Raw genomic sequence first — 56462 nt, 5'->3', positions numbered from 1 at the left:
TCGCCACACTCGTCCGCCAGGCCGAACTGACCGGTGCGGCCGAGGAGTTGCGTCGTCGCTGGCCCACCGTCCGCGCGGCCGTGGCCCACATCGCCGAACTACGCGATCAGGCAGCCGAGTTGCCCGCCGAACACCCACTCCGCGGCCTGCTGCCCGAGGCGTTCGGGGACGGCGGACTCGGCGGCAGCCGCGCCGAATACACCACCACGATGTGGATCCTGACCGGCCTCAGGTACGCGGTCGCCGGCGCCCGGATGCTCGACGAGAGCGCCGATGCCGAACGCTTCGGAGACCTCTTCGAGAGCCTGCTCGGCGCCTTCCAGCGGTCCGCCAAGGTCCAGCGGCGCACCACCGAGGATGGCCTCCGGTATCTCCCGATGAACCTGCCGGGCAGCGGCGAGCACCAGTTCGTACCGCATCTCCCGGACGGTCAGGTGCCGGTCTGGCGGCGCATCCGGCCGGAGACCGCGACCTGGGCGCTGTGCCACGCCATCTGGCCCGGCGAGGTCTTCACCGCCGACGACGAAGTGGTGCGCGACCTGCTCGGCCTGTACGAGGCCCGCGACGACGAGCAGGGCATCCCGGCCACCACCGGCTGGCTGCCCTACCGGGCGGTGTGGACGTACCAGGCGTCCTTCGCCGCCCATGCCTGGCTGTACGCGGGCCGCCCCGATAAGGCGGCCGACTACCTCTACGCCTTCGCCAACCATGCCTCCCCGACCCGCGTCTGGCGCGAGGAGCAGCCGCTGACCGGCAGCGGGCACCTCCAGATCTGCGGGGACATGCCCCACAACTGGGCGTCGGCCGAGTTCGTCCGCCTGGTGCGCCACCTGTTGGCCTTCGAACGTGGCGCGGGCCTCGACCTGTTGCCCGGGGCGCCCGCGCACTGGTTCCGTCCGGGTGCCGAGATCCGCGTCGAGGGCACACCCACCCGCTTCGGTCGGATCGGCCTCGATGTCCGCGCGGGGGAGGACCGGCTGGAGATACACGTCCTGCGACAGGGACCGGGCACCGTGCCCGGACGACTGCGTCTGCCCGCACGCTTCAGCCGTGGAGCACGGGTCAATGGCGTTCCGGTGACGGCCAAGGCCACGACCATGACCACGGAGACGACCATGATCCGGCTCGACCTGCCGGACGGCGCTCCGGTCCGCGTGGAGGCGGAAACGTGACGGCTCCGGAGACCGTCAGAGAGTCCTGCCCGACCATGCGGCGTGCCATACGCGGCTGACGGCTGCCCCCTCTGAGGGGACGGCCGTCAGCGGCGTCGCCCGAGGTGGCGGAGCTACCGGCGGGGTGACCTGCCGCCAGGCGCCGTTGCCGCCGCTGCTGTTGGTCCACACCGTGGCGCCGCTGCCGGTTGGGAACGGGAGGGCCTGCTCGCCTCGGTCGACATTCTCTCGCCCATCGGCGACGAACCCGACCACGAACCGCCGCCCCAGCCGGCGCCCGAGTTGCCGGAGCAACCCGCTTACCAGCAGATCATGACCGCCTTCGCCGAAGGTGGCGCCCCACTGCGGGCCCGCGACTTGTGCCTCGCCGTCGACCTGCCGATCGTGCCGAAAACGCCGAAGACATCCATTCCAAGCTCAAACGCCTGGTCAGCCACGGGGTCCTCGCCGAGTCGAACCCAGCCTGTTCACTCAACCCCGCCCGTAACCCAGTGCACCGCGCCGGGCGCGCGGCGGCCGAGTGCGAGGACCCGGCGGAGGCCGCGGTCAGAGCCATGGCACGGGATCATGCGTGTTCCCGTCCTGGGGAGGATGGTGAAGTCAGCGTCCGGTCGCGCCGTCGATCAGTTCGCGGAGGATATCTGCATGGCCGGCGTGGCGGCCGGTCTCCTCGATCATGTGGGTGAGTGCCCAGCGGACGCTGGGAGCGGGGCCATTCGGCCGAGGGCGGGGTACCGGTGCGCCGAGGTCGGTACACCCGTCGAGTACTTCGTTCGCCTGTACGACCGACTTCCGGTAGCGGGCGACGACATCGGCCACGCTGTCCGCAGGTGCGGCGTGGAAGGTCGCCTGCCAGTCGGTGACACGGTCCCCGAGGAACGTTGATCGCTCGACGAAGGTGAGGTGGTTGAGCAGGCCGAGCAGGTTCGTGCCCGACGGCACTCCGGCAGTTCGGGCCTGCGGTGCAGGGGCGCCCTCGACCTTCGCAGAGATCGAGTTGCGAAGGTAGTCGAGGAAGCCGCGCAGAACCTCGATCTCGCTGCTTCCGGTGCGGGGCGGCGGGGTGTCGCCGCGGCGTTTGTGGCGGGGGGCGGTGGACATGGTGACTCCTCGCGGGAGCCGCACCGGTTCAAGCGGTGCGGCGGATGATCAAGACGTGGTCGGTGACCTCGGCGGTGCGCCCATCTGGGCCGGTCGCGATCCGGCGGGGCGCGGCGGCCCGCTCGACCGTCCACGTCGCCGGGTCCAGGGCGCTGTCCGCGGCGACCTCCTGCGGGGTCGGGTAGCGGACGTCGGGATCCTGGTTCCACGACCACGGAGCGGTCGATCCATGGTCGACGACCAGCAGCCGCCCGCCCGGCCGCAGAGCGTGCGCGGCCGCACGCAGGACGGTCGCCCTGTCCAGGTCGAGGGGAGTGTGCAGGTAGTGGGCGCAGATAAGGTCGAACGCGCCGTGCGGGAAGGACTCGCGCAGGTCGTGCCGCTCGGCAACGATCCGGTCGTCCAGGCCGTGCGAGGCGGCAAGGTCGGTGAGGCGCTCGATCGCCACGGACGAGACGTCGACGGCGGTGACGTGCCACCCCTGGCGGGCGAGCCACAGCGCGTCGCCACCCGCGCCGCATCCAAGGTCCAGCACATCGCCGGGCGGCAGGCCCGCGACCGTCTCGGTGAGTCGCACGTTCGGCCGCGGATCGGTGGCTGCCGGTCGGGCCGCGTAGACGCCGTCCCAGAACGTGACCGCGTTGGTGATGTTCATCGGGGCTCCTTCTGTCGGGGCACGCGGCTGAAGTCTTGCCCGGCTTGCCATGATCCGGCACGGCATCTTGCCGTTCTGGCAAGGTGGCGCAGTGCACCGCGAATCGGAAGATGTGCTCGACTCCTTAGGGCCTCGGCTGCGCGCGCCACGCCGCGAACGCGCCTATCACGTCGCCGCGCCCGGCCACTCATGCGTACGGGTTCGCATGCGGCCAGGTCCTCATCGCTCGCCTTCACCACGTCGGCGAACGCCACCCACTCGGCGAACCGCCGGAGACAGGCCGCGCGGCCGGTGACCAGGCACGGCCGCACGTTCGGGTCGAGGGACACGAGCCGCCGGCCCGCCACTCGGCGAATCAGGCGGGGACGCGGCAGTTGCCGCAGCCGGCCTGCATCCATACCCGCGGCCCGTCGCCGCGCAGGCGGATACGGCCGGGCTCACCGCAGGCTTCGCAGGTGTGCTCCACGACTCCGCTGGAGAAGTCGAGGATGCGCTTGGCGATATCGGTGTCCGCCGTACTCAGGTCCAGCAGGACCGCGACGTGGTTGATGAGGTGCTCGGCGACCTCCCGACCGTGGGGCGTACACCGCCGACCATGGTCGTGGGCTTTCCTCCGGGGTCCAGCCGCGCCCCTCGGCCGTAGGCCAGGGCGAGCGCCCACAAGGTGATGGACGCGAGCGGAACCCGCGGCCTGATTCGCAGAGCAGCGTGTTCACCTCGAAGCGAGCGCGTGCCGGCGGGCCGGGCGTGTGATCAGGGACAGTTCCAGCGCGGTGGTGACCGCCTCGGTCCGGTTTCTCGCCTCGAGTTTGCGCAGGATGTTGCCGACGTGTGTGGCCACCGTGGCCGGGCTGATGTGCAGTGAGCTGCCGATCGCCGCGTTGGACATCCCCTCGGACATCAGCGTGAGGATGCACTCCTCCCGCTCGGTGATGAGGTCAGTACGCGGTAATCCGGCCGTCAGGACGTCCGCCAGACGACGGTCCATGCGCCGCAGCACCCGTGGAGAGATGAACAGGTCGCAGGAGGCCGCGGCATGCATCGCGGCCGCCGTGTCGAAGACGCTGTCGTCGGGCAGGACGACAGCGGACGCGCCGTTCGCCAGGGCATCCGCCACCTGCGGCTCCGTACCCTCGCACACCGCGACGAGCGGGCCCGGCTGGGACGGTTCGTCGCGGCCCGGGAGCAGCGTCCGCCATTGCTCGGCTTCCTTGCCCGCCATCCGGGCGAGCCAGATGTCGACGCTGGCCGATTCGAGCCTCGTCACCGCGTCCGCCACGGTCCCACCGCGCACCACGATGTCGATCTGGAACCGGTCGAGCGCCAGTCCCAGGAGATAGGACACATGTTTGCTGTCGTTCGTGACCAACCCTACGGACAACACGCTCCGACCACCTCGCTTCTCGGGGCCCGATCCACAGCACAACGACTACCGCGGGCTCTGTTCCCCCCCCGGGGACCTTCCCCAACTCGAGCTCCCACGTCCGTTGTACAGCCAGTCGCACGCCATGGAGATGACCGAACAAGCGAAATTCTTGACCGAATAAGCCCGCTTCCGCGAGGGCGGCCCGGGCGCGGCAGACATGATCTCGCTCCCCGCGCCGCTTCCCGTATTTCCCCCGGTCAACACAAACGCGTCACTCCGCGCCCTTGCCGCCCCTGACGCATGCCCTTGCGACCCTCGGCCCGTGCCCTTTCGGGCATCACATCGCGGACCTACGAACCAAACCCACTCTTTCTCGTCTGAGGAACGACGAAACGATGTGAAGCGACGAAAGCGGAAAAGCGATGAGAGGCGACCGGCCGTGGCAATTCGAGGCCGGGGGTCGGTGAGCCGGCAGTGGCACAGCCGCGCCGAGGGCGAGGTGCGCCGCCGCGAAGACCGTCATCCCGATATCGCTCAGTGCTATCAGCGCCGACTCGTGGGAACCCCCGGTTCTTTGCTTCGGGGAAGACCGGAGCGGGCACGAAGACCTTTCCTCAACGATCCCCGAGCTCTCAGCAATGGCGACGGATGCGATGGTCGGAGCATTCCGTTCACCTGGCACCACAGGGCCACCAGGAATCCGGCGTCGGTGGCCGCGATGACGCACGCCATATCCGAACCATGACATTCCCGGGAAAACGCGATCGCGGTGTTGCGGGTGCAGGGCACCCGCCACACCGCGAACTGAGGAAACGTCAGATCCGGACGGGCAGTTCGTGGAACTGGGACGCGAAGAGAGTGCGCGGGTCGTCGCCCTTCGCGTGACCGGGGGACTCCACGATGAGGAACTGCACCTGCCGTGCGTCCGCCGGGTGCCGGCACTGATGCGTGACGAAGTTCAGCATCGAGAGATACGGGATGGTGAGCTGGATGTATTCGATCCGCTTCTCCTCCAGCACGACCTGGGCGAGTTCGGCGACCGCGTCGGGGAGCAGCTTCTCGACCCGCCGCCCCGGGTGCCACAGCATGTGGCGCAGCGACCGCGGCGAGATGAGCGGATGCTCCGACCACTGGGTCATGCTGCCGTCGTCGAGCTTCTCGCGCGTCAGGAGGTGGATATCGGTCTTGCCGGGGTTGGGCGCGAAGAACGTGGTGACGGGAACCGCGGTGTTGATCGGGTCGATCTTGATCATGAACTGCGGTGTCTTCCGGAACTGCTTCGCGACGGTGAGCCCCAGCCACGACGTGAGCACCCCGTACAGGCCGTAGCGGACGAGGGAGCGCGGAAGCCGCGCGACGGCGGTCGATGCTGTCTGGCTCATGGGCGACAGGGCCTCCTTGCGGGAGTCGTCGAGGCGGAACGTTCGGGATGGTCTGCCCGGGGCGTGTCACGCATGGGCGGCCGCACTGAGGTGGGCAGATGCCCATTCGATCGACGCGACGACGCGGCCCGTGTGCGGCTTCGACAGGACGACCGTGTCGTGACCGGCCTGGTCCACCACGTCGTGGCGCGAGACGTCCGACAGCTGGGCGAGTTCCTGCTGGAGCTCGAGGTGGACGGGGTCATTGTGCGCCGTCTCGCCCGCCGTCAGCACGGCGACGGGGGTGGAGGGCGACCGCGGAAGCAGCGCGGCGTCCGCGGACCAGGACCGCTGCATCTGGTTCAGTTCCCGGCTCGCGGTCCCCCAGATGCGGGGCTGCGCCATGCAGGCCCGCGTCGCCGGCACCAGCTCGCCGGGCAGGATCCCCATCTTGTCGGCGCTGCGGGCGCCGGGCAGCAGCCCGACCGAGGCCTGGAGGCGGGCGGCGATCATCCGCTGCTTAATCCAGGGCAGGGACTCCCGCTGGTGCAGCGAGCGGCGGAACTGCTCCGGGTGCGTGGCGTCGAGGAACACCAGACCGCCGGTCAGCTCCGGGTTGCGCCGGGCGAAGGAGCGGATGAGCAGCCCACCGATCGAATGACCGACCAGGACGTACGGTGGCTTCAGCCCGAGCTCGGTGAGGAGCGCGAGCAGATGCTCGCTCACCGCCTGGGCGTCCTGGGGCTCACGGGCGGTGGCGCTCCAGCCGGTGCCGGAACGGTCATAGGCCAGGTACGGTGTGTCCGGCCCGAGGCTGTTGAGCACCCAGCCCCACTCCGTGGACGGCGAGGCCAGGCCGTTCTCGAACACGACGGTCGGTCCGTTGCCCTTCGGGCCGCTGGTCAGCACGTGCGTGTCCCGGCCCCGTACACGGATCAGCTCGCCGGGCGCCGAACGGCGCAGCCGCTGCCGCCGCTTGGCCGTCGCGTAGTACGCGGCGCCCGCCGCGACGACGATCCCGGCCCCCGCCGCCACGACCGAGCGTTTCGAGGCGGCCTTGCGCAGCAGGCCCGCCACGTCCCCGGCCGCCTCCGCCGCGGTGGGCAGCGCCTTGGCGGCGGACGCCGGGGCGGCGCTCGTGCGCGCCGGGGGCGTCTTCCCCAGGTTTCGCGCGACGTGCTGAAGTGCGGGGTAGGTGGAGCAGTACGACCAGACGAAGCGGTTGAGCCCCATGAAGTGCGCGTTGCTGAGGTGGAACACGGCGCCGGAGGCGAGGATTCCGCGCGCTATCGGCCTCGGGGCCACCAGCACCAGCGGGAACGCCATCTCCCCGAGGATCGTCGTCCAGGCGACCGTCTTGGCCAGCCACGGGCGGTCGCGGACGGCCTCGTAGAACTTGAGGTCGCCGAACATGTTGGTGCGGAAGATGTCCGGGATGGCGGTACCGTCACGCCAGACCGGGGAGATCAACTTCGCTGCCCCGGAGGTGAAGTAGGCCACGCACACCTGGGCGGCGAGGAATCGCACGAGGGTCTCGCGGGCTCGTTCATCGCCGCCGAACATCTTCTCCAGGGCGGATACGGCGTAGCTGACGAACGCCAGGTGGTCGGAACCGTCGAGCCCGTACCCGCCCATGCGGGTGTGCAGCCCGTGCGCGGTGACGCACATCGTGGACGCATACGCGCCGCGCTGAGCGCGGCTCGCTCCCGGCAGCACAAGGCCGACGCCGGCGAGAGCCCGTGCCCCCACCACCCCGAGGACGTTCGGGTAGCCGAAGATCTTGTCGAGGCGCTCCTGGCCGAGCCGCCGCCACCACATCGGTGAGCGCAGGCGCATCACCGGCCAGCCGAACAGGCCCTTGTCGGAGTAGTTGTGGGGCACCGTCAGTTGTTCGAGTGACCCGATCGCCGCGCCTACCGACGTGAACATCTCGACCTTGCGGAGCACGGTGTCGATGTCGTCCTGGCCGCCGCAGACCTGGTCGACGAGGCCACGTACGAAGGTGGCGGGTGAGGCAGCCGGCCGTTCCATGCGCAGTTTCCCTTCGGGAGAGCCCTTGTGGCGCTTTGAGGCGGAATGTTTCTCTGGAGAGATAAGGGGACGACCCGCGCGCTCCAGCGCTCCCGGAGGATCCTCGTCCGGTCTGGGAGCGCCGGAGATCATCGCAGCGTCAGGCCATGCCCGGGTGCCGGCTGGTCAGCGCGTCCACGGAGAGGCCGGCAGCCGTGCCCGAGGTGGGCATGGAAGCGTCCTGGTCGTGGAAGCCCAGGGCCTGGGCGAAACCGGTCCCGGCGCCGATGGCGCATCCGGCGGCGCCTGCGACCGTCAGCGCCACCAGCGGGGTGAACAGGACCGGGATGGTCTTGTCCTGAGGGGCGATGTAGTGGGTGTCGTGCGCGGTGGCGTTCTCGTGCGCCCACTGCGCGATCGGGGATTCCTGGACGGACTGGATCAGAGTCATGGTGGACTCCCTTTCGTTCGGGTTGCCACGAGACTGGCCCCACAGCACGCCGCGTGGCGTCGTCCGATCTGACCGTTGTGGGACCGGAAAGAGCCGCCAACCAAGGATTGACATCGGGTGCGGCGAGGGGTAATTGACGCTCTCTCACTGGCGGCGGTAGCCGGGCCGCAGTCCCGCCTCCCAGCGGTTGTCAATCCTCAGCTCCGCTCTTCTTGGGGGCCGGATCATCCTGTGATCGCAGGAGGCGCGGCGATGCTCTTCACGCCTAGCCTTCCTGGGTCGTCACTCAGGGAGTCGAAAGATGACCGACATGGCCGAGGTAACAGAGTCGACAGATCCGGATGTGGGTCGCGATCCGAGTCCACAGCCGGATCCGGGGCCTGGGCCTGATCCCGGGAACGAGCCCGCTCTGCGCGCGGCGACCGCATCGCTGGTGTTCGGCTTCGCGCTGTCCCAGGTCAGCGGCACGGTCGCCCGTCTGGGCGTGCTCGATGCCTTCGACGGAACGGTCAAGTCCGCCGAGGACCTGGCCCGCTCCACCGGTACCGATGCCCGCGCCCTCCGCCGGCTGCTGCGGGCCGCCGCGTCGCTCGGCCTGTTCGCCGTCCGCGACGATGGCCGCTTCGAGTTGGCCCCGCTCGGCCGGGCGCTCGGCGACGGCGAGGCGGTGCGGCGGCTGACCGCCCTCTACGGCGCCCCGTCCGTCTGGCGTGCCTACGGCGCGCTGGAGGATGCCGTACGGACCGGGAAGCCCGCCTTTGAATGCGCAAACGGTGTCGGGCTGTTCGACGCGCTCGAATACGACGGCGGGTTGGCGGACATCATGCACGGCGCCATGGCGCCGGTGACCGCGGCGCAGGTGCCCGCGATCGTGGCGGCGTACGACTTCGGCGGCCTGCGGCAGCTCGTCGATGTCGGCGGCGGGGACGGGGCGCTGCTCGCCGCTGTCCTCGCGGCCCACCCCGGCGTGCGGGGCACGCTGGTGGAGCGGTCGGCGGCCCTGCGGGCGGCGCCCGCGGTGCTGCGCGAGGCCGGGGTGGAGGACCGCTGCACCCTCGTCGAGGGCGACTTCTTCGTCTCCGTACCGCCCGGTGGTGACGCGTACCTGCTGAAGAACATCCTGCACAACTGGGACGACGCCGCGTGCGTGCGGCTCCTGCGCCGTTGCCGCGACGCGGCGGAGCCGCCGGGAAGGGTCCTGGTGCCCACGCTGGTGCTGCCCGAGGAGAAGGACTTCAGCGGGCTGCCGGAGGCTCAGGTGATGGCGCTCAGCGATATCGAGATGATGGTGCTGACGGACGGCAGGGAGCGGACGCTCGCCGAGTACGGGCGCCTCTTCGCCGACGCCGGTCTGGAGCTGGGCCGGGCCGTGCCGCTGCCCGGCCTGCCGCACCACTTCATGCTGGAGGCGCACCCGTCGGGTGCGAGTGTCGATGCGGGGGTTGCGTGATGCTGCTGTACGACGGCGACTGCGGATTCTGCACGAGGTCCGTCGCGCTGATCCGGCAGCGCTTCTCGCCCGAGGTGGAGATGGTGCCCTGGCAGTCGGTCGACCTCTCCCGATACGGCCTGTCCGAGGAACGCCTCCAGCGCGAGGTGGTCTTCGTCGACAACGCCCACGGCGCCCCGGGCGACCGGCGCCCCGGTGGAGCCACGGCGCTCGCGCTCACCCTCGCCCGGGGCAACCGCGCGGGCAGGGTCCTCGGCCGTGCGCTCGCGGCGCCGCCGGTGCGCCCGCTAGCGGCCGGGTGCTACCGGCTGGTCGCCAGGAACCGCTACCGGATGCCGGGATCGTCGACGGCGTGCGCCGTCGGCCCAGCGGCGCCACCCCGCCGGGACGCCTCGTGATCCGGAGCACCGCATGCGCCGGAACGGAGGGGGCGTGCCGGGCGGAGCGGGGGGCGGATCAGGGGCACCGGGTCATTCGGGACGCCTGTCACGCACTCTCGGCCATCCCCCCGATCGGTGGCCAGACTGAAGAAGCTCAGTGAGCGGGGCGGGGCAGTACAGCAAGGGCTGTCCCGGCTATATCGGTCAGCGTCTCCTCGCTGGCTCCGGCCTTGCCCAGCGCTTCAATGGCGCGCAGTACGGCGAGCACCAGCGCGGCCAGCTTTCCCGGATCCGCGTCCGCGGCGATATCGCCATTGCGCTGACAGGCTGCGATGTCGCCCTCCAGTAGCGCCTGCAGGGCCTCGATGGCCGCGCGCGCCCGCTTGGCCACCGTCTCGTCGTGTTCGGCCAGCTCGGCGGCGCCCTTGGCCAACAGACATCCGCGGTGGGCGGTGTCTGCGGCAGTCGCCGCCGCCACCGCGTACACGTGGCGGACAGCCGCGCGTAGGCGGTGGCGTCGTCGCCGCCCAGCTGCCGGCTCACCGCATCGACGACGCAGGCGCAGTAATCGTCGAACACGCGGTGGAACAGTTCCTGCTTTCCGCCGAACGCGCCGTACAGGCTGCCTTTGCCGAGCCCCGTTGCCTCGGCAATGTCTTCCATTCGCGTGGCGGCGTACCCACCCGACCAGAACCGCTCCCGGGCAGTGTCCAGTACCTGCTGCTCGTCGAACTTCCTGGGTCGTGCCATGGGGACAGCCTACCCATTCTTGACTGGTTCGTCCATAACGGTTTAACGTTATGGACGAACCAGTCAAGAATTGAGGAGTGGGCGCGTTATGACGGAAGTACTCGCAGGCAAGGTGGCGGTGGTCACCGGAGCCGGAGCGATGCGGATCCATCCGGCCGTCTCGGACGGCCGAACCTTGATCCGCCGCGCCGGAAAAGCGATCTACTTCCGGTCTGTGGCGTACAGCCCGGACGGGCGGTGGGTGGCCATCGGCAGCAATGATGGGCTGGTAAGGATCTGGGGCGCCGAGGGCGGCCACCGCCCTTTACGGGTGCTGCGCGGCCACCGGGGAATGGTGTGGTCGGCGGTGTTCAGCCCAGACGGCCGACGCCTGGCGAGCGCCGCCGACGACGGCACCGTACGGATCTGGGACCTGGTGGGCGACGACAACCCGGTGGTGCTCCGCGGCCATCAGGGCTTCGTGTGGTCCGTGGCTTTCAGCCCGGACGGGGAGTGGGTAGCTGCCTCGGGCAAGGACGGCACAATCCGTCTGTGGCGTACAAGTGTCGGCGGCGAACCGGTCACCTTCGGAGACTTCGGTACCTCTGTCGAGGGCATCGCCTTCCTGCCCGGCGACGGGCGCCTGGTCACCACGCACGGAGACGGCACCATCAGGCTCTGGCGCTGCGACGCCTGCGCGCCGGTCGACCGGCTGATCACGGGGGAGGACTGATCCGGTTCTCCGGGGCGGGCCCTAGCCGAGCCGGTACGGGCATGCCACCGCTCCCTGATCTTCGGACCGCCGCCGTCGCTGAACCAGGCGGTGCTCGGTACATGGTGCACGAGGGCGTGCCGGGGAGGACAGGATGGTGACGAGAGCCGGCGGTGATCAGGTGCCGCCAGCTCCTGGGGTGGTGTCAGGAGGCGGCGCGGGTGCGCGGCAGCTCCCGGGTGCGGCCGAGCCTGCCCAGCCAGTGGGCGGAGTGCTTCGGTGTGCGGGCAAAGGTCTCCGGTCCGACGGCAATGAGCCCGAAGGCGGGCCGGTAGGAGCCCCACTCGTAGTAGTCCAGTCCGCTCCAGGCCAGATAGCCGCGGACGTCGATGCCGTCTTTCAGGGCCGCGGCGACCTCGCCAAGCGGACCAGTGCAGTAGTCGATCCGGCGGATGTCGTCGCCGGTCGCGATTCCGTTCTCAGTGACGATGAGCGGGACGTCGCAGAGCAACTCGGCAGTGTGGCGCAGTGCGTGCCCCACGGCGGTGGGGTAGTACTCCCACCCCGTCAGGGTGCGCTCGGCGTCCTCGGCGGCCGGGACCGGACCGTCGGGACCGATCCCGGTACGAGTGCAGGACTGGACGCCGATCCAGTCTCCGGGGCTAGTAGTGAGACAGCACCCACGATTCGTTGGCCTGGCTCTTGTGCCAGGCGCGGAGGATGGGGCCGTACACCTCGACTCGCTTCTCAGCGTGAAGGTCATCCGAGTAGGACCCGTCCGTGTACTGCACCCTGAGCCAAGCGTGGCCCGCGCAACTCCCTGTGTCCTTCTGCGTCCACGCGTGGTCGTCGAAGCTCGAGACGCCGCCTGAATAGTGGCAGCCGCTGCGGTCCTTGCTGTAGAAGCCGGGGTGCGCAGTGGCGGGCTGGGCTGCCAGCAAACCGCTGACCCCCAGGAGGGACAGCACGGCAGCGGACCTGACAGCGAGTTTCACCCTTGTCATGTGACTGACTTCCTTTCCAAGCTGATGCTCAGGGGCGAACGGTTGTCGAGCGTGGAGGCGAGGGGTTCGAGCAGCAGACCCAGCGACCCGAGCTGCAGAGCCGTCCCCGCGGGCAGCGCGCCGCCGTCCGGGAGAGCAGCGAGGTGTTCAGGGCGCAGGCCGCGGTCGGCGGTGCCGTTCGCGTGGAAGGAGTAGGCGGCCGACCGGTCCTCGCGCAGATGCACGGTGGCGAGAGTGGTGGGGTCGGACGGCAGGCAGCGCATGGGTGAGCCGGGTGCCGGATGCCGCGAGGTGCGCGCGCAGGAGATCGCCGAAGTGTCCGTCGGAGATGCGCGCGAGCAGTGCCGTGGGGACTCGGAGTCGGCCGAGACCGGCGGCGACGTTGCGGCAGGAGCCGCCCGGGCGCGGCTGGAAGGCCGCGGCGCCATCGGCCGTGCGGGCGGGGGTGAGGTCCACCAGCGCGTCTCCGACGACGACGGCAGGCTGGTCTGCGGGTTCCGGTCTGGCGCTCATGCGGGTTCCTCGGGGACGGCGGCGGCAAGGTCGAGGGCTGGGGCTGGGCTGTTCGGTGGACTCCCGTAGCCCTTCAGAGGCTGCTTGACGATAAGTCCGAAGAGATTTTCTCGCAAGATGTGTTAACAACGGGGCGGTCTCCTGCTAATAATTCGGCCATCGAAACGCGCCCGACTCCCCAGGGACGCATCTCCACCCCTCCGCCCTCCCCGCCGAGCCTCAGTCGAGGTCCCGGCGAACCCGCACGAGAGGTCCCCCCGTCACATGGCATCGACCAGATACGCCCTCATAGCCGGCGCCGCCGCCACCGCCCTGCTCGCCACCGCCTGTTCCGGAGCCGGAACCGGCGGGTCCTCGGGCGGAGGGAAGAGCATCAACGTCCTGATGGTCGGCAACCCGCAGATGGAGGACATCGCGAAGCTGACCAAGGACAACTTCACCAAGGACACCGGGATCAAGGTCAACTTCACGATCCTTCCCGAGAACGAGCTGCGCGACAAAGTCACCCAGGACATCGCCACCCAGGCCGGCCAGTACGACGTCGCCACCATCGGTGCCTACGAGGTGCCCATCTGGGAGAAGAACGGCTGGCTGCACGACCTGGGCTCCTACGCCGACAAGGACAAGAGCTTCGACAAGGCCGACCTGCTCAAGCCGATGGTCCAGTCGCTCACCGGCTCGGACGGCAAGCTCTACGCCCTGCCGTTCTACGGCGAGTCCTCGATGCTCATGTACAACAAGGACGTCATGAAGGCGAAGGGCATCACGGTGCCCGAGCGGCCGACCTGGCAGCAGGTCGCCGACATCGCGGCCGAGGTCGACGGCGCCGAGCCCGGCATGAAGGGCATCTGCCTGCGCGGTCTGGCGGGCTGGGGCGAGCTGGGTGCGCCGCTGACGTCCATGGTCAACACCTTCGGCGGCACCTGGTTCACCAAGGACTGGAAGGCGCAGGTCAACAGCGGCGGCTTCAAGGAGGCCACGAAGTTCTACGTCGACCTGGTCCGCGAGCACGGTGAGGCCGGCGCCCCGCAGGCCGGGTTCACCGAGTGCCTGAACGCGCTCAGCCAGAAGAAGGTCGCCATGTGGTACGACGCGACCAGCGCGGCCGGGTCACTGGAGGACCCCGCCTCCAGCAAGATCGCCGGCAACGTCGGCTACGCCTACGCGCCGACCGTCAAGACGGACAGCAGCGGCTGGCTGTGGGCCTGGTCGTGGGCCATGCCCAAGACCACGAAGAACGCCGACGCCGCCTCGCAGTTCATGCTGTGGGCCTCCAGCAAGAAGTACGAGAACCTCGTCGGCGAGAAGCTCGGCTGGGCGCGTGTCCCGGCCGGCAAGCGGGCCAGCACGTACGAGATCCCTCAGTACAAGAAGGCCGCCGCCTCTTTCGGTGACATCACCCTGAAGTCCATCGAGGGCGCCGACCCGGCCAACCCGGGCGTCCAGCCCCGGCCGACCGTGGGCATCCAGTACGTGGCCATCCCCGAGTTCCAGGACCTGGGCACCAAGGTGACCCAGGAGATCTCCGCCGCGATCGCCGGCAAGACCAGCGTGGACAAGGCGCTCAACGACGGCCAGAAGCTGGCCGAGGACGTCGCCAAGACCTACCAGAAGTGACCTTCAGCGCCCGGCCGGCCTCAGCGTCGGCCGGGCGCCGCTCCCGCGGCCCCGGCCTTCACCGGCAGAGGAACCATTCATGACCACGCTCACCGCACCCCCCAAGACAGCATCCCCTCCCTCCCGTACCCGGAAGTCCTCGGGCGCGGCGGCCAAGTGGAAGCGCCGCATCCCGCTGCTGCCCGCGCTGATCTTCACCATCGTCATCACGCAGCTGCCCTTCGTGGCCACGTTGATCATCTCCACCTTCCAGTGGAACATCCTCAGGCCGGGCGACCGGCACTTCGTCGGTCTGTCCAACTTCTCGTTCGTCTTCACCGACGAGCGGCTGCGCACGGCCGTACTCAACACCGTCGTGCTCACCGCGTCGGTGGTGATCATCAGTGTGATCCTCGGACTCGGGCTGGCGATGCTCCTCGACCGGCGGTTCGCCGGCCGCGGGCTGGCGCGCACCCTGCTCATCGCACCGTTCCTGGTCATGCCGGTCGCGGCAGCGCTGCTGTGGAAGCACGCCATCTACAACCCCGACTACGGCCTGCTCAACGGCATCCTCAACGCCGTATACAGGTTCTTCGGAGCGGACAACGGCCCCACGGTCGACTGGATCTCCTCCTACCCGATGCCCGCCGTCATGGTGTCGCTGGTCTGGCAGTGGACCCCGTTCATGATGCTGATCCTTCTGGCCGGCCTCCAGGCACAGCCCGGCGACGTCCTGGAGGCGGCCCGCATGGACGGAGCCTCCGCGCTGCAGACCTTCCGCCACATCACGCTGCCGCACCTGCGCCAGTACATCGAGCTGGGCGTCCTGCTCGGCACGATCTACGTCGTGCAGACCTTCGACGCGGTCTTCACCATCACCCAGGGCGGCCCCGGTTCCCAGACCACCAACCTGCCCTACGAGATCTACCTGACCATGTTCCGCAAGTACGAGTACGGCGAGGCAGCCGCCGCAGGTGTCGTCGTAGTCCTCGGCGCGTTCGTCATCGCGACCTTCGCGCTGCGCACCATCGCGTCGCTGTTCCGCGAGGAGACATCCCGATGACCCACGCCGCAGTCGCCGCCCCAGGGGCCAGGTTGAAAAAGCTCCTCCGTGGCAAGGACGACCCCAACTCCCCGCGCCTGTCACCGCTGTGGACCTTCGTCGCCTGGCTCGCAACGCTGGCGTTCTTCGCGCCGGTGGCCTGGATGGTCCTCACCTCCTTCCACCAGGAGGCCGACGCGGCCACCAACCCGCCCACCCCCTTCGCCGCCGTCACCTTCGACCAGTACAAGCTGCTGTTCAGCCGGGACATCACCCCCTTCCTCCTCAACTCGGCCATGGCCAGCATCCTTTCGACGCTGCTCGTGCTCGCCCTGGCGGTACCGGCGGCCTACGCGCTGTCCATCAAGCCGGTCGAGAAGTGGACCGACGTGATGTTCTTCTTCCTGTCCACCAAGTTCCTCCCGGCCATCGCCGCCCTGCTGCCGGTGTACCTGATCGTCAAGGACGCCGGGATGCTGGACAACGTGTGGACGCTGGTCATCCTCTACACCGCCATGAACCTGCCGATCGCGGTATGGATGATGCGCTCGTTCCTCGCCGAGGTCCCCAAGGAGATCCTGGAGGCGGCCGAGGTCGACGGCGCGGGCCTGCTCACCGTGTTGTGGCGGGTCGTCGCGCCGGTCGCCATGCCCGGACTCGCCGCCACCTCGCTGATCTGCTTCATCTTCAGCTGGAACGAGTTCATGTTCGCCGTGAACCTCACCGCCACCCAGGCGTCCACCGCGCCGGTGTTCCTGGTCGGGTTCATCACCAACGAGGGCCTGTTCCTGGCCCGGCTGTGTGCGGCGGCCACGCTGGTCTCGCTGCCTGTCCTCATCGCCGGTTTCGCCGCCCAGGACAAGCTCGTCCGCGGCCTCTCCCTGGGAGCCGTGAAGTGAAGGCAGCCGTCATCACCCAGCCGGGCAGCGTCGAGATCACCACGGTCGACGACCCCGCTCCCGGCCCGCGCGAGGTCGTCGTCGAGGTCGCGGCCACCGGGCTGTGCGGCACCGATCTGCACATCCTCCAGGGGGAGTTCGCCCCGAAGCTGCCCATCATCCCCGGCCACGAATTCGCCGGGGAGGTCGTGGACCTCGGCAGCGAGGTCACCGCACTCGCGATCGGCGACCAGGTCGCCGTAGACCCGTCGCTGTACTGCTTCGAGTGCCACTACTGCCGCCTCGGCCACAACAACCTCTGCGACCGCTGGGCCGCCATCGGCGTCACCCACCCGGGCGCAGCCGCCGAGTACGCCGTGGCGCCCGTCGCCAACTGCATACGACTGCCTGACCACATGGACGTTGAGGACGCGGCCCTGATCGAGCCGCTGTCCTGCGCGGTGCGCGGCTACGACGTCCTGCGCAGCCGCCTCGCCTCCCGGGTGCTCGTCTACGGCGCCGGAACCATGGGCCTGATGATGCTCGAGCTCGCCAAGGTCACCGGCGCCGCGAGCGTCGATGTCGTCGACATCAACGCCGAACGCCTGGCCACGGCAGGGCAGTTGGGCTGCTCCGCCGGTGCCGCGTCGGCCGATGAGCTCGACCGGCCGCCCTACGGCTGGGATCTGGTCGTCGACGCCACCGGCAACGCGAAAGCCATCCAGGACGCCCTGGGCCGGGTGGGTAAAGGGGGTACGTACCTGCAGTTCGGAGTCGCCGACTACGCCGCCCGGGCCACCATCGAGCCGTACCGGATCTACAACCAGGAGATCACGATCACCGGCTCCATGGCCGTGCTGCACAGCTTCGAACGCGCCGCGGACCTCTTCGCCACCGGTGTCATCGACCCGCGCGTCTTCATCAGTGACCGCCTTCCCCTGGCGGCGTTCCCGGACGCGATCGCCCGCTTCAAGGCGGGCATCGGCCGCAAGATCCAGATCCAGCCCGGCCTCGCCTCCGCGTGAACGCCCGAACCGAACGGAACCCCCCCATGACCGAGCAGATTCGCCGCGTTCTCGTCCGCTCCCTCGACGACATCACCATCGAGCACGTGCCCGCCCCCGTGCCTGGGGACGACGAACTCCTGGTGCGCACCACGGTCGTCGGCGTGTGCGGCTCCGACACCCATGCGGCGGCCGGCCACCATCCCTTCATCGACCTGCCCTACCGCCCCGGTCATGAGGCGGTAGGCGTCGTCGCCGCCGCAGGGAAGGGCGCCGAGGACTTCACACCGGGCGACCGGGTGCTCATCGAGCCCAACCTGTACTGCGGCCGCTGCCCGCAATGCCTCTCGGGCCGCTACAACATCTGCCAGGAACTGAAGGTCTTCGGCTGCCAGACGCCCGGCGCCATGACCGACCTGTTCACCATCCCGGCCGACCGCGTCCACCGCGTCCCCGACGGCATGACCGACATCGAGGCCGCCCTCGTCGAGCCCCTGTCCACCCCGGTGCACGCCGTGGCGAAGGCCGGTGACCTCACCGGACGCACGGTTGTCGTGCTCGGCGCCGGCCCCATCGGCCTGCTCACCCTCCTCGCCGCCCGGCACGCGGGCGCCGCCCGGATCGCCGTCACCGACCTGCTGGACGGCAAGCGGACGAGGGCGCTGCGCCTCGGCGCCGACACGGCCCTGCCCGCCGACGCCCCCGACCTGGTCGAGCAGGTCCACGCGGCGCTCGGCGGCCCGGTCGACGTCGTCTTCGACTGCGTGACCCGGGAGCAGTCCATGGCGCAGGCGATCGACCTGGTGGCCAAGGGCGGCCGGATCATCGTGGTGGGCGTGGGCGCCGCCGGCCCGACCCCGATCCGTCTGGACCTGATCCAGGACCGCGAGATCCACATCGAGGGCACCCTGATGTACACCGCGGCGGACTACCGCACCGCCCTGTCCCTGATCGCCTCGGGCGCCGTCGACACCGCCGAGATCGTCACCGCCACCTATCCGCTGGCGGACGCTGCCAAGGCTTTCGCCGCGTCCGTCGACCCCGAGCAGGTCAAGGTGCTGGTCACGGTGGACGGTCCGTAGGTCCGGGGCCGGACGGGCCCCACCGGCCCATGTGGGAAACTGCGAGACCGGAACCATCGGGAAGGAGGGGCGCTGTGACCGCCCGTGCGCGACTGTCGCAGGCCGCCGTCGAGGATCGGCGCCAGGCCGTGCTGCGGTATGTCGCCGAACATGGCGAAACCCGCATCGACGACCTCGCCCGGCATTTCGACGTCAGCCTGATGACGATGCACCGGGACCTGGACGACCTCGCCGGGCGCCATCTGCTGCGCAAGGAACGCGGGCGGGCCGTCGCCTTCCCCGCCCTCACCATGGAGACGGCCACCCGCTTCCGTGAGAACAGCGCCCTCGCGGCCAAGAACGCGCTGTGCGCGGCCGTCGTGGCCCGGATCAGGCCGGGCAGTACGGTGCTGATGGACGACTCGACGACCCTGTTCCCCCTGGTGCCCGCGCTGGCCCGGCTGGACCAGCTGCACGTGGTGACCAACTCCGTCGGCCTCGCGCAACGCCTCGGGTCCGCGCCCGGCGTGAGCGTCACGCTGCTGGGCGGCCACTACCGCGGCGACTTCAACTCCTGCACCGGTCCCACGGTCACGCGCGCCCTGTCCAAGATCCGGGCCGACCTCGCCCTGATGTCCGCCACCGCAGTCCTGGAAGGCCGGCTCTTCCACCCGCTGAACGACTACGTCGAGGTGAAGCTGGCCATGCTCGCCTCCGCCGAACGGGCGCTGCTCCTGGCGGACCACTCGAAGTTCGGCAAGACCGCCACGTACGCCTACGGCACCGTGGCCGACTACCACTCCGTCATCACCGATTCCGCCACCCCCGACACGGAACTCGCGGCCATACGCGACCTCGGAGTCCGCGTCGAGACGGTCGAACCCGAAGAGCCCTCCCCGTGATCCGCACCCTGTTCGAAACACCGAGCGCCTACCGCCCCGGCGACGCCGACATGGCCGCGCCCGTGCCCCCGGTCCAAGCCGTCCTCTTCGACTTCAGCAACACCATCTTCCAAATGATCGACCTGGAGACCTGGCTGCGCCGGGTCGGCGCCGCATCCGGCCGCCTCGCCCTGCTGGACGCCCCCGGTGCGGTGGCCGAGATCTCCGACCAGTTGCGCACCGCGTTCCGGCTGCCCTCCGTCGTCGCTCTCCAGGAAGGCCGGGACCTCTCCGCCGAGCAGCACCGCCGCGCGATGTGGGGCTGGTGGCAGCAGGTGGACTTTCTGCGCGGCGCGGAGGAGGCGGCGTACCGGGAACTCACCGCTCGCGACGCATGGTTCCCCTATCCCGACACCGAACCGGTCCTGCGCACCCTGCGCGAACGCGGACTGCGCATCGCCGTCGTCAGCGACTTCGCCTGGGACCTGCGAACCCACCTCGCCCACCACGGGCTGGACGCCTTGATCGACACCTGCGTCATCTCCTACGAGCAGGGCCGCGAAAAGCCCGACCCGCAACTGTTCCTCAAAGCCTGCGCCGACCTCGGCGCCGACCCCCGCGCAACCCTCATGGTCGGCGACAACCCGATCCGCGACGGCGGCGCGGCAGCCTGCGGCCTGCGCACCTACATCCTGCCTGCGGAACACCGCACCGGTGAGCGCGGCCTGGCGGACGTGCTGCGGCTCGCGACCTGACAGTCGTGACCTGACAGTCGTGGGCTGACAGTAGTGGGCTGCGGAGACGGGAGGCCTCCGCGGAACGGATTCATCACACATGGGGCCGGGAAACCTGCCGCTCGTCGCCGGCGCCCTCCGCGGCGAAGGGGATCCATTGGCGGTGCCACCATGGCCCGTACTCGCCTTCGGGATCGCCGTGCGCTCGGCGGGGGCGTCAGCTCGGCGAAAGTGCGCGGTGCGCGGCGCGTTCTCCGTGAGCCACGTCTCGATGCGGGTCCAGGACTCAGGCATCGAGGAAGTCATGCGGCGGATCCTGCCAGTCCTCACTGACGTACTCGGCTGTCACCACGTGCTCATGCTGGCGGCGCCGGTTCCCTCCTCCAGCCGGGAGCGGGCGCCGGCCCGATGCGCTCCAGGGTGCGGTCGAGCCGGCGGGTGAAGCGTGCGTAGGGGCTGGTCAACTGCGTGAACGGCGCCCCCGGTCCCAGGTCGGACCGGGGGCGCCGCTGTGTGGAGGGGCCTGCTAACCGCAGGGGATTACGTAGCGGACGGGGTTCCAGTCGCCGTGGGCGTCCGAGCTGTACGCCCGCGGCGTCTTGTAGACCATGGTGCCGCTGGGGTTGTACATCCGGGCCCGGCGGCTCTCCAGGTCGCGGGTCTGGTCGTTGACCCAGGAACCGCCACTGCCCCAGGTGGACACGTAGTACCGCGTATCGCACTGGCGCATCTTGATGATGGTCCCGGCGAAGTTGTCGCGCTGGTAGGCACAGAAGTTCCCAGACACCCCCGGAACGTCCAGGCACGGGTCGGCGGCGATGCGCGTTCCGTTGCCCGAGGCGAAGTCGCGCGGGCGGGCCTCGCCCGGCAGGGCGACGAGCACCTCGCCCTTGTCCTTGAGGTCGATCTTGTTGAGCGCGACCTGGGTCCCGCCCATCTTCTTCAGGTAGCGGTCCACGTCTGCCTGCAGCGCCGTGGTCTGCGCACTGGTCAGGTGCCCGGACTCGGCCTGCTGGGCGAAGCGCGAGGCCGCCGGCGCCCCCGATTCTGCCTCGGCAGTGCCCACGCCCGTGACGAGCATGAGCAACCCGCTTGCCGCTGCGATGGCGACGCGACCCTTCGTGCCTGCCATGTTTTTCCCCCTGCCTTTTCGCGGTTCTCCGCTGAAGCCGCCGCCCTTCGCGGCGCCTCAGGAGGTTCCCATCGGGGGAAAGCCACTTCGTCCACCCTGGAGTTGAGCCGGGGTAAACCGTCGCGGTAAGCGCTACGAATGACGGCGGTTTCGGCCAAGAGAGCCGTCGAGGATCACCGTCCGCTGCGCCACCACCCGCTCCCGCCGCGCCCCGTTCGGTGCCGACGGGTGGCCAGTTTCGCAGCGCCGCGTCGGCCACCTGCTGGAGTTCGGAGCGGGTGGCGCCGCCGGCAGCCTGGACGGCAATGCCGTTCGACACAGTCATGACGTATCGGGCGAGCAGGTCGGGGTCCGCGCCGGGGGGAGGGGGAAAAGATCACTCTCGTCGACGGCCCGCTGGAACCGGTGGCGGAGTGAGCACGGCCGTCGTCGCGCTAGGCGATCAGCGCATCCTGGGCGCCCGGCCGGGGTCGCCGGCGGCCGGCGAGCCCTGCACGCCCAGGCACCCGGCGGGGCAGCCGGGGCGGGTGGTCGTGCTGACGGAGCCGGCGAGGAACGCCGTGGCCACCTTCCGGGCGCTCGGCTTCTCCAGTGCGCGGGCCGCATAGGCGGCGGGGCCTCCGGTGTAGCGCTCCAGGGCCTTGCGGAACAGCTCCTCCTTGTTGCCGAAGGCCGCGTACATGCTCTTACGGGTGACGCCCATGGCGCGGGTCGGGTCGGTCAGCTCGGTCAGGCTGGCGCCTACATAGCCCTGCTCCGAGAAGACCGTCATCGCCCGCTCCAGGGCCTCGCTGGCGTCGAAGCCTCTCGGTCGGCCGATCGGCGCATTCCGGGTGATCTCCACGGCCCCGCCCTACCCTCTCGGTACCGATCGGTGCAGAAGTGCTACGGTTCCATTCTGCACCGATCGGTATCTAAGTTTCGGGAGTTCAAGCAATGGGACAGCTGGAAGGCAAGACCGCCGTCGTCACCGGCGGCAGCACAGGAATCGGCCTGGCCACCGCCGCGCGGCTGGCGTCCGAGGGCGCCCATGTGTTCATCACCGGCCGGCGCAAGGACGCGCTCGACAGGGCCATCGAGTCGATCGGTTCCGCGGTCACCGCGGTGCCGGGCGACATATCCGAGCCGACCGACCTGGACCGGCTGTACGACGCGATCCGTGACCGCGGCCGAGGCCTGGACGTGCTCTTCGCCAATGCGGGCATGGCCACGCTCGCACCGTTGGCGCAGGCCACCGGGGAACAGTTCGACCAGATCTTCGGCGTCAACGTCCGGGGCACACTGCTCACCGTGCAGAAGGCGCTGCCGCTGCTCAACGACGGCGCTTCGGTGATCTTCAACGATTCCATCCGCGCCGACGACGGCCGGGACGCCTTCGGCCTGTACGCGGCGTCGAAGGCCGCGATCCGGTCCCTCGCGAGGACCTGGGCCAACGAGCTGAAAGGCAGGGACATCCGGGTCAACACGGTCGCGCCGGGCGCGATCGACACCCCCGGAGTCGACATAGCCATCGGCGAGGAGAACGCGGCCGCCGTCAAGGCGGAACTCGCGGCGGGAGTGCCGATCGGCCGGATGGGACGCCCGGAGGAGGTCGCCGCCGCGGTGGCCTTCCTCGCCTCCGCAGACAGCAGCTTCATGCTCGGCACCACCCTGCACGTCAACGGCGGCGAGAACCAGTTCTGACCCCGCCACGCGGAGTCCCGACCTGTCGCGGGCGAGTCGTCGCCCGCGGCATTCCGCCTGGCCGACACGAGCATCCGCACAGCACGCCCAGACTGGCAGCTGCCGGGCATGTGCCAACGCGTCCTCGGCGGCCAGGAACCTGCCGCCGTCCGAGAACGAGTCCGCGGTGACGTTGACGATCCCGACCAGCAAGGGTCGATCTGTGTCCACGGGCGAGGAATTCAGGTGCCGAACCTTGGTGGGCGCCTCCAGGGTTTCCTTCTCGATCCCAAGAAGCCCAGGCGCGCGGCACGACGTCGGTGCGACGAGGCCGCTCCCCGATGGTTACGCCCTTCCCGACACGCCAGTCACGGCCTGCTCCCACCCTATCCGGGGCGCTGCGCCGACTCCTGCTCCGCTTCCTCCTTCAGCTCCTGCTTCTTCGAGGCGCGCAGGCTCGTCACGGTCGTCACGGCGAGCACCAGGACGATGAAGCCGAGCGAGAACGGGATGGATATCTCGGGCACGTGGACGCCGGACTCGTGCAGCGCGTGCAGCACGAGCTTGACGCCGATGAAACCGAGGATGATCGACAGGCCGTAGCTCAGGTGGACCAGCCTCTTGAGCAGGCCGCCGATGAGGAAGTACAGCTGGCGCAGGCCCATCAGCGCGAAGGCGTTGGCGGTGAAGACGATGTACGGGTCCTCGGTCAGACCGTAGATCGCGGGGATCGAGTCCAGCGCGAACAGCACGTCCGTGGAGCCGATCGCCAGCATGACGACCATCATCGGGGTCATCACACGCTTGCCGTTCTCCACGATGAACAGCTTGGTGCCGTGGTAGCGGTCGGCGACGCCGAACCGCTTCTCCGCGGCCTTGAGCAGCTTGTTCTCCTCGTACTCCTCGTCGTGCTGGTCGTGGCGGGCGTCCTGGACGAGCTTCCAGGCGGTCCAGATCAGGAACGCGCCGAAGAGGTAGAAGACCCAGGAGAAGGTCGAGATGATCGCCGCGCCGGCCGCGATGAAGATCGTACGCAGCACCAGCGCCACCAGGACGCCGACCATCAGTACCCGCTGCTGGTACTGGGACGGCACCGAGAACTTCGCCATGATCAGGACGAAGACGAAGAGATTGTCGACGCTGAGCGACTTCTCGGTGATGAATCCCGCGAAGAACTCACCGGCCGGCTGACCGCCGCCGAACGCCGCCAGACCGAGCCCGAAGGACATGGCCAGGGCGATCCACACGGCTGACCAGATGCCGGCCTCTTTGATGGACACCTCGTGCGGCTTGCGTCCGATGAAGAAATCCACGGCGATGAGTGCACACAGGGCTGCGATGGTCAGCACCCAGGTACTGAAAGTTACGTCCACTGTTCCTCCGGAGACCGATGTGAGAATCATTCTCATCAGCAGGGCGTTTTTGCAACGCCCTGCCCATCCTTTGGAACGGGTGGCGAAATCGCTGTGACCTGGCCCTCCTTGTTCCCGCTCTTGCGGTCAGCCGCCGATTCTCGCCGCGATGACCGGTGCGAGGCGGTCGGCGATCGCGCGGTGACCCTGGTCGTTGGGATGCACCGAGTCCGTGAGGTCGCCCGAGCCCAGCCAGCCCGTCGTATCGACGAAGGAGGCCCGGGAGTCGCCGCCGTCGACGGCCGCCTTCACGGCCGCCTCGGTCTGCGGGACGAACCGTCCGCGAAAGGTCTCCAGCGCCAAGATCCACGCCTGCGGACAGGCGGCACGGACCTTGCGCAGCAGGCTGCCGTACGCCGACTGACCGCGCAGTCCGGTGCACCCGGACTGAGTGACGAGGCAGTAGCTGGCGCGGGCGATCCGGGTGTGCCGCATGCCCAGCCGCTCGCCGGTCTTCCGGGCGTACGAGTCGAGTGCCAGCCGGTCGGTGAGGGCGCCGGCGGTGATGGAGTCCCCGACGAACTCGATCAGCCCGGAGGGCATGGCCGGACTGACCGTGCGCGCACCGGAGTCCAGGACCAGGCCCTGGAAGACGGTGTCGCCGGAGCGGTAGGAGATCCGCAGCGTGTGGGTGCCGGGCAGTGGCTGGGGCGTGAGGTCGACCGTTCCGCGTACGCCCGCATGCAGGTAGGTGCCGGCCCAGTTGGGGGTGGCGGCGGTGCCTGAACCGGTGTCCCAGCGGCCGACGTAGGCGATGTCGGGTCGCCTGCCGGGTGACCTGCTCGCCATAGAAAGCGCTGTCATACCTCTCGACAAGCCCTGAGGCCGCGCCCCATCCTTCAGCAGACGCGTGGCATGAGCGCGACAGGGAGGGGCTTTCCCATGATCAGACGCAGGGCACTACTGGCTGCGGCGGGCGGTACGTTTCTCGGCAGTGCCCTGGCGACGGGCACCGCACGGGCAGACGCGACCATCGCGGTCAACCCCGGTACGACGTACGGGCGTTGGGACGGCTGGGGCACATCCCTGGCCTGGTGGGCCAATGTCTTCGGGGCGCGCGACGACTTCGCCGACATCTTCTTCACCACCAAGTCCGTTGCCTACAACGGCAGAACGCTGCCGGGTCTGGGCCTGAACATCGCCCGCTACAACCTCGGCGCGTGCAGCTGGAACAGTGTGGGCGGCGAGAGCATGGTGGCCTCGCCCAACATCCCGCGCTTCAAGCAGATCGAGGGCTTCTGGCAGGACTGGAACAACGAGGATCCGGCCTCCTCCGCCTGGAAGTGGTCCGCGGACGCCGCCCAGCGCGCCGCGCTCGTCAAGGCGACCGGGCGGGGCGCGGTCAGCGAGCTGTTCGCCAACTCGCCCATGTGGTGGATGTGCCTCAACCACAATCCCTCGGGCGCATCCGGCGGCGGCAACAACCTCCAGTCCTGGAACCACCGCCAGCATGCCTCCCACCTGGCGGCCGTCGCCCTGTACGCGAAGAACAACTGGGGAGTGAACTTCGCGACGGTAGATCCCTTCAACGAGCCCTCGTCCGACTGGTGGACGGCCACCGGCACGCAGGAGGGCTGTCACATGGACGCCTCCGTCCAGTCGGCCGTCCTCCCGCTCCTGCGCAGCGAACTCGACAAGCGAGGCCTGACCGGCACGCGGATCTCCGCGTCCGACGAGACCAGCTACGACCTGGCGCGTACGACGTGGAACTCGTTCAGCTCGTCGACCAAGGCCTTGGTCGACCGCTTCAACGTGCACGGCTACCAGGGATCCGGCGGCCGTCGCGACCTCCTCTACACCGATGTCGTCACCACGGCGCGCAAGCAGCTGTGGAACTCCGAGTACGGCGACAAAGACGGCACCGGCCTCACCATGGCGAGCAACCTGTGCCTGGACTTCCGCTGGCTGCACCCCACGGCCTGGTGCTACTGGCAGGTCATGGACCCCTCCGCCGGCTGGGCGATGATCGCCTACGACGCGAGCACCCTCCAGGCCGGCGCCGTCCAGACCAAGTACTACGTGATGGCCCAGTTCAGCCGGCACATCCGCCCGGGGATGACGATCCTGGACACCGGCGTCGGCTACGCGGTGGCCGCCCTGGACACGGCGGCCCGACGCCTGGTCATCGTGGCCGTCAACACGGGCGCGGCCCAGACCCTCACGTTCGACCTCTCCCGTTTCGGCACGGTGACCGGCGGCACGGGCGGCCTGGTCCGCCGATGGAACACGGTCACCTCCGGGGGCGGCGACCTGTACACCGAACGCGCGGACACGTACCTCAGCGGCAAGCAACTGCGGGTGCCGTTCGGCGCGGGAGCGGTGCAGACGTTGCAGGTGGACGGCGTGGCGGTGTGAGGCGCTGCCGGGGGAGAGGCGAACGGAGTCACGCTGTCCGGACCCAGGACCGGACGTGACCGTGGCCCGCCCCGGCGACGTACATCAGCGCATTTCGGTGCACGCGACCGTCATGTCGCCAGCGCCGTCAGCGTCCGCTGGCCCCCGGGATCGCCACTCGTCGCGGGGACGAGCGCGACCTCGTCAAGGCCGGCCGCCGCGTAGGCGTCCATCCGTGACCGGACAGCGTCGGCATCCCCGACCAGGCCTACCGTGGTGGCCGCTTCCGGCGGCAGCGCGGCCAGCAAGGTCTCGGGGGCGGCGCCCGTACGGGCCAGCTCCACGGCTTCGCCGAACCCGGCCGCGGTGAACATGTCGCTGTAGCCGCGGACTGTCAGGTAGCCGACGAGGCTGCGCAGAATCTGGGTGCGGGATTCGGGCGTCGGGTCCACGGCTGCCGGCAGCCAGGCGGCCAGCCGGGGCGGCGATGTACGGCCCGCTCGTTTCGCCGCGGTGTCCAGCTTGGCGTGGAGTTCGCCGACCTGCTCGGGGGAGACCACGTCGAGCACCATCCGGTCGGCGTGCTCCGCCGCGACGGCGATGGCCCGGTCGCCGAACGCCGCGACCGTCAGCGTTCCTCCGGGCGGCGGCAGCCGCCGTCGGAAGCCGCTGCCGGGCGCGATCTCGTCACCCGGCACGCTGTCCATGAGATTCCGCACGGCCTGGGCGCTCTCGGCCAGAACGGTGGCGGCACGGGCGCGCGACCGGCCGTGCACGCCTTCGACCACCCGGACGCTGGAGGCTCCGAGGGCCACGCCGACCGGGCGGCTGATGACGGCAGCGACTGATGCGGCGCCCCGCACGACGGTCATCGGGTCACGGACGTGGACGGGTACGGGGCCGACGGCCAGCGCGACGTGATCGGTGGCAAGACCGATCGTCGTCGCGAGTACGAACGCGTCCCATGTGGGTCCCTCGCCGACCCACACCTCGCGGTATCCGAGGCGATCGGCCACCATCGCGATACGTAGGGGCTCATCCGCCGGACTGTCGTCCTCACGTGCTGCGGCGACCACGCTGACATCCATGGATTTCACCGTAGTACCGCGCTGTCCACGGGTGGTGTGTCGCGCACGAAAGACCGTGGCACACAAAAAGACCCAAGGTTCGTGGCACACGAAAGACCTGCGAGACGGGCTCCCTGCGCCGGCATTACCCGGATCAGGTTCCAGGGGTCGCCATCCGGTCTCTCGACCTTCTGACCTCTCAGCCCGGCCGGTCGCTGTCGGCCCAAGCGGAAACCGAAGCTTCACGCTTAAGTCGGCTACTTCCGGTCGAACTCCCTCGCTCGTCCCGCAGGCTGCTTTCATTCTAGCCCGGCCAATACCACATGAAACCCCCTAAACCATGATTTTTTTCCGGCGTTTTGGCCCGCGGCTGTCGGGCGGGGTCAGCTCGTCCGCAGCCGGCTGGCTGCGACTGCCGCTGCCGCGATGCCGCAGGCGATTGCCGCGGCCAGATAGGCCAGGTGGTAGCCGGCCAGCGTGCCCGAAGCCGCCGTACTCGCCGCGACCAGGGCCGCGACGCCCACGCTCGCGCCGATCTGCTGGGCGGTGACGTTCACCGCTCCGGCCACGCCGTGCTGCTCGGGCGCCACACCGGTCAGGGCGGCCGCCGTCATCGCGGGGAAGGTGAGGCCCGTGCCGACCCCCATGACGAGCAGTCCCGGCAGCATCGTCAGCCAGTACGGGCTGTGTTCCGTCGTCGTCATCCACAGGGCGCTGCCCGCGCCGAGCAGCACGAGGCCCGTGACCAGGAGAGGCTTGAGGCCCCACCGGCCCAGCAGGCGGCCGGTGAAGAAGTTCGCGGTGACGAAGACCGCGAGCGACAGGGGCAGTACGGCGAAGCCGGATGCGACGGGGGAGTAGCCCAGCATGTCCTGGAAGTAGAGGGGCGCGAAGAACTGCAGGCCCACTGCCGCCGTGTGGTTGAGGAACGCGGCCAGCGTGCCCGCCCGGACGGGGGCGGAGCGGAAGAGCGTGAGTGGCAGCAGCGGCAACCGGGTCCGCCGCTCCCAGGCGACGAAGGCCGCGAGCAGCACGAAGGCCACGGCGAGCGCGGTCAGTGCCGCCGGGTCCGACCAGCCCTCCTGGCTCAGCCGGGTCACCCCGAAGACCGTGAGAACCAGGCCGCCGGTCACGGCCGCGGCGCCGGTGAGGTCGAGCGGCTGGCTCTGCCTGCGACCCCGTGGCAGGCCCGCCGGCGCGGCGGCCAGTACCGCCGCGCCGAGGACGGCCAGCACCAGCAGGACGGAGCGCCAGCCGAACCAGTCGGTCAGCAGCCCGCCGAGGACGAAGCCGCCGCTGCCCGCCGCCGCACCGACCGCCGCGTACACGCCGAGCGCGTGATCGCGCTCGCGGCCGGGCGGGAAGACCTCCGCGAGCAGCGCCAGCGCCGCGGGTCCGGAGAGCGCGGCTCCGATGCCCTGCACGGCGCGGGCGGCGATCAGTACCTCCATGCCGGGTGCGAGCGCTCCGGCGAGCGCGGCAGCGGCGAAGACGGCGACGCCGATCATGAAGACGAACCGGCGGCCGAGCACGTCCGCGGCCCTGCCGCCGAAGAGCAGGAAGCCGGCGAAGCCGAGGGCGTACGAGGTCATGGCCCATTGCAGTGTGGAGTCGGCTAGGTGGAAGCGGTCGCCGATGGCGGGCAGCGCGGCGTTCATGACGTTGAGGCCGCCGATGTCGAGGCCGAGCGCGCTGGTGATGAGGGCGAGTGCGAGCAGTCGGCGGCCCTTGGAAGGCGGCTCGGTCCGGACGGTGGTGGCGGCCGTCGTGGTGGCCGTGGTGGTGGGTGGGGTGGTCATGGAGGTCTCCGGGTTCAGCGCGGTAGGCGCGCGTGTTCTTCGAGGTAGGCGAGGACGTCGGCCGGGTTCTCCAGCGGGAGGGGATAGACGAGCAGCCGGTCGACGCCGAGCGCGGCGTAGCGCCGGGCGGCGGGGGCATCTACGGTCACCGGGTTGACCTGCATGAAGGTGATCTCGAGCCGGCCCAGCCGGGGCGGCCGCTCGACATCGGCCGCGGCCTGCTTCAGTCCGGCGAGGTGGGCGGCCAGGTCCTCCGGTGAACTGCCGTTGCCGATCCAGCCGTGGCCGCGGGCGACGGCGCGTCGGAACGCGGCCGGGCTGTGCCCGCCGACCAGGATCCGCGGGCCGCCGGGCCGTGCCGGCCTGGGATGCGCGTCGACGTCGCGGAACGCGGCGTAGCGGCCCTCGAAGACGGGCCGTTCCTCGGTCCACAGTGCCGTCATCGCGTCGATGTACTCGTCGGTGCGCCGCCCCCGGTCCTTGAGCGGCACCCCGACGGCGGTCATCTCCGGCTCCAGAAATCCGGCCGCCACCCCGAGCAGCAGCCGTCCGCCGCTGAGCACGTCCAGACTGGCCGCCTGCTTGGCCAGGACGACGGGGTTGCGCTGCGGCAGGATCACGATGCCGGTGCCGAGTTCCAGCCGCTCGGTCACGGCCGCGACGTAGGCCAGGTGCGTCAGCGGATCGAGGATGGGGTCCGTCGGCTCCATCGGCGAGTCCGGGCTGCGCGGGCTCGGCAGCACCACGTGCTCACCGGCCCACCACGAGCCGTATCCCAACTCCTCCGCGCGCCGCGCCAGCCGCGCCGTGACAGCCGGATCCAGCGTCGCTTTGGCGTTCAGTCCGAAGACTCCGAGTTCCATCGGCAACCTCTCGTTCGGTCCTGTCGCCGATCGTCCGGCCGTCGTCGTGCCCTCGTCCAAGACCCGTTGTTATAACCTCCGGTTATGGACGTACGGGTCCAAGACCTCCGGTATTTCGCCGCCGTCGCCGACGAGTTGAGCTTCACCAGAGCAGCCGAGCGGCTGTACGTGTCGCAGCCGGCGCTCAGCAAACAGATCCGCCGACTTGAATCGGCCCTGCGGGCGCGGCTGTTCGAGCGCGATCGGCGCACGGTGGTGCTGACGCCGGCCGGCGAGACGCTGCTGCCCGTGGCCCGGCAGATGGTCGAGGCGTGGGACGACGCGCGACGCATGGTCGCTGAGACCGCGGCCGCGCGGCAGACCGCGTTGACCGTCGGGTTCCAGACCCGGATCGGCCGCGGTCTGATCCCGACCACCACCGCCCGCCTTCAGGAGGTACTGCCCGACTGGCGGCTGCACTTCCGTCAGGTGTCGTGGGACGACCCGACCGCGGGGCTGGCGAGCGGCGAGACGGATGTCGCCATCGCCTGGCTGCCCGTGCCGGACAGCGGGCTGTCCTGGAAGGTGGTCAGCGAGGAGGAGCGATGGGTGGCGCTGCCGCGCGGCCACCGCCTCTCCCGCTTCGACGTCGTGCCGTTCGCGGACTTTGCCGGGGAGCCGGTCATCGCGCTGCCGCTCTCGGCCGGGCCACTACGGGACTTCTGGCTGGCGGCGGCCGAGCGGACGCGTCCGGCCCGGATCGCCGCCGAGGCCGAGACGGCGGAGGAGACGTTCGAAGCAGTGGCGTCGGGCCTGGGCGTGGTGCTGGTCGCCGCGGGCAACGCGGGCATCTACGAACGTGACGACATCGCTTTCCGTCCGGTCTCCGGCCTGTCGCCCAGCCGGCTCGCGGTGGTCTGGCGGACGGCGGACGAGCGCAAGGCCGTACGGACCTTTGTGGACGCCTGCGTTCAGTGCCTGTGCGACGGAGCGCGGCCTCCGAGTCCGTGACGAGTGTGCCGCCTACGCTGCTGTACGCCGCGCCGGACGCCGGCCCGGACGAGCTCGACCGCGTGATCGAGCTCGCCCAGCTCACCGAGTTGGTGTCCAGGCTTTCGCGTGGCCCGGACATGGAGGCCGGCGAGCACGGCACCGCCCTGTCCGGCGGTGAGCGCCAGCGGATCGCCATCGCCCGCTCACTGCTGACCCGGCCGAGCCTGTTCCTCCTCGACGAGCCGACCGCACACCTGGACGCGGTCAACGAGGCGGCCCTGCGCCGCTCGATCCGCCATGTCTCGGGCGAATGCGCCCTCCTGGTCATCGCACACCGCTACTCGACCATCCGCGCCGCCGACCTCATCGTCGTACTGGACGGCGGCCGGGTCATCGCCACCGGCACCCACGAAGAGCTGCTGGGCGTCAGCGATCACTACCGTGTCCTGTCGCGGGCCCCGGAGACCGGCAGCCCGTGGCGCGCCCTGGCGCAGAGCGATCGCAAGGTCGGGCACGAGCGTGGCGAGGCCGACGAGGGCCATGGTGGCGCCGAGCCAGAGCGGGGCGTGCAGGCCCCAGGTGTCGATGACGACCGCGCCGATGGAGGAGCCGAGGATGATGCCGAGGGTGATGAAGGAGGAGTGGACGGTGTTGACCAGCGGGCGGGCATTGCCGGTGCGCTGGACGCGGGTCGCCATGGCGGGGTTCATGGTGACGCCGACCAGGCCGATGCCCAGCATGCAGACGAGCGCGGGTGCGGGAAGTTCGGCGAAGACGGCGAAGCCGGTGAGGAAGAGCAGGTTGAGTACGAGACCGATGGCCAGGACGGGCAGGGTGTGGCGGTCGGCGAACCGGCCGACGACGGTGTTGCCGACCACGGTTGCGGCACCGTAGGCGATCAGTAGGAGGGGGACCGTGCCGGTGGAGAAGCCGGTGAGCTCGGTGAGGATGGGGTTGAAATAGCTGAAGGCGGAGAAAGTGGCGCCGATGATGAGCGTGCTGGTGCTGAGCACCCGCCAAAGCTTGGGGTTCTTGAAGACACCGATCTCCTGACGGAAACCGCCGCCGTCCTCGGCGCGGCCGAGGCGGGGCACGCCGAACATGGTGACCAGGGCGGCGATCAGGGTGAGCGCGGAGATGGTCCAGAACGCCGCACGCCAGCCGAACCGCTCGCCGACCAGAGTGGAGAGGGGCAGACCGAGCAGTGTGCCGAGCATCAAGCCGTTCATGGCGACGGCGATGGCGCGACCGCGGACCTCGGGGCGGAAGAGCTGGGCGCAGAGTGAGATCGCCACGCCGAAGAACGCCTGGGAGGCGATGCCGGTGATGATGCGGGCGACCACCATGGTGGTGTAGCCGGTCGCGGTGGCGGCCAGCACGTTGCCGGCCAGGAAGACGGTGAACAGCACCATCAGCGCCGTGCGCGGCGGCACCTTCAGCACCGCCACCGTCAGGAACGGCCCGCCGACCGCCATGGCCACCGCGAACGCGGTGATCAGATACCCGATCTGCGGGATGGTGGCGTCCAGCCCTTCCGCCATCTGCGGCATCAGCCCGGCGACCACGAACTCGCTGGTCACCATGGCGAAGATGCCGAGCGCCAGTACATATACGGCACGGGGCACGTTCGAACTCCTTCGGGAATCTATGTTTGCGAGAGAATTATGAATCGTTCAGTCCAAAACATGGGCATACGGATGTGCCCCACGAAAGGGGTGCCCTGGATCAGTGGATCAGTGCGTCCATGGTGATCTCGGCGATGGACTCCAGGGCGGTGCGGTCGGCGCCGCCCTGGCTGGAGATCCGCATGCCGCCGATCGCCGCGTTGATGAAGCGGGCCAGCTCTCCCGGATCCCGCGGGGACGTGATGCTCCCGTCACGTCGGCCGGCCTCCAGTACGGCCCGGAGGGCGGCCAGGCGGCGGGCTGTGTCGCGCTCCAGCATTCCGGCCGCCGTCGCGTCACGCCCGGCCAGCTCGACGGTGGTGTTCACGCCCAGACAGCCGAGGCTGCGGCCGCCTGCCCGATAGTCCGTCTCGCCCTCGACGACCATGGCGAGGAGAGTGCGGATGCGGTCCGCGGCCGACCGCTCGGAGTCGTCCAGAACGGCCAGCTGAGCGCTCGTCATGGCGTCGATGTAGCGGGCGAGCGCACGCTGGAACAGGTCGTGCTTGCTCTTGAATGTGTTGTAGACGCTGCTGCGGCCCAGTCCGGTGGCGTCGCACAAGTCCTGTGTGGAGGTGGCCTCGTAGCCCTTCTCCCAGAAGGTGTGCATCGCCGCGTCCAGGGCCCGCTCCTCGTCGAAGGTTCTCGGTCGGGCCATGGTGGGACCGTAGCAGTTTTTGAATCGATCAGTCCAATAGCGCGGTCCAATAGCCTTCGGCCTCGCGGAGGTCACTCGTTGTGAAGTACCTCCGCGATGGTGAGGCGGGCCGCCCTGCGGGACGGGATGAAGGCGCCCAGGCTGGTGATGGTGAGTCCTGCGAAAGCCAGGGCGGTGAGGGCGAGGGGCTGCCAGACGTCCGTCATGTACGCCGGGAGGGCGAGGTCCACCGCGTCGGCCATCTCCGGGACGATCAGGTGGTGGCCGACGATGCCCAGGGGGATGCCGAGCAGTCCGCCGACCACGCCCAGGGCAGCCATCGAGGACACCATCATCACCGTCACCTGACGTGGCGTCATGCCGATGGACTTGAGCATGCCCAGGTCGCGACGGCGCTCGCGAGTGTTGAGGACGACCGTGTTGAAGACGCCGAGGGACGCGACCGCGGCCAGCATCAGGGTGAGGACGGACGCGGAACCGACGATGGTCTGCGTGACGGTGTTCGGGCCGTTCGCCGTCGGGTTGACGCCGGCATCGGCGGCCCGAGCCGCGGCCATGTAGGCGTCCGGGTCCGTGCCTTGGGCGAGCTTGACGTGATAGGCGATCGCCTCCTCCTGCGGCGCCAGGGCCCTCATCGTCGCCCAACTCGCGTACATGTTACGGGCGTTGCCGCCCATGGCCTCTCCGACGACCGTCACGCGCTCCCGACGGTCGCCCTTCTCCAGGAGAAGGCGGTCGCCGACCTCCAAGCCGCGCTCGCGCAGGAACGGTGTCGGGGCGACGATCTCGTCCGTGTCGCGCATCCACCGCCCCTCGACGAGTACGTCACCCATGGCGGGCCGGTCCCCCCGTCGGCCCTCGACGTCCACCCCTCCCGGGTGCCCGGCGACACGCGCGTCGGCGTACCCCCGCGCGGTCACCTCGGTCGCGCCGGGAAGGGAGCGCAGGAGCGAGTGGAGGTCACGGTCGCCGTGCTCCGGGTCGATCTCTCTGCCGTCCTTGAAGTTCCCGGCGTACACCACGACTTGGTAGGCGCCTTCGCCCACGTTCCCGAACCGGGTCATCGTCGTGGCCAGGCCCGTCGCGAACGTCACGGTGGTCACCCCGAGGACGACGGCCGCGAGCGTGAGGGCGCTGCGGCCCGGGCGGGCGAACGGCAGCGCCAGGCCCAGGCTGACCGAGCGCGGCAGCCTGCTGCTCGCCAGCCGACGCTGGATCCGCAGCGCGCGCCCGGAGCGCTGCGCGCTGCCCGCGCTGATCGCCCGGGCCGCGGACATCCGGTGCGCGCGAAGGGCGGGGACGAGCGCGGCGAGGACGACGGCGGACGGGAGGCCCAGCAGGGCCACGGCGTTCACCCAGGCCGGTACACCACCGACGCTGTCGCGCATCACTCCCGCGTCGGGCCCCGTGAAGGCGAACTCCAGCAGAGGCCGCGCCAGCAGGTTGCCGATGACGGTGCCGAGTACACATCCGACGACCGCCGGGACGGACACCATCGCGAGGTAGACGGCGACCACTTGACCGGGCGTGAAGCCGATGGCCTTGAGGATCCCGATGTGGCGGAAGCCCGAGATGACCGCGCCGCTCACCACGTTGGCGACGATCAGTACCGCCACCACGATCCCCAGGACGCCGAAGGCCATGAGGTATGGGGCGTAGGCCCGGGCCGAACTGCCGATCTGGTGCTTGATGGTGAGGTACGACTGCGAGGCCGTCAGCGAGTCCGGCGGCAGTTCGGCGGTGACGGCCGACAAGGCCGAGCGGACCCCGCCCTCCGTCGAGGAGTCCTCGAACCGGAAGAGCATCTGCGTGGCGGTCGGACCCAGGGCCGCGATCTGACCGGGCGCGACCCAGGCGTCGGCCGACTGGCTCAGGGTGAAGGCGTGCCCGACGATGGTGAGGGTCGGCCCGCCGGGCACCTTGATCTTCTTGCCCAGATGTTCCGTCGTCCAGCCCGGGTCCCTGTTCAGCACGATCTCGCCGGGTCGGGTGGCCCAGCGCCCGCCCCAGAGGTCCACCCGGTCCACCGGACCGCCCGGCCCCGCACGGCCGACGACCGCGACGCCGGTGTCCAGGCCGAAGCGCCGGGCGGTCTTCCGGGGCAGCTCCAGCACGGCCTGCCGGAAGGGACCCGCGGCGGCCTCGACGCCCGGCTGCCGCGCCGCGCGCGCGAGTTGGGCGTCCGAGGCCTTGCCCGGGTCGAAGGTGGCAACGGCGTGGGCGCCGCGCTGCTTGCCGAAGGCGCGGTCGAAGGGCGCGGAGGCGGCGTCCACCAGGCCCAGCGCGACGACGATCGTCCCCGTGGACATCAGGACGACCAGGCCGATGACGAACGTCTGAAGCCTGCGACGGCGTACGGCCCCGCGCGCGGCCCGCCACACGGCGCTCACGCGGTCCGTCCCAGGGGCTTCTCGTCGTTGTCGTCCAGGGTGATCCCGTCGTTCCCCTCACCCTCGTCCAAGCGGTGTTCTCCGACCACTCGGCCGTCCGCCAGCTCGATCAAGCGACTCGCGCAGCGCTGCGCGAGGCGCTCGTCATGCGTGACCAACAGCAGTGTCTGGCCGATCTGGTTGAGGTCGAGCAGCAGGTCCATCACCTGCTCGCCGGCCCGGCTGTCCAGCGCGCCGGTCGGCTCGTCGGCCAGCAGCAGGGCCGGGCGGTTCATCAGGGCACGGGCGACACCGACGCGCTGGCGCTCGCCACCGCTGAGCACCGAGGGATAGGCGTTCTTCCGGTCGGCGATGCCGAGTTCGTCGAACAGCTCCAGCGCGCGCCTGCGGGCCTGCCCGGCCGGGGTCCCGGTCAGCTGGGCGGCCAGCGCGACGTTGTCCAGGGCCGACAGGTCGTCGATGAGGTTGAAGAACTGGAAGACCATGCCGATCCGGCGCCGCCGGTACAGCGCCAGCGCCTTCCCGCCGAGCCGCCCCACATCCTCGCCGTGCACGACGACCGCACCGGACGTCGGACGGTCAAGCCCTGCGATCATGTTGAGCAGCGTGGACTTGCCGCAGCCCGACGGCCCCATCACCGCGACCGCCTCTCCGGCCCGGACCTCCAGCGATACGCCGTCCAGCGCCGCCGTCTCGCCGTACTCCTTGCGTACGTCCTCCAGCCGTACGACGACCTGCCCGGCCTGTCGCGTCTGTCCCGTGCCCTCTTCTATGACCATGCACAGGACGGTAGGGCTGCGGACCCGGCCGGACATCCGTCCCCGGATGGCAAACCGCCGTCTTTTTCGGCTCGTCTCGTCCCATGGATGCAGGCGCCTGCATCCGGAGGATGATGCGCATCACGGACCGCTCTGCGAAGGTGGGCGTGTGTCGTCGTCGGGGGTGGGCCTGCTTGTTGCGGCGCTGGTGGTGGCGTGTGCCGCCGCCGCGTGGCTCGGCGTGGCGTACCTGCGGGCGCGGCATCGGCACCGCAGAGCCATGGAGGAACGGGGCTGGCTGCTGGAGCAGGAGCGGCAGAGAGCGGCCCGCGGCGCCGTCCGGGGCGAACGGGACCGTATCGCCAGGGAGTTGCACGACATCGTCAGTCACAACGTCAGCCTCATGGTGGTGCAGGCCGGCGCCGCCCGCGACGTACTGAAGACCATGCCCGACGAGGCCGAGGCGGCGATCCGGGCCGTCGAGGATGCGGGCCGCTCCACGATGACCGAACTGCGGCATCTGCTCGGAGTGTTGGCGCCGTCGCAGAGCGGCGAGGACGACGAGAGCGGCACAGACGTACGCGACGACGGGGACAGTTGGGATGCCTGGCACGGTGACGTCGTGACGGCCGGTCCGAGCCTGGCGCCCCAGCCCGGCCTGAGCGCACTGAGCCGGCTGGTCGACCGGATCGCCTTCGCCGGCCTGCCGGTTGAGGTACGGATCTCCGGCGAGCCCCGCCCGCTGCCGGCCGGGATCGACATGACCGCGTACCGGATCGTCCAGGAGTCCCTGACGAACGCCCTCAAACACGGCGACGGCGGAAAGGCCGAGGTGACCGTACGCTACGCCGACCGCTCCCTCCGGGTGGAGGTGCTGAACACCGGGCCCAGCGTGCTGACGGGGACGCGGCCGAGCGTCGGTGACTCCGAGGAGAAGCCGACTCACCGGACGAGGGCTGGTCGACTCGACAGGCGACGGGGCACCACGGGAGAGGGCGGGCAGTTCGGCGTGTCGGACGCCGGTGGCGCGGTCAGGCCGACCGGTGGGACGGGCGTCGGTGGGCCGGACGGGCGGACCGGCGCGATTGTCTCGCCGAACAGTGCCGGGGTCGCGCCGCAGCGGTCCGGGCCGGCCGGGCGCGGGGACGGCACGGGCCGAGGGCTCTTGGGGCTCCGCGAGCGGGTCGCCGTGTACGGGGGCGAGTTGGATGCCCGGCGTCGCCTCGGCGGCGGGTACCGGGTGCGGGCGCGCATCCCCCTGGACCGTCCATGAGTGGGGCCGAGCGGGCACCGCGGGTCCTCGTCGCCGATGACCAGACCCTGATCCGTACGGGGTTCCGGCTGATCCTGACGACCCGCGGCATCGAGGTCGTCGGCGAGGCGGCCGACGGAGCCGAGGCGGTGGCGGCGGCCCGCGAACTGCGGCCGGACGTGGTCCTCATGGACATCCGCATGCCGAACATGGACGGCCTGGAGGCGGCCCGGCTCATCCTGCAACAGGCCCCGGAATGCCGGGTGGTGATGCTCACCACCTTCGACCTCGACCGTTACGTGTACGAGGCCCTGGCCCTGGGCGCGAGCGGCTTCCTGCTGAAGGACGTCACCCCCGAGCACCTGGCAGCCGCCGTACGCCTGGTCGACACGGGCGACGCCCTGCTCGCCCCCTCGATCACGCGGCGCCTCGTCGAGCGTTTCGCGGCGCCAGGCAGACAGGAATCAGGCAGACAAGAATGCGGCGCCGGAGGCGAACGCCGCCCCGGTGCCTCCCTCGGCCGGAGCGCCGAACCGGTCCCACCGCACCGCGACCTCACCCCCCTGACCCCCAGGGAACTCGAGGTCCTCACCCTCCTGGGCCGCGGCCTCTCCAACGCCGAACTGGCCGCGAAGCTGACCCTCAGCGAAGCCACCGTGAAATCCCACGTCGCGCGCATCTTCGCCAAGCTCACCCTCCGCGACCGCGCGCAGGCCGTCGTCCTCGCCTATGAGACCGGGCTCGTGTCTCCAGGGGACTCGACATGACCGGGTACCCCACGGATCTTCAGCCGCCGGACTACGGCTTCGCCTGCTCGGGCAGCCGGTCTAGCCGCTCGCGGTGAGCCGGGGTCAGCTGAAGGTTGGCGGCGGCGAGGTTCTCCTCCAGGTGGTCGATCCGGGCGGTGCCCGGGATCGGGAGGACGACCGGCGAGTGGCCGAGCAGCCACGCGAGCGCGACCTGGGTGGGAGTGGCGTCGAGCTCGGCCGCCACGGCGGCGATCTCGGCCCTCTCGCCCGACGTGCCCCATGCGACGGGCCGCCACGGCAGGAACGCGATCCCCGTCGCCTCGCAGGCCCTGAGCACGGGCTCATGCTCGCGGTCGAGCACGTTGTAGCGGTTCTGCACGCTCGCGACGTCGATGATCTCCCGCGCCCGGTCGAGTTCGGCGACGGTCACCTCGGACAGCCCGATCCGGCCGACCCTGCCCTCGGTCTGGAGCTCCCGCAGCGTGCCGAGCTGGTCGGCGAGGGGTGTCTCCGGGTCGATGCGATGCAGCTGGAGCAGTTCGATCCGCTCGACGCGCAACCGGCGGAGGGCCGCGTCGACCTGACCGCGCAGAACGGCCGGCCGCCCGTCCAGCCCCCACTCACCCGTCTCGGCCGATCGCGCGACGCCGACCTTGGTGGTGATGAGCAGCCCCTCCGGGTAGGGGTGCAGCGCCTCGGCGAGAAGTTCTTCGTTGGCTCCTCCGCCGTACAGATGAGCCGTGTCGATCAGTGTGACGCCCAGTTCGACGGCCCGCCGGGCGACCGCGAGCGCGGCCTCACGCTCCGCGGCGGGCTCGGTCGGCAAATGCATGGCTCCGAAGCCGAGCCGTCGTACGTCCAGATCCCCGCCGATACGAAACGTGGTCGATGCCAACTGCTTCCTTCGCCCCCTCGGTCAAGCGGTAACGCTAACAACGGAGTTGGTCGTATGAGAACCCGGGTGCGATGTGGATCTTCGGCCCGGTCCCGGCGCCGTCCGGCCGGGAACCCGCCAGCACCGCGCCCACGTCGTCGAGCCCCAGCGTCGCCGCCACCAGGGGGCGCGGATCGACCTCGCCGCTCGCGTACGCCTCGATCGTCGCGCCGAGTCCCGGCGAGGCACTGAGAACCCCGACGGCCGTCACGTCCTTGAGCGCCAGTGACCGCGTGTCGACCGGACTCGGTGAACCGGCGATACCGATGTACACCACCCGACGCCCGGGCTCGACCCACTCGAGAGCCTTCGCGGGCAGCTCGGGTGCGTTGGAGGCGTCGATCACGGCATCCCACGGCAGTCCGGGAAGCTCCTTCTCCTGCCACAGGGCGTCGAATCCGAGGGTGCGGGCGAAGTCCAGCGACTGAGTGGTGAGCCCCATCAGGTGCACCTCCGCGCCGGCCCGACGCGCGAACATCGCCACCAGCAGCCCGATGGTGCCAGGGCCGAGCACCAGTACCCGGTCACCGGCTTCGATCGCGGCCGCCCGCGCCGCGCGGAACGCGTTGCCGCCCGGCTCCACCAGGGCGCCCAGGGTGTCATCGACGGTCTCCGGGAGGGGGTGCAACGACCGGGCCGGTACGGCGAGTTGCTCGGCCAGGGCACCGGCCCTGCCGCCGCGGATCCCGACCTCCTCGCGCGCGTCGCACACATGCTGCCGACCGCTGCGGCAGCGACGGCACCGACCGCAGCCGAGCATGGTGTCGCCCATCACCCGGCGGCCGGTCCAGGACGCGTCGACACCGTCTCCCACGGCCGAGACCGTGCCCGCCCATTCGTGGCCCAGGCGCAGCGGATACCGGGCATGACCCTCACGCAGGTACTGCATCTCCCCGGTGAAGAACTCGACATCGGTACCGCACACGCCGACCCGGGTCACGTCGACGACCACCTCACCGGGCGCGGGCACCGGCGGCTCGACGTCCACGACACCGCACTCGCCCGGCCCGAACACGACGAAGGCCCTCACCGGCGACGACCACGGCAACAGCACCAGTCGGCGCCGCGCATCAGGCGTACTGCTCCACGGCACGTCCGCTCATGCCATTCACGGCTCACCGCCTCAATGCGATTCACGGCTCACCGCCGACCCCGAAGCGCCGGTCAGGAAATCGAGGTCGGCGCCGGTGTCGGCCTGGGTCACATGGTCCACGTACAGGCGTTCCCAGCCCCGCTTGGGGTTCGCGAATCCGTCCACGGTCGCCTTGTTGGGCGTGCGCATGGCCAGTTCGGTGTCGTCGACCTCGAGGGTGAGGCTGCGCGCGGGAACGTCGAGAGCGATCCAGTCGCCGTCGCGTACCAGGGCCAGTGGACCGTCGGCGGCGGCTTCCGGGGCGACGTGGAGGACGACCGTTCCGTACGCCGTGCCGCTCATCCGGCCGTCGCAGACCCGCACCATGTCGCGTACGCCCTCTTCTAGCAGCTTGCGCGGCAGGGGCATGTTCGACACCTCCGGCATGCCCGGGTAACCCTTGGGGCCGCAGCCGCGCAGAACGAGCACGGAGTCCGCGTCGACGGGCAGGTCCGGGTCGTCGACGCGGGCGTGGAAGTCCTCGATGCTGTCGAACACGACTGCCCGGCCCCGGTGCCGGAGCAGTCCGGGTGAAGCGGCGGCGGGCTTGATGATGGCACCGCTCGGAGCGAGGTTGCCGCGCAGCACGGCGATTCCCGCGTCCGGCTGCAGCGGGGTCTCGCGCGGGCGGATCACTTCCCGGTCCCAGGTCTCCGCGTCGTCGAGGAAGTCGACGAGCGGACGGCCGGTGACGGTGGTCGCCGTCGGGTCGAGCAGGTCGCGGACCTCGCGGAGCACCGCGAGCAGTCCGCCCGCGCGATGGAAGTCGTCCATGAGATACGTGCCCGCCGGCAACAGGTCGACCAGGAGCGGAACCTGGGATCCGATCCGGTCGAAGTCGTCCAGGCTCAGCGGTACGCCGAGGCGGCCGGCGATCGCCAGCAGGTGTACGACGGCGTTGGTGGACCCGCCGGTGGCCGCGAGCGCGACGATCGCGTTGTGGAACGACGCGGCGGTCATGACACTGGCGGGCGTGCGCTGCTCGGAGACGAGCTCGACGGCCAACTGCCCTGTCTCATGGGCCGCTTCGAGCAACCGGCTGTCGGGGGCGGGCGTTCCGGCCAGACCGGGCCGCGTCATGCCCAGCGACTCGGCGACGACGGCCATCGTCGACGCGGTGCCCATCGTGTTGCAGTGCCCACGGCTGCGGATCATGGACGACTCGGAGCGGGTGAAGTCCTGCTGGGACAGCGTCCCCGCGCGGACCTCCTCGCTCAGCCGCCACACATCCGTCCCGCACCCGAGCGGCCGGCCGCGGAAGGTGCCGGTGAGCATCGGGCCGCCGGGTACGACCACGGCGGGCAGACCCACGGACGCGGCGGCCATCAGCAGGGCGGGGATCGTCTTGTCGCAGCCGCCGAGGAGGACGACACCGTCGATCGGGTTGGCGCGGAGCATCTCTTCGGCCGCCATCGCGGCCATGTTCCGCCAGAGCATGGCGGTGGGCCGCATCTGGGTCTCGCCGAGCGAGACCACGGGCAACTCCAGGGGAATGCCGCCGGCTTGGTGCACTCCGTCCCGTACGGACTTCGCGACTTCGCCGAGATGGGCGTTGCAGGGGGCCAGATCTGACGCCGTGTTCGCGATGGCGATGTGCGGCCTGCCGGAGAAGGCGTCCTGGGGAAGGCCGCGTCGCATCCACGCGCGGTGGATGTAGGCGTTGCGGTCCGTCCCCGCGTACCACTGTGCGCTTCGCAGTTCAGGCGGCATCCGTCGTCCTTCCGGCGTGCGCTACTGGACGTCAGGTCGGCGCGGCACACGCTAACTCAGCGGAACGCCCACTGAACAGCGTTGTGCGGCGCGCGGCCACGTCAGGGACGCGGGGCTGTAGCGATGTGCGCATGGCGTTCCAGCAGCAGTCGTGCCGTCGCCGCCATGGCCTCGTCCACCATCTGGCCCTCGAAGGACACCGCACCCCGTCCTTGTGCCTGGGCCTGTTCCACGGCGGCGATCAGCCGGGCGCAGCGGGCCAGTTCGTCGGGGCCGGGGGAGAAGACGTCGTTGATCACGGGGACGTGGGAGGGGTGGACGGCCATCATCCCCTCGTATCCGAGCGAGCGGTTCTGCTCGGCGAAGGCGCGCAGGCCGTCGAGGTCCGCGAGGCGGGTCCACAGTCCCGTGACCGGGTGGGGCGATCCCGCCGCCCGGGCGTCCAGCAGGACGCGGGAGCGGAGGGCGAGGGTTTCCGCTCCTTGAGGGGTCCAGCGATAGCCGACGGCACGTTCGACGTCGCCCCCGGGCGCGGTGAGGGCGCCGACGTAGGCGACCCGCGCGGCGGCCGCGGCGATGTCGTGCGCCTCGCGCAGTCCACGTGCCGTCTCCAGCAGCGGAACCAGCGCCAGCTCCCCCCGTGGCAGGCCCTGTTCGTCCTCGCACCAGGTCAGCAACCGGTCGGCGAGCCGTACGTCCTCGGCGCAGCCCACCTTGGGCAGGACGATCCCCGTCAGTCCGGGGCGGGCGACCGCACGCAGTTCCCCGGCCTCCGTCCAGCTGTCGAGCGGGTTGATCCGGACGAACAGCGCCATGCTCCCCGGCGGATCCACGGCAGCCCGTGCGACGGCCTCGACCACCCCGGCACGGGCGGTGGCCTTGTCCTGCTGCGGCACCGCGTCCTCGAGGTCGAGGATGGCGGCGTCGGCGCCGGCCGCCCGCGCCTTGGGCAGCCATTCCGTCCTGTTCGCCGGGACGAAGAGCAGGGAGCGCAGCGGGGACCGGTGCCGGTCCGGCGCCCTCTCCTCCGGGTTACACGACACCTTGCTTCTCAAGGTCGGTGAGTTCCTTCTCGTCGAGGCCGAGCCATTCGCGGTAGACCAGGCGGTTGTCCTGGCCCAGGGCGGGCCCGGTACGCCAGACCCGCCCCGGGCTCTGGCGGAAGTGCGGGATGACCGCCTGCATACGTACAGGGCCGAGGTCCGGGTCGTCGACGGTGACGATGTCGCCGCGTTCGGCGTAGACGGGGTCGTCGGCGATGTCCGCGGCGCTGAACACCCGGGATGCCACCACCTCGTTGCGGGCGAATTCGGCCAGGCAATCGGCGGTCGAGTGCTCCGCCACCCAGGCGCGCAGACCCTCGTCCAACTCGCCGCGCCGGGCGTGCTGTTGGCGCGTCGTGGCGAACTCCTCGTCGGGCAGCCCGAGCAGACGGGCCACGTTGCGCACCGAGCGCGGAGTCGCGGAGGTCACGGTGATCCACTCGTCGTCACGGGAGCGGTATGTGTTGATCACCGCGGCGGGGGCGACCGCCAGCTGGTTGCCGGCGCGCTCGGGCACCGTTCCCAGCTGGTCGTGCACGATGACCTGCCACTCGACGAGCCGGAACAGCGGCTCGAAGAGGGCGAGGTCGATCCATTCGCCGTCGAACTCGGGGTCGTGGTCCCGGCGGTGGAGGGCGGCGAGCACGGCGTAGGCGCCCATGAGGCCGGTCACGGCGTCCCCGTGGGAGAAGCCGGTGTGCACCGGTGGCCCGTCAGGGAAGCCGGTCAGATGGACGACGCCACTGCGGGCCTCACCCATCTTTCCGAAGCCCGGCGCGTCGGCCTGCGAGGAGGTCGCGCCGAAGCCCGAGATCTGCAGCAGTACGGCCTTGGGGTTGACGCGGTGCACCGCTTCCCAGTCGAGTTCCCAACTGCGCAGGCGTCCGGCGCGCAGGGTGACGATGACGACGTCCGCCCAGGCGACGAGCCGGTGGGCGACGGACCGGCCGGCCTCGTGGTGCAGATCCAGGGTGACGGACCGCTTGTTGCGTCCGGCGACCTTGAACCACAGGGGCACACCGTCCCGTTCGGGTCCCATCGCGCGCGCGGCGTCCCCGGTGCCGGGCGGCTCGACGTGGACGACGTCGGCGCCCTGGTCGGCGAGCATCGAACCGGCCAGCGGTCCGGCCACCACATGGGCGAACTCGACGACCTTCAGGCCGCGTAGCTGTCCCTGCCCGCCGGTGTCCTGCTCCTCATCCGACACCGCTGCACTCCCTCGCCATCCGGGCTCTCCCTTATTCGATTCCGGGGATTTCAGCCTGCCGAAGGGGAGAAATGCCTGTCCAGCAAAGGAAGCCGATCAATCCATGCGGTTTGCGCATGGATCAAGGTTCTTTCGCCCTCGCCGCCCCTACCCGTCCCACCCCTGGGGGCTGCGCCCCCAGTCCCCCTTCCCGGTTGTGTCTCGGCTGCGAGTTGTCTGTGGCTGGTCGCGCAGTTCCCCGCGCCCCTGACGGGGCGCGGTTTACTCCGACCACGCGACCCCGTCCGGCAGGTCGTGCCCCTGGCCCCGCAACTCGTCCAGCGTCTCCAGGAGACGGTGGGCCGCGAGCGGCAGCGTTCGCCGTGCGCGCAGGGCGATGTCCAGGCGCCGGTCGACCACGGGACCGACGAGATCACGGCAGACGACCTGACCCGTACCGGTGAGCGGCAGCACCAGGGCGGGCAGGGCGGAGACGCCCAGGCCCGCTGCCACAAGACCGCCCACCGTGGCGATGCTGCCCGCCTCGGCCGCCGGTTCCGCGTGCGCGTCGACCTGCGCGAAGGCGGCATCGGTGAGCCTGCGGACGCTCGAGTCACGCCCCACGGCGAGGAAGGGCTCACGCGCCAGGTCGTCCCAGGAGACCTCCGTACGCTCGGTGAGCGGATGGTGCGTCGGCAGCACCGCGACGAACCGGTCGTGCACCAGCGGCCGTTGCTCCAGCTGGTCCGACGGCCTGCCGACCGTGGTGATCGCGAAGTCCGCGTCACCGGAGAGGACCCGGTCAAGGACCGACCGCTCCAGGCCGTCGAGGATGCGCACGGCCACCTGCGGACGCCGCGTACGGAACCGGGAGATCACCTGCGGCAGCAGCACGGCGGCGACGGACGGCAGGGTGGCCACCGCGACCGTTCCCGACTCGCCGAGCAGGAAACGCCGTAGCTCCTTCATTCCCGCTCGATGCGAGTTCACGATCTGCTCGGCTATCCGCAGGGCCTCGACGCCCGCGGCGGTCAACTGCACATTGCGCGTGTCGCGTTCGAGCAGTTGCGCGCCGAGCAGCCGCTCCAGATCCGCGACGGCACGGCTGAGCGACGACTGCGATACGTGCATCTCCGCGGCGGCGGCCGTGAAGCTGGCCGCCCGGGCGACGGCCGCGTAGGCCGCCAGTTGGCGCAAGGTGGCATCCATGGCCGGAGGATAGGCGCCCGCGCTCGCATTGATGCGGAGATCGCATGAGTCGATCCCGGTTCGATGCTGGACACCGATCTGTTGCCGCTCGGAAACTCTCCCGCGACAGACCGGTGCTCCAGGCCCTCGCTTCCCGCCGCCAGGAGCCGTCCCCCGAGAAAGCGAGCCGACTCCATGCTGGCAGCCCTGGGCTACACCACGATCGGCCTCTTCTTGTTGCTGACCATGACCAGACGCGTCTCGGTCCTGGTCGCCCTGGTCCTGCTTCCGGTGCTGGCGGCGCTGGTCGGAGGCTTCGGGGACGAGCTGGGCGAGCTCATCCTCGGCGGACTGACCACCGTGGCCCCCACGGGCATCATGATCGCCTTCGCCGTCCTGTACTTCAGCCTCATGGTGGACGCGGGCCTCTTCGACCCGCTGATCCGCGGCATCCTGCGCGTGGTCCGCAACGACCCGCTGCGCATCACCGTCGGCACCGCCGTCCTCACGATGTGCGTGGCACTCGACGGTGACGGCGCCTCGACGTTCCTCATCACCGTCTCCGCGCTGCTGCCCGTCTACAAGCGACTCGGCATGAGCCCGCTGGTGCTGTCCGGGGTCGTCTGCCTGGGTGCCGGAGTCATGAACATGATTCCCTGGGGAGGTCCGACCGTACGGGCCATGGCGGCGCTGAAGCTGGAGAGTTCGGAGGTCTTCACGCCGGTTCTGCCCGCGATGGGCTTCGGCATCGCCTGGGTGCTGGTGGCCTCGTACCTGATCGGCCGTCGGGAGCGTCGCCGCATCGGCATGCTCGACTCGCAGGACCTCGAGCCCATGGAGCGCGTCGACGACGCGGACGGCCGATCAGGTACGAGGAAGGAACCGGACGCGCGGCCTGCCGCGAGTGCGGGAGACGGGCCGGGAACCCTCCGCGTACCCGCGCCCGCCCGGCCCTGGCTGACCGGCTTCAACCTCGTGCTCACCCTCGCCCTGATCGTCGGCCTCATCCTCGAAGTGATGCCGCTCCCTGTGCTGTTCGTGCTCGGATTCGCCATCGCCATGCTGGTCAACCACCCCACCTGGGAGCAGCAGCAGGCACTGCTGGACAAGCACGCCAAGAGCGTCGTCCTGGTCACCACGATGATCTTCGCGGCCGGTGTCCTGACCGGCGTGCTCACCGGCACCAAGATGATCGACGAGATGGCCGAGGCGCTCGTCTCCGTGATCCCCGACTCGCTCGGCGGACATCTGCCCGTCCTGGTCGCCCTCACGTCCATGCCCCTCAGCCTCGTCTTCACCCCGGACGCCTACTACTTCGGCGTACTCCCCGTCCTCGGCCAGACCGCCGACGGTTTCGGTGTCCCTCCGGCCGAGGTCGCCAGGGCCGCCATCCTCGGCCAGATGACGACGGGCTTCCCGCTCAGCCCGCTCACCGCCTCCACGTTCATCCTCGTCGGGATGAGCGGCGTGCAGCTCGGCGAGCACCAGCGGTTCATCTTCCGCTGGGCCTTCGCCACGACCCTGGTCATGACCGCCGGCGCACTCGTCACCGGCGCCTTCTCCCTCTGACTCATCTCCGTCAGCTCCTCCTTCCTCCGATCCTCTGACCCTCCTCCTCTGACGCGGCGCCAAGGAGCGAACGAGCATGCACGCACAGCGAGAGAACCAGCAGCGGCCACCGCTGTCCCGGCGGGCCCTGTGCTCGCTGGGCCTGGCGGTACCCCTGACCGCCGTACTGCCGTCGCAGGCCGGCGCCGTCAGCGGGCCCGAGCTCCCGCCCGACCCCTTCTTCGCCTACGACCGTCCCGCGCGGTACGAGGTCGTACGCGAGGACGTCAAGGTGCCCCTGCGCGACGGCGGCCACCTGGCAGGCCAGTTGTACCGACCGGGAACCTCCGCGGGACAGCCCGCCGTCGGCACGTTCCCCGGCATCGTGTACGAGTACACGGCGTACGCGGACAGCGCCGAGGCCTTTGGCCGAGGCGCCGCGTATTTCGTCCGCCGTGGCTACAACGCCCTTGTCTGCCAGGTCAGAGGGTCAGGCGATTCGCCGGGCACCGTCGACCCGTTCAGCCCCCAGGAGCAGCGCGACAACCACGACGTCATCGAGTGGCTGGCCCGCCATCCCGCCTCCACCGGACGCATCGGCCAGATGGGGGTGAGCTACGGCGGGCACACCGCCCTTCTGGCCGCGGTGAACCGGCCGCCCCATCTCAAGGCCGTCATCCCGGTCAACGGCCTTCATGACTGGTACGAGAACACCATCCACCGAGGCGGCATCTACTCCCCGCGCATCCGCGAATGGCAGCAGACGGTGGCGCCCGACACGCTCCGCACCTACGCCGAGCATCCCCTGTACGACGACTTCTGGCGGGACCGCAGCGTCATGTCCCGCTGGGAGAACCTCACCCTCCCCACGCTGGAGATCAACGGCTGGTACGACCGCTACCGCGACGGCATGGTCAAGAACTACCGGGCCCGCCCGCACAACGTGTGGCTGGTGTCCGGCCCCTGGGAGCACGGCACGCCCGAAGGACAGTACGCGGGGATCGGCAACGGCCCCTACCTGGCCTGGTGGGATCACTGGCTGGCCGGTGACCGGCGTGCGCCGCTGCCGGCCACGCACGTCACCTCCTACGAGGTGCCCGGCCCGGGAGCGGGGCGAGGCTGGCAGCGGTTCGAGCAGTGGCCCCCGCGCGACGCCCGTGCGCTCACCCTCCGGCTCGGCCCTGACGGAACCCTGCGCCCCGGCTCGGCAGCCCCCGGTGTGGCGGCGTTCGACGTGAACACCGGCACCACACCCCCGGCGGAGCACCAACAACTGCGCTTCACCACACCGCCGTTGCGCCACGACCTCGTGCTCGCGGGAGACGCACTGGCCGACATCCGCGCCTCGTTCACCGCCACCGACGGCAACATCGCGGCGGTGCTGTACGACCAGGCCCCCGACGGCACCGGCACACGGATCACGGAAGGCTGGCTCAAGGCGAGCCACCGCGACACCCACACCCGGCTGTCCCCGGTGGAACCAGGCGTCGTTCACCCACTCGGTGTGCACATCTGGCCGGTCCACCACCGGCTGTCCGCCGGCCACCGGCTGATGCTGCGCATCTCCAGCGACGACTACCCGCAGATCGACTCCGACGTGCCCGCAGGCCGGGTCACGGTGAGGACGGGCGCGGCCGGATCCACGCTGCGCCTCACGGTCAGAACGGGCTGAGCCACTGGCACACGCCGAGCGGATGCGGCACCATGGCGGGCCGTACCGCTGAGGACCACAGCGTTGTAGTACCCGATCGCCAACTGTGCGGCCGCACACCGGAATTGAGCCGGTGCGCGGCCGCACCCTCGTGCAGCGGAAGGGAACCCCATGCCCCGGAACCGTCGCCCCCTGCTCGCCACCACCGTCGCGGGCGCGGCGCTGGCCACCGTCTTCGTCGCCCCCTCACCCGCCCTCTCGGCGGAGGTCCCGGGCGTCGGCGCCTACTACGTCCAGAGCGCGACCACGGGACTCAACGCCGCCGACAGTTCAGGAGCGGTCGTCCAGCGCAATCCCAAGGGCAACGAGGACCGCCAGCAGTGGACGCTGCGGCCGAGCGGCACGTCGTACGTGCTGGAGAGCACCGACACGGCGGGCAGTTGTCTGGGCCGCTCCGGGGACCAGGCCAGAACCGTGGCATGCGCGAGCGCCGACGCCGCATGGGAGGTGAGGCCGGGCGGAGCCGACCAGTACGCACTCAAAGTCCCGGGCGCCGAGCGGTACTTGACGGTCGGCGCGAAGCCCGCCGGGGCCAACTACCCCGCCCAGCTGGTACTGGGCTCGGCGGGCAGCCCGGCCGCCTGGTATCTCACCCCGGTGACGTCCCCGACCGCTCCGATGCCGTCGCCGGACCGACGCACGCTGGACCAGGTCACGTTCCTCACCTCCCACAACGCTTATGCGAACGGCGTCGACGGCGGCTTCGCCCCGCCCTTCGTGAATCTCGTGCCGAACCAGACCCGGGGCATCGACCAGCAACTCACCGACGGCGTACGCGGGTTCATGTTGGACATCCACCAGACCTCGGACGGCGCGATCCTGTGCCACAACAGCTGCACACTCGTCAGCAGGCCGGTCGCCCTGTGGGTCGACCTGCAGCGCATGGTGGACTTCCTGAAACAGAACCCGAGTGACGTCATCACCGTGTTCCTGGAGGACTACGTCGATCCGGGCGTCCTGCGCAGTGAACTGGCCCGCGTGAACGGCCTGTCTGACGTCCTCTACCGCCCCGACCGGACCGGGGTACGCACCAACGGCTGGCCGCGGATGGCCGACCTGATCGCCGACAACGACCGCCTGCTCGTCTTCAGCGACCACAGCCGCTCCGCTGACCAGGCCGCCGGGCTCACGCGTGACACCTTCGGCGTGATGTACCAGCAGGAGTGGACCGTCGAGAACTACTGGTCCATGGGGCCGGGCGTCGGCACCTCCGACTGGTCCTGCCACAGCCGCTGGTACGACGCCGGCACGAACATCCCGCTGACCCGCACCGAGCCGCCCTTCCGCCCGCTCTTCGTCATGAACCACTTCCGCGACGCCGCGATCGCGTCCACGGCCACCGCCGACAACACCAAACTCACCGACCGCGCCCAGCGCTTCTGCCAGCCGGCCGCCCGCAAGAAGCCCAACTTCCTTGCGGTGGACCGGTACGACCTCGGCTCGCCGTCGTCGGCGGTGGCCACCTTGAACACGTACACGTACTGAGTCCGAGGGGGTTCTCAGCCCAGCTGTGTGCGCAGGAAGTCGACGGTGCTGCCCCAGGCCAGGGCCGAGGACTCGGGATCGTGGACCTCGGGGCGGCCGTCGTTGAAGAAGGCGTGATCGGCGGGGTAGAGGCGGAAGTCCGGGGTGATGCCGGTCTGCTGCTGGATCGCCGCGCTGAGGGTGTCGAGGCTGTCGACCGGGATGGCGGCGTCACGTTCGCCGTAGTGGCCGAGGATCTGCGCCTTGAGCCCGGAGAAGTCCGGTATCTCACCCTGGATGACGCCGTAGAAGGGGACCGCGGCGCGGACGCGCGGGTCGACGGCGGCCTGGTACAGAACGAAGCCGCCACCCATGCAGAAGCCGACCGAGCCGACGGACTCCGAGGTGACCTCGTCGAGCGCCAGAAGATGGTCGACGGCGCCGGAGAGCAGCTCGACACCGCGGGACACCGGCAGGTCCTTCATCATGCGGAAGGCCTCGGTGCTGTCGTGCGCGACATTCCCGCCGTACAGGTCGGGAGCGAGCGCCACGAAGCCTTCCGCCGCCAGACGGTCGGCGACATCCGCGATGTGGTCGGTCAGACCCCACCACTCCTGGATGACGATCACGCCGGGGCCCTGACCCGACGGGGGAAGTGCCAGATAGCCGTGCGCGGTGGTCCCGCCACTCGGGAAGGTCACGTTCTGATGGGCGGGGGCACCGGTCGACCTGGGCGTCTCGGACATGGCGCGTCACTCCTGTCACTCGATCTTGCCTCCAGCATGCCGGAGGCGCGTGACGCGACAGCAGGCGGCCCATGCCTTGGCGCTCCGCTGGGGGCGGGGTTCGAAGCTGCGGGTTCGTCGTGGCTGGTCGCGCCGTTCCCCGCGCCCCTAAGGGTGCGCGGGGAACGCAGGGGACTTCGGCAAGTCCGCTGTGGCGGGCTCACGTCTCTGAAGGCGTGGCCTCCGCTTCGAGCAGGCCCATCAGCGCCCGCGCCGCCGGACTGGTCGCGTCCGGGGGCGGGAGCATGGCGACCGTCTCGTACGACGTCTCGGCGACGCCCTTCAGGGGGAGCGCGGTGAGGCCGGAGGCCTCACGCTTCTGGCCGAAGTGGCGTGGTACGACGGCGATGCCGAGGCCCTCCTGGACCAGATCCAGCAGGCTGTGCACGTCGTTGACCTCGAGGGCGACCGTGCGCTGCACGCCAGCCGCCGCGAAGACCGAGTCCGTGGTGCGCCGGGGACCCCAGTCGGGGTGGAAGTCGACGAAGTCCTCGCCGCCCAGGTCCTCCGGCGTGACCGCGCCGCCTCCCGCGAGGTGGTGCGCCGGATGGCACAGCACGGTCATCGGCTCACTGCTCAGCGGCAGACAGCGGAGCTGGTCGGTGTCGGCACGCGTCGTCACCGCGAACGCCAGGTCGAGGCGGCCCGCCGCGACCTCCTCGGCCAGCGCGCCGGAGCCCGCCTGCCGCAGACGGATCTCGACGTCGGGGTGGCGCCGCCGGAAGGAAGCGAGAAGCTGGGCCACGCACACTCCCGCTATGCACTGCTCGGTGCCCAGGGAGAGCGTGCCGCGCACCACGCCCTGCACCGCCGCCACGGCGTCCCGGGCCGCGCGGACCTGTGCCAGGATTCGCTCCGCCTCGGTCAGCAGGGCGCGGCCCGCCTCGGTGAGCGTGACGCGGCGGGTGGTGCGGACGAACAGCGGAGCCCGCAGCTCACGCTCCAGGGCGCGGATCGAGGCGGACAGGCCCGACTGCGACACCATCAGCCGTTCCGCGGCACGGGTGAAATGCTGGTCCTCGGCGACGGCGACGAAGTGCTGAAGGTGGCGCAGTTCCATGATTGAGCAGAGTATCCGCTGAATCCCATCCGATTCTTCTGTTGGACCACTGCTCGGTGCCCGCGCGAGAGTGGAGACGCCTTTGCCCGTTTCCCTCTTTCCCGGCACTCTGGAGTACGCGTGTACACCGCACACCCCGACCGCTACACGGACATGCCCTACCGGCGCACCGGACGCAGCGGCCTGAAGCTGCCCGCACTGTCGCTCGGTCTGTGGCACAACTTCGGCCCCGACCGGCCGGTGGACACCCAGCGGCAGATCCTGCGCCGGGCCTTCGACCTGGGCGTCACTCACTTCGACCTCGCCAACAACTACGGGCCGCCGCCCGGCGCCGCGGAGTCGGCCCTCGGCGAGGCGCTGACGGCGGACTTCGCGCCGTACCGCGACGAGCTGGTCATCTCCACGAAGGCCGGATACCTGATGTGGCCCGGCCCGTACGGCGAATGGGGCTCCCGCAAGTACCTGCTGTCCTCGCTCGACCAGAGCCTGACCCGTATGGGCCTGGACTACGTCGACATCTTCTACTCGCACCGCCCCGACCCCGAGACGCCCCTCGAGGAGACGATGGGTGCCCTGCACTCGGCGGTCGTCGCGGGCAAGGCGCTGTACGTCGGCGTCTCCAACTACTCGCCGGAGCAGACGCGCGAAGCCGCCCGTATCCTGGGCGAGTTGGGGACCCCGCTGCTGATCCACCAGCCGCGCTACTCGATGCTCGACCGGCGCCCCGAGGACGGGCTGCTGGACGCGCTCGACGAGCTGGAGGTGGGCTCGATCGCCTACTCGCCGCTGGAGCAGGGCCTGCTCACCGGCCGCTACCTCGACGGGATCCCGGAGGATTCGCGCGCCGCGAGCGACAGCCCCTTCCTGAGCGCCGACACGGTGACCGAAGATCTCGTACAGCAGTTGCGGGGCCTCGACGACATCGCCAAGTCGCGTGGTCAGACCCTGGCCCAGATGGCCCTGGCCTGGGTACTGCGCGGGGGCAGGGTCACCTCCGCCCTCGTCGGCGCGAGCAGCGCCCAGCAGCTTCAGGACAGCGTGACGGCGATCCGCAACCTGGACTTCTCCCCGGACGAGCTGGCCGGGATCGACGCGATCATCAAGCCGTGACGCGTCCGCTCGGTGAACAGTGAGACGTCGGCTCGGCGAACGCCTGGGCGTTCGCCGAGCCGACGTCTCGTCGCGCGGCCTCAGGCCGCCGCGGGCACCCGGTCCAGGAAGCCGAGCACGCTGCGGATGCGGCCCTCGGCGTCGAGCGTGATCACGTCGAAGCCGGCGACGGGTGCGGAGCCGTCCCTCTCGTCGACCAGCTCCCAGCCGAAGCGAGCGATGTCGTGGTGCCCCTCGACCGCGCCGGTGAGCCGGAAGGCGAAACCCGGGAACTGCTCGTGCGCCGCCGTGATCACGGCCGAGATCTCGTCGTGGCCGCTGACATCGGCGAGCGGATCGGTGTAGGTGCCGTCCGAGGCCCAGGCGGCGGCGACCGCCTTCGCCAGCGCGTCCTGCTCGCCCGCGTTCCAGGCCTCGAAGTAACGGGCGACAGCGGTCTCGTAGCGGTCGTTGTTCGCGGGCATGGTCGATCAGCCTCCATGGACGTCGTAAGCACTGGTCAGAGGCCGGATCCCGGAGTGTGTGACCCCCGTCGGGATCCGGTACCGCAACCATGCCGGGCCGCGTCAGGGGCGTCGATTACCCCACGGGTAATGCACCCGGGACCCCGCGGGTAATGCACCGGGCGATCCCGATGCCGACGGTTGAGACCGGGATTCGCAGCTTTCGGCCATTTCGGGCCGTGAATATGCCAAGAGACTGGCTGGAATGGCATGGTGACAGAGGGTCAGGTGTGACGATACTGAAACTCTGAGTACTCGAACCGTGCACGACCGGCACGTCGCAAGGAACCAGCACGTCGCAAGGAAAGAGAGGCCGGACCGGCGGCAGGCCGGGCAACGGGGGAGACATCGTGCACGACGAGTTCCTTTGCCATGTCACGGCGTACGGGATATGCGGCGGGCGCCGGGTCGGCGTACCCCTGGGGACATATCGAGCACCCACGCTGGCACTGGCGATGTGGTGGTTACGGGACCGGGCCTCATGGATCGCCGAGCGGCTCGACCCGGATCCCGAGGCCCCGTACTTCCCGCCGAACTCGGTCGCACCCGTCGCGGACACCGCGCGGGACGTACCCGGCGAGCTGCGCGCGTGGTGCGGTGACATGGCCCACCAGGAGTTGGTCGCCGAGGAGTTGGCCGCCGGGCGACTCGTCCGGATCGCCACGAGCGACGACACCACCGAGTACGAATTGCTGGCTGAGTCGGTCGACGCGCTGCGAATGCAGCGAACGATTCCCCTGCTGTCCGTTCCGGCTGCCTGATTCCGGCCCGCTACCGGCTGAATTATGAGCCGTTCAGCATAATGACAGCTCTCCTTTTCGGTGCACTGAGTAAGCGCTCTCAATTGTTCGTCAGAATTCCGTAATGGTTACCCGGAGTATCACTCGACAGAAAGTGTCAAGGCGGGATAAAGGGTGTCCTAGGGGTGTGTTTCGGACAGCTTGAAAATCTTCGTTGAAGATTTGAGCGTGCGGCGGTTTCTTTCCGTATCCGGAGGAGTGACCAGGAATCCCGTAACCGTCACCGTGGCGTATCGCGTGGTGCCGGGCTGTGAGGACGCCTTCCATCGCTGGGGGTGGTCCGCGCTGCGCGCGAGTGCGCAGGAGCCGGGTTTTCTCGGGGGTGGCGTGCTCGTCGACGGAGAGGCTGAGTGGCATGTGGTCTACCGCTTTGACAGCGAGGGCTCGGCCCGGTCCTGGGAGAACTCGTTCACCTGGGCACAGTGGGCGGACCAGGTGGAGGGGCTCGCACGGGAGACCGGGCGCCGGAGCGTGCAGGGCTCCAGGGAATGGTTCGAAGCCCAGGCTGCCACGCCGGCCGCACCGCGCCCGCCCCCGAAATGGAAGCTGTGGTTAGTGAATATGAGCGCGGTCTTTCCACCGGTGCTCTTATTCAATCTGCTCATCCTTCCCTATCTCGGCGGTCTCAACTCCCTGATCCGCACCCTGCTGCTGTGCCTGTCCGTGACGGCCATCGTCACCTGGATTCTCATGCCACGGCTTCAGCGTTTCTTCAAGAAATGGCTGTACCCGCCGATTCAGACGATGCTCCGCGGGCGGCACAAACGTCGGGCCGCATAGGCCCGGGAACGACAAAGGAGGTGGGCGGGTGAAGACCCTGCTCATCGACAATTACGACTCGTACACGTACAACCTGTTCCAGCTGATCGCCGAGGTCAACGGCGAGGAGCCGGTCGTGGTCCTCAACGACACCGATGACACCTCGGCCGACGGAATTCCGGATCTGCGGGAATTCGACAACGTGGTGGTGTCGCCGGGGCCCGGCCACCCCGCCGAACCGCGTGACTTCGGCATCGCCACCAGAGTGCTCGCCGAGGCCGCGATTCCCGTACTGGGCGTCTGCCTCGGCCACCAGGGCATCGCGGTGGGGGAGCGCGGACTGGTCGAGCCCGCACCTGAGCCGCGGCACGGGTACCTCTCCCCGATCCGGCACGACGGCCGGGACCTGTTCCAGGGGCTGCCGCAGCAGTTCATCGCGGTCCGCTACCACTCGCTGTCCGTGCGCGAGCCGCTGCCCGAGACCCTGGAGGCGACCGCCTGGGCCGAGGATGGCGTCCTGATGGGGCTGCGGCACCGCACCCGGCCCCTGTGGGGCGTGCAGTTCCACCCCGAGTCCGTGCTCACCGACTACGGCCACCGCATGCTGGTCAACTTCCGGAACCTCACGGCGGAGCTGAACCGCAGGCCGCGTACGAAGAACACCGCGGTCACCCCGGCCGCGGCGGCGATCCCCCGCCCCCGGCGGGCCCCGCGTCC

General features: G+C 70.0%; 50 protein-coding genes, 6 pseudogenes and 1 riboswitch (1 of these 57 running past the window's edge). Of the genes and pseudogenes, 24 read left to right on the top strand and 32 right to left on the bottom strand.

The genetic code is table 11. The features are described from left to right. Positions 1 to 1172: the 3' portion of a hypothetical protein gene (locus G5C60_RS02250; protein ID WP_165254442.1), read on the top strand. It extends 1027 nt beyond the left edge of the window; the window shows 1172 of its 2199 coding nt (coding positions 1028–2199); its start codon lies beyond the left edge, outside the window; it ends in the stop codon at positions 1170 to 1172. Positions 1173 to 1772: 600 nt separating this feature from the next. Here the strand turns inward: G5C60_RS02250 and G5C60_RS02245 are convergent. The 7 genes and pseudogenes from G5C60_RS02245 to G5C60_RS02215 form a co-directional block, all read right to left on the bottom strand. Beyond that, on the bottom strand, positions 1773 to 2273 hold the full coding sequence (locus G5C60_RS02245; RefSeq protein ID WP_165254441.1) for a DinB family protein: 501 nt from the start codon (positions 2271 to 2273) through the stop codon (positions 1773 to 1775). 28 nt (positions 2274 to 2301) lie between these two features. Beyond that, a complete protein-coding gene (locus G5C60_RS02240) occupies positions 2302 to 2928 on the bottom strand; it encodes an SAM-dependent methyltransferase (protein WP_165254440.1) in 627 nt (208 codons plus the stop codon). 463 nt (positions 2929 to 3391) lie between these two features. Next, a pseudogene (gene sepF, locus G5C60_RS53935) lies at positions 3392 to 3499 on the bottom strand (cell division protein SepF); the annotation flags it as partial. A 141-nt stretch (positions 3500 to 3640) separates the two neighbouring features. Beyond that, on the bottom strand, positions 3641 to 4312 hold the full coding sequence (locus G5C60_RS02230) for a response regulator transcription factor (protein WP_338145655.1): 672 nt from the start codon (positions 4310 to 4312) through the stop codon (positions 3641 to 3643). Between the two features lie 797 nt (positions 4313 to 5109). Further along, on the bottom strand, positions 5110 to 5676 hold the full coding sequence (locus G5C60_RS02225; RefSeq protein WP_165254438.1) for a hypothetical protein: 567 nt from the start codon (positions 5674 to 5676) through the stop codon (positions 5110 to 5112). Positions 5677 to 5742: 66 nt separating this feature from the next. Beyond that, positions 5743 to 7686 (bottom strand): alpha/beta fold hydrolase, encoded by a 1944-nt coding sequence (locus G5C60_RS02220; RefSeq protein ID WP_165254437.1) that lies wholly within the window; start codon positions 7684 to 7686, stop codon positions 5743 to 5745. A 139-nt stretch (positions 7687 to 7825) separates the two neighbouring features. Further along, the gene (locus G5C60_RS02215) at positions 7826 to 8116 is read right to left on the bottom strand and encodes a hypothetical protein (RefSeq protein WP_165254436.1); all 291 of its coding nucleotides are present in this window, start codon (positions 8114 to 8116) and stop codon (positions 7826 to 7828) included. A gap of 301 nt (positions 8117 to 8417) precedes the next feature. On the opposite strand from G5C60_RS02215, the gene G5C60_RS02210 reads away from it, so the two are divergent. Together G5C60_RS02210 and G5C60_RS02205 are read left to right on the top strand one after the other, a co-directional pair. Continuing rightward, positions 8418 to 9566, top strand: a complete 1149-nt coding sequence (locus G5C60_RS02210) for a methyltransferase (RefSeq protein WP_241266428.1) — start codon at positions 8418 to 8420, stop codon at positions 9564 to 9566. Beyond that, the gene (locus tag G5C60_RS02205) at positions 9566 to 9964 is read left to right on the top strand and encodes a thiol-disulfide oxidoreductase DCC family protein (RefSeq protein WP_206439006.1); all 399 of its coding nucleotides are present in this window, start codon (positions 9566 to 9568) and stop codon (positions 9962 to 9964) included. The genes G5C60_RS02210 and G5C60_RS02205 overlap by 1 nt, the downstream gene beginning before the upstream one ends. Before the next feature lie 136 nt (positions 9965 to 10100). On the opposite strand, the gene G5C60_RS53505 is transcribed toward G5C60_RS02205, so the two are convergent. Then, complete coding sequence (locus G5C60_RS53505; RefSeq protein ID WP_338145662.1) at positions 10101 to 10424, bottom strand: TetR family transcriptional regulator C-terminal domain-containing protein; 324 nt, start codon at positions 10422 to 10424, stop codon at positions 10101 to 10103. 360 nt (positions 10425 to 10784) lie between these two features. Here G5C60_RS53505 and G5C60_RS02195 point away from each other — a divergent pair, with 360 nt between their 5' ends. Beyond that, positions 10785 to 11408 (top strand): WD40 repeat domain-containing protein, encoded by a 624-nt coding sequence (locus G5C60_RS02195; RefSeq protein WP_165254434.1) that lies wholly within the window; start codon positions 10785 to 10787, stop codon positions 11406 to 11408. Between the two features lie 184 nt (positions 11409 to 11592). Here G5C60_RS02195 and G5C60_RS02190 read toward each other — a convergent pair. The 3 genes and pseudogenes from G5C60_RS02190 to G5C60_RS02180 all read right to left on the bottom strand — a co-directional run. Beyond that, positions 11593 to 12042 (bottom strand): annotated as a pseudogene (locus G5C60_RS02190) (family 1 glycosylhydrolase); the annotation flags it as partial. Positions 12043 to 12049: 7 nt separating this feature from the next. Then, positions 12050 to 12391, bottom strand: a complete 342-nt coding sequence (locus G5C60_RS02185) for a hypothetical protein (protein WP_165254432.1) — start codon at positions 12389 to 12391, stop codon at positions 12050 to 12052. Next, positions 12388 to 12654 carry a hypothetical protein gene (locus G5C60_RS02180; protein ID WP_165254399.1) on the bottom strand — a complete coding sequence of 89 codons (267 nt, stop codon included), beginning with the start codon at positions 12652 to 12654 and terminating at the stop codon, positions 12388 to 12390. Before G5C60_RS02180 ends, G5C60_RS02185 begins: the two co-directional genes overlap by 4 nt. 514 nt (positions 12655 to 13168) lie before the next feature. On the opposite strand from G5C60_RS02180, the gene G5C60_RS02170 reads away from it, so the two are divergent. The 7 genes from G5C60_RS02170 to G5C60_RS02140 all read left to right on the top strand — a co-directional run bounded on the left by G5C60_RS02170 (position 13169) and on the right by G5C60_RS02140 (position 20121). After that, positions 13169 to 14521: an ABC transporter substrate-binding protein gene (locus tag G5C60_RS02170; protein WP_165254430.1), complete on the top strand. Its 1353-nt coding sequence runs from the start codon at positions 13169 to 13171 to the stop codon at positions 14519 to 14521. Between the two features lie 79 nt (positions 14522 to 14600). Then, on the top strand, positions 14601 to 15563 hold the full coding sequence (locus G5C60_RS02165) for a carbohydrate ABC transporter permease (RefSeq protein WP_165254429.1): 963 nt from the start codon (positions 14601 to 14603) through the stop codon (positions 15561 to 15563). Further along, positions 15560 to 16441, top strand: a complete 882-nt coding sequence (locus G5C60_RS02160) for a carbohydrate ABC transporter permease (protein WP_165254428.1) — start codon at positions 15560 to 15562, stop codon at positions 16439 to 16441. The genes G5C60_RS02165 and G5C60_RS02160 overlap by 4 nt, the downstream gene beginning before the upstream one ends. Next, the gene (locus G5C60_RS02155; RefSeq protein WP_165254427.1) at positions 16438 to 17445 is read left to right on the top strand and encodes an alcohol dehydrogenase catalytic domain-containing protein; all 1008 of its coding nucleotides are present in this window, start codon (positions 16438 to 16440) and stop codon (positions 17443 to 17445) included. Before G5C60_RS02160 ends, G5C60_RS02155 begins: the two co-directional genes overlap by 4 nt. 26 nt (positions 17446 to 17471) lie before the next feature. Beyond that, the gene (locus tag G5C60_RS02150) at positions 17472 to 18506 is read left to right on the top strand and encodes a zinc-dependent alcohol dehydrogenase (RefSeq protein ID WP_165254426.1); all 1035 of its coding nucleotides are present in this window, start codon (positions 17472 to 17474) and stop codon (positions 18504 to 18506) included. Positions 18507 to 18580: 74 nt separating this feature from the next. Next, the gene (locus tag G5C60_RS02145; RefSeq protein ID WP_338145654.1) at positions 18581 to 19387 is read left to right on the top strand and encodes a DeoR/GlpR family DNA-binding transcription regulator; all 807 of its coding nucleotides are present in this window, start codon (positions 18581 to 18583) and stop codon (positions 19385 to 19387) included. Continuing rightward, positions 19384 to 20121 (top strand): HAD-IA family hydrolase, encoded by a 738-nt coding sequence (locus G5C60_RS02140; protein WP_165254424.1) that lies wholly within the window; start codon positions 19384 to 19386, stop codon positions 20119 to 20121. The genes G5C60_RS02145 and G5C60_RS02140 overlap by 4 nt, the downstream gene beginning before the upstream one ends. Before the next feature lie 505 nt (positions 20122 to 20626). Here G5C60_RS02140 and G5C60_RS51430 read toward each other — a convergent pair. After that, the gene (locus tag G5C60_RS51430) at positions 20627 to 21232 is read right to left on the bottom strand and encodes a hypothetical protein (protein ID WP_241266427.1); all 606 of its coding nucleotides are present in this window, start codon (positions 21230 to 21232) and stop codon (positions 20627 to 20629) included. Positions 21233 to 21458: 226 nt separating this feature from the next. Continuing rightward, positions 21459 to 22004, bottom strand: a pseudogene (locus tag G5C60_RS53500) (TetR/AcrR family transcriptional regulator); the annotation flags it as partial. Positions 22005 to 22168: 164 nt separating this feature from the next. Here G5C60_RS53500 and G5C60_RS02130 point away from each other — a divergent pair. After that, positions 22169 to 22915 (top strand): SDR family NAD(P)-dependent oxidoreductase, encoded by a 747-nt coding sequence (locus G5C60_RS02130; protein WP_165254423.1) that lies wholly within the window; start codon positions 22169 to 22171, stop codon positions 22913 to 22915. Between the two features lie 96 nt (positions 22916 to 23011). Here the strand turns inward: G5C60_RS02130 and G5C60_RS53930 are convergent. From G5C60_RS53930 to G5C60_RS02120, 3 genes and pseudogenes are all read right to left on the bottom strand, one after another. Continuing rightward, positions 23012 to 23107: pseudogene (locus G5C60_RS53930) on the bottom strand (dihydropteroate synthase); the annotation flags it as partial. Positions 23108 to 23183: 76 nt separating this feature from the next. Further along, positions 23184 to 23276, bottom strand: a riboswitch (ZMP/ZTP riboswitch). A 4-nt stretch (positions 23277 to 23280) separates the two neighbouring features. Further along, positions 23281 to 24297 (bottom strand): TerC family protein, encoded by a 1017-nt coding sequence (locus G5C60_RS02125; protein WP_206439005.1) that lies wholly within the window; start codon positions 24295 to 24297, stop codon positions 23281 to 23283. A gap of 96 nt (positions 24298 to 24393) precedes the next feature. Beyond that, positions 24394 to 25095, bottom strand: a complete 702-nt coding sequence (locus G5C60_RS02120; RefSeq protein ID WP_206439004.1) for an SGNH/GDSL hydrolase family protein — start codon at positions 25093 to 25095, stop codon at positions 24394 to 24396. A 93-nt stretch (positions 25096 to 25188) separates the two neighbouring features. Between G5C60_RS02120 and G5C60_RS02115 the strand changes: the two genes are divergently transcribed. Then, entirely contained in the window at positions 25189 to 26661 is a 1473-nt protein-coding gene (locus G5C60_RS02115; protein ID WP_165254421.1) for a glycoside hydrolase, read from the top strand. Positions 26662 to 26771: 110 nt separating this feature from the next. On the opposite strand, the gene G5C60_RS02110 is transcribed toward G5C60_RS02115, so the two are convergent. The 3 genes from G5C60_RS02110 to G5C60_RS02100 all read right to left on the bottom strand — a co-directional run bounded on the left by G5C60_RS02110 (position 26772) and on the right by G5C60_RS02100 (position 30369). Next, positions 26772 to 27728, bottom strand: a complete 957-nt coding sequence (locus G5C60_RS02110) for an LLM class F420-dependent oxidoreductase (protein ID WP_165254420.1) — start codon at positions 27726 to 27728, stop codon at positions 26772 to 26774. 362 nt (positions 27729 to 28090) lie between these two features. Then, entirely contained in the window at positions 28091 to 29506 is a 1416-nt protein-coding gene (locus G5C60_RS02105) for an MFS transporter (RefSeq protein ID WP_165254419.1), read from the bottom strand. A 14-nt stretch (positions 29507 to 29520) separates the two neighbouring features. Next, on the bottom strand, positions 29521 to 30369 hold the full coding sequence (locus tag G5C60_RS02100) for an LLM class F420-dependent oxidoreductase (protein WP_165254418.1): 849 nt from the start codon (positions 30367 to 30369) through the stop codon (positions 29521 to 29523). An 84-nt stretch (positions 30370 to 30453) separates the two neighbouring features. Between G5C60_RS02100 and G5C60_RS02095 the strand changes: the two genes are divergently transcribed. Continuing rightward, on the top strand, positions 30454 to 31359 hold the full coding sequence (locus G5C60_RS02095) for a LysR family transcriptional regulator (RefSeq protein WP_165254417.1): 906 nt from the start codon (positions 30454 to 30456) through the stop codon (positions 31357 to 31359). Between the two features lie 119 nt (positions 31360 to 31478). Further along, positions 31479 to 31532: pseudogene (locus tag G5C60_RS53495) on the top strand (hypothetical protein); the annotation flags it as partial. Positions 31533 to 31817: 285 nt separating this feature from the next. Here G5C60_RS53495 and G5C60_RS02085 read toward each other — a convergent pair. The 4 genes and pseudogenes from G5C60_RS02085 to G5C60_RS02070 form a co-directional block, all read right to left on the bottom strand. Further along, positions 31818 to 32966 (bottom strand): annotated as a pseudogene (locus G5C60_RS02085) (MFS transporter); the annotation flags it as partial. Between the two features lie 100 nt (positions 32967 to 33066). Next, positions 33067 to 33663 carry a TetR/AcrR family transcriptional regulator gene (locus tag G5C60_RS02080; protein WP_165254416.1) on the bottom strand — a complete coding sequence of 199 codons (597 nt, stop codon included), beginning with the start codon at positions 33661 to 33663 and terminating at the stop codon, positions 33067 to 33069. Between the two features lie 71 nt (positions 33664 to 33734). Beyond that, entirely contained in the window at positions 33735 to 36053 is a 2319-nt protein-coding gene (locus tag G5C60_RS02075; protein WP_165254415.1) for an FtsX-like permease family protein, read from the bottom strand. Then, a complete protein-coding gene (locus G5C60_RS02070; RefSeq protein ID WP_165254414.1) occupies positions 36050 to 36832 on the bottom strand; it encodes an ABC transporter ATP-binding protein in 783 nt (260 codons plus the stop codon). Before G5C60_RS02070 ends, G5C60_RS02075 begins: the two co-directional genes overlap by 4 nt. A gap of 148 nt (positions 36833 to 36980) precedes the next feature. Here G5C60_RS02070 and G5C60_RS02065 point away from each other — a divergent pair, with 148 nt between their 5' ends. Together G5C60_RS02065 and G5C60_RS02060 are read left to right on the top strand one after the other, a co-directional pair. Beyond that, a complete protein-coding gene (locus tag G5C60_RS02065; RefSeq protein WP_338145653.1) occupies positions 36981 to 38084 on the top strand; it encodes a sensor histidine kinase in 1104 nt (367 codons plus the stop codon). Beyond that, positions 38081 to 38830: a response regulator transcription factor gene (locus G5C60_RS02060; RefSeq protein ID WP_165254413.1), complete on the top strand. Its 750-nt coding sequence runs from the start codon at positions 38081 to 38083 to the stop codon at positions 38828 to 38830. Before G5C60_RS02065 ends, G5C60_RS02060 begins: the two co-directional genes overlap by 4 nt. Positions 38831 to 38861: 31 nt before the next feature. Here the strand turns inward: G5C60_RS02060 and G5C60_RS02055 are convergent, their stop codons facing one another. The 6 genes from G5C60_RS02055 to G5C60_RS02030 all read right to left on the bottom strand — a co-directional run bounded on the left by G5C60_RS02055 (position 38862) and on the right by G5C60_RS02030 (position 46026). Further along, the gene (locus G5C60_RS02055) at positions 38862 to 39707 is read right to left on the bottom strand and encodes an aldo/keto reductase (protein WP_165254412.1); all 846 of its coding nucleotides are present in this window, start codon (positions 39705 to 39707) and stop codon (positions 38862 to 38864) included. Between the two features lie 34 nt (positions 39708 to 39741). Continuing rightward, positions 39742 to 40776 carry an alcohol dehydrogenase catalytic domain-containing protein gene (locus G5C60_RS02050; RefSeq protein WP_165254499.1) on the bottom strand — a complete coding sequence of 345 codons (1035 nt, stop codon included), beginning with the start codon at positions 40774 to 40776 and terminating at the stop codon, positions 39742 to 39744. Between the two features lie 93 nt (positions 40777 to 40869). Then, complete coding sequence (locus tag G5C60_RS02045; RefSeq protein ID WP_165254411.1) at positions 40870 to 42588, bottom strand: IlvD/Edd family dehydratase; 1719 nt, start codon at positions 42586 to 42588, stop codon at positions 40870 to 40872. 101 nt (positions 42589 to 42689) lie between these two features. Then, a complete protein-coding gene (locus tag G5C60_RS02040) occupies positions 42690 to 43643 on the bottom strand; it encodes an HpcH/HpaI aldolase/citrate lyase family protein (protein ID WP_206439003.1) in 954 nt (317 codons plus the stop codon). Continuing rightward, a complete protein-coding gene (locus G5C60_RS02035) occupies positions 43621 to 44838 on the bottom strand; it encodes a CoA transferase (RefSeq protein WP_165254410.1) in 1218 nt (405 codons plus the stop codon). The genes G5C60_RS02040 and G5C60_RS02035 overlap by 23 nt, the downstream gene beginning before the upstream one ends. A 261-nt stretch (positions 44839 to 45099) precedes the next feature. After that, positions 45100 to 46026 (bottom strand): LysR family transcriptional regulator, encoded by a 927-nt coding sequence (locus tag G5C60_RS02030; protein WP_165254409.1) that lies wholly within the window; start codon positions 46024 to 46026, stop codon positions 45100 to 45102. Between the two features lie 174 nt (positions 46027 to 46200). Between G5C60_RS02030 and G5C60_RS02025 the strand changes: the two genes are divergently transcribed. The 3 genes from G5C60_RS02025 to G5C60_RS02015 all read left to right on the top strand — a co-directional run bounded on the left by G5C60_RS02025 (position 46201) and on the right by G5C60_RS02015 (position 50749). Then, entirely contained in the window at positions 46201 to 47574 is a 1374-nt protein-coding gene (locus tag G5C60_RS02025; RefSeq protein WP_206439002.1) for a CitMHS family transporter, read from the top strand. Positions 47575 to 47650: 76 nt separating this feature from the next. Beyond that, positions 47651 to 49225 (top strand): CocE/NonD family hydrolase, encoded by a 1575-nt coding sequence (locus G5C60_RS02020; protein ID WP_165254407.1) that lies wholly within the window; start codon positions 47651 to 47653, stop codon positions 49223 to 49225. Positions 49226 to 49375: 150 nt separating this feature from the next. Continuing rightward, positions 49376 to 50749, top strand: a complete 1374-nt coding sequence (locus G5C60_RS02015; RefSeq protein ID WP_165254406.1) for a phosphoinositide-specific phospholipase C-related protein — start codon at positions 49376 to 49378, stop codon at positions 50747 to 50749. A gap of 14 nt (positions 50750 to 50763) precedes the next feature. On the opposite strand, the gene G5C60_RS02010 is transcribed toward G5C60_RS02015, so the two are convergent. Continuing rightward, on the bottom strand, positions 50764 to 51474 hold the full coding sequence (locus G5C60_RS02010) for a dienelactone hydrolase family protein (protein ID WP_165254405.1): 711 nt from the start codon (positions 51472 to 51474) through the stop codon (positions 50764 to 50766). A 199-nt stretch (positions 51475 to 51673) separates the two neighbouring features. Then, positions 51674 to 52573, bottom strand: coding sequence for a LysR family transcriptional regulator (locus tag G5C60_RS02005; RefSeq protein ID WP_165254404.1), 900 nt, complete (start codon positions 52571 to 52573; stop codon positions 51674 to 51676). Between the two features lie 120 nt (positions 52574 to 52693). On the opposite strand from G5C60_RS02005, the gene mgrA reads away from it, so the two are divergent. After that, positions 52694 to 53683 (top strand): L-glyceraldehyde 3-phosphate reductase, encoded by a 990-nt coding sequence (gene mgrA / locus G5C60_RS02000; RefSeq protein WP_165254403.1) that lies wholly within the window; start codon positions 52694 to 52696, stop codon positions 53681 to 53683. 80 nt (positions 53684 to 53763) lie between these two features. Here mgrA and G5C60_RS01995 read toward each other — a convergent pair whose 3' ends face one another. Beyond that, a complete protein-coding gene (locus G5C60_RS01995) occupies positions 53764 to 54147 on the bottom strand; it encodes a nuclear transport factor 2 family protein (RefSeq protein ID WP_165254402.1) in 384 nt (127 codons plus the stop codon). A gap of 389 nt (positions 54148 to 54536) precedes the next feature. Between G5C60_RS01995 and G5C60_RS01990 the strand changes: the two genes are divergently transcribed. The 3 genes from G5C60_RS01990 to G5C60_RS01980 all read left to right on the top strand — a co-directional run. Further along, on the top strand, positions 54537 to 54947 hold the full coding sequence (locus tag G5C60_RS01990) for a hypothetical protein (protein ID WP_165254401.1): 411 nt from the start codon (positions 54537 to 54539) through the stop codon (positions 54945 to 54947). A gap of 186 nt (positions 54948 to 55133) precedes the next feature. After that, on the top strand, positions 55134 to 55766 hold the full coding sequence (locus G5C60_RS01985; protein WP_420907333.1) for an antibiotic biosynthesis monooxygenase: 633 nt from the start codon (positions 55134 to 55136) through the stop codon (positions 55764 to 55766). 28 nt (positions 55767 to 55794) lie between these two features. Then, positions 55795 to 56462, top strand: a 668-nt coding sequence (locus tag G5C60_RS01980) for a glutamine amidotransferase-related protein (RefSeq protein ID WP_165254400.1), incomplete at its 3' end; no start/stop codon positions are given.

It is taken from the genome of Streptomyces scabichelini (assembly GCF_011045015.1).
Classification (GTDB): Bacteria; Actinomycetota; Actinomycetes; order Streptomycetales; family Streptomycetaceae; genus Streptomyces; species Streptomyces scabichelini.
The sequence above is the reverse complement of the archived record's forward strand: the minus strand, read 5'-3'. Positions and strand labels throughout refer to the sequence as shown.

Excerpts from the sequence above, each read along its gene's own strand:
- G5C60_RS02245 (WP_165254441.1), bottom strand. The coding sequence starts at position 2,273 with ATGTCCACCGCCCCCCGCCACAAACGCCGCGGCGACACCCCGCCGCCC.
- G5C60_RS02240 (WP_165254440.1), bottom strand. The coding sequence starts at position 2,928 with ATGAACATCACCAACGCGGTCACGTTCTGGGACGGCGTCTACGCGGCC.
- G5C60_RS02225 (WP_165254438.1), bottom strand. The coding sequence starts at position 5,676 with ATGAGCCAGACAGCATCGACCGCCGTCGCGCGGCTTCCGCGCTCCCTC.
- G5C60_RS02220 (WP_165254437.1), bottom strand. The coding sequence starts at position 7,686 with ATGGAACGGCCGGCTGCCTCACCCGCCACCTTCGTACGTGGCCTCGTC.
- G5C60_RS02215 (WP_165254436.1), bottom strand. The coding sequence starts at position 8,116 with ATGACTCTGATCCAGTCCGTCCAGGAATCCCCGATCGCGCAGTGGGCG.
- G5C60_RS02210 (WP_241266428.1), top strand. The coding sequence starts at position 8,418 with ATGACCGACATGGCCGAGGTAACAGAGTCGACAGATCCGGATGTGGGT.
- G5C60_RS02205 (WP_206439006.1), top strand. The coding sequence starts at position 9,566 with ATGCTGCTGTACGACGGCGACTGCGGATTCTGCACGAGGTCCGTCGCG.
- G5C60_RS02195 (WP_165254434.1), top strand. The coding sequence starts at position 10,785 with ATGACGGAAGTACTCGCAGGCAAGGTGGCGGTGGTCACCGGAGCCGGA.
- G5C60_RS02185 (WP_165254432.1), bottom strand. The coding sequence starts at position 12,391 with ATGACAAGGGTGAAACTCGCTGTCAGGTCCGCTGCCGTGCTGTCCCTC.
- G5C60_RS02180 (WP_165254399.1), bottom strand. The coding sequence starts at position 12,654 with ATGCGCTGCCTGCCGTCCGACCCCACCACTCTCGCCACCGTGCATCTG.
- G5C60_RS02170 (WP_165254430.1), top strand. The coding sequence starts at position 13,169 with ATGGCATCGACCAGATACGCCCTCATAGCCGGCGCCGCCGCCACCGCC.
- G5C60_RS02165 (WP_165254429.1), top strand. The coding sequence starts at position 14,601 with ATGACCACGCTCACCGCACCCCCCAAGACAGCATCCCCTCCCTCCCGT.
- G5C60_RS02160 (WP_165254428.1), top strand. The coding sequence starts at position 15,560 with ATGACCCACGCCGCAGTCGCCGCCCCAGGGGCCAGGTTGAAAAAGCTC.
- G5C60_RS02150 (WP_165254426.1), top strand. The coding sequence starts at position 17,472 with ATGACCGAGCAGATTCGCCGCGTTCTCGTCCGCTCCCTCGACGACATC.
- G5C60_RS51430 (WP_241266427.1), bottom strand. The coding sequence starts at position 21,232 with ATGGCAGGCACGAAGGGTCGCGTCGCCATCGCAGCGGCAAGCGGGTTG.
- G5C60_RS02130 (WP_165254423.1), top strand. The coding sequence starts at position 22,169 with ATGGGACAGCTGGAAGGCAAGACCGCCGTCGTCACCGGCGGCAGCACA.
- G5C60_RS02125 (WP_206439005.1), bottom strand. The coding sequence starts at position 24,297 with ATGATTCTCACATCGGTCTCCGGAGGAACAGTGGACGTAACTTTCAGT.
- G5C60_RS02120 (WP_206439004.1), bottom strand. The coding sequence starts at position 25,095 with ATGGCGAGCAGGTCACCCGGCAGGCGACCCGACATCGCCTACGTCGGC.
- G5C60_RS02115 (WP_165254421.1), top strand. The coding sequence starts at position 25,189 with ATGATCAGACGCAGGGCACTACTGGCTGCGGCGGGCGGTACGTTTCTC.
- G5C60_RS02110 (WP_165254420.1), bottom strand. The coding sequence starts at position 27,728 with ATGGATGTCAGCGTGGTCGCCGCAGCACGTGAGGACGACAGTCCGGCG.
- G5C60_RS02105 (WP_165254419.1), bottom strand. The coding sequence starts at position 29,506 with ATGACCACCCCACCCACCACCACGGCCACCACGACGGCCGCCACCACC.
- G5C60_RS02100 (WP_165254418.1), bottom strand. The coding sequence starts at position 30,369 with ATGGAACTCGGAGTCTTCGGACTGAACGCCAAAGCGACGCTGGATCCG.
- G5C60_RS02095 (WP_165254417.1), top strand. The coding sequence starts at position 30,454 with ATGGACGTACGGGTCCAAGACCTCCGGTATTTCGCCGCCGTCGCCGAC.
- G5C60_RS02080 (WP_165254416.1), bottom strand. The coding sequence starts at position 33,663 with ATGGCCCGACCGAGAACCTTCGACGAGGAGCGGGCCCTGGACGCGGCG.
- G5C60_RS02070 (WP_165254414.1), bottom strand. The coding sequence starts at position 36,832 with ATGGTCATAGAAGAGGGCACGGGACAGACGCGACAGGCCGGGCAGGTC.
- G5C60_RS02060 (WP_165254413.1), top strand. The coding sequence starts at position 38,081 with ATGAGTGGGGCCGAGCGGGCACCGCGGGTCCTCGTCGCCGATGACCAG.
- G5C60_RS02045 (WP_165254411.1), bottom strand. The coding sequence starts at position 42,588 with ATGCCGCCTGAACTGCGAAGCGCACAGTGGTACGCGGGGACGGACCGC.
- G5C60_RS02030 (WP_165254409.1), bottom strand. The coding sequence starts at position 46,026 with ATGGATGCCACCTTGCGCCAACTGGCGGCCTACGCGGCCGTCGCCCGG.
- G5C60_RS02025 (WP_206439002.1), top strand. The coding sequence starts at position 46,201 with ATGCTGGCAGCCCTGGGCTACACCACGATCGGCCTCTTCTTGTTGCTG.
- G5C60_RS02020 (WP_165254407.1), top strand. The coding sequence starts at position 47,651 with ATGCACGCACAGCGAGAGAACCAGCAGCGGCCACCGCTGTCCCGGCGG.
- G5C60_RS02015 (WP_165254406.1), top strand. The coding sequence starts at position 49,376 with ATGCCCCGGAACCGTCGCCCCCTGCTCGCCACCACCGTCGCGGGCGCG.
- G5C60_RS02010 (WP_165254405.1), bottom strand. The coding sequence starts at position 51,474 with ATGTCCGAGACGCCCAGGTCGACCGGTGCCCCCGCCCATCAGAACGTG.
- G5C60_RS02005 (WP_165254404.1), bottom strand. The coding sequence starts at position 52,573 with ATGGAACTGCGCCACCTTCAGCACTTCGTCGCCGTCGCCGAGGACCAG.
- G5C60_RS01995 (WP_165254402.1), bottom strand. The coding sequence starts at position 54,147 with ATGCCCGCGAACAACGACCGCTACGAGACCGCTGTCGCCCGTTACTTC.